Genomic DNA, 57,671 nt, shown 5'->3' with positions numbered 1-57,671 from the left:
ATTTCCGCATACATTTGGTCTATGATGAAAGTGTAAACCATTCGAGTAAGCGAGGGGTCCACAATGACAACAACCTTTACACAGTGGCTGTGGGGCATGGTTGCCGACGAAGAGACGGCACCGTTCGAGCGGAAGCAATATGTAAAGAACGAGATGGAGCAATTCGTGCCTGCTCATCACGAGGAGCTGCTTCCTTATCCGCAGCTGTAATACCCAACCAAGACGGAAGCGGCATCGGGGTGTTCAACACTCACCTTGATGAAAGGGAGTTTCTGCTTGTATTACCGATGCATATCTTTTTACCAATGCGTTGAATATAGCCATAGCCGCGCTGCCTTCCGGGCAGCTTTTTCTTTGCTCTTCCCGAAAGTGAACTAGCAGTACCCCCGCCTTTAGGTAATAGCAGGTATCACGTATAATGGAGGAGCAACCTGTCACCGCGATTACGCAAATCGTATCAAAGGAGTGGCACACATGCTTCCCTTTACGGAGAAATGGCTCCCCACCTATATCCGGCGGGATTTGACCGTCCTTTTTTGCGGAATCAATCCTGGCAGAGTCTCTGCTACGGCCGGCTTTCATTATGCCAACCCCGCCAACCTGTTTTGGCGCGGACTTTACGAGGGAGGATTGACTCCCCGGCAGTTGAAGCCGGAGGAAACCGCGTGCCTGCTTGATTTCGGCTATGGCATCACCGATCTCGTTTCCCGGCCCACCCGCTCCTCCAGCGATCTAACGGACGCGGATTTCAACACCGGGGCGGAGCAATTCGTCCACATGGTTGGCGTTTATCGTCCCCGGGTGGTCTGTTTCAACGGAATTACGGCCTTTCGGCACGCCACCGGCAAAAAGAAGGAGCCTGTTCCCCTGGGACTTCAACCTGACCGTTATTTTGGCACAGAGGACTGGCCCGGAAGCTGGGTGTTCGTCATTCCCTCTACCAGTGGCGCCAACGCATCATTTAGCCGCGAAGAACGACTGGCCATGTTTTCCGAACTGAGCCTCTTTTTGCAGGAAAAAGGCTGGCATCCGTTCCGATAAACCGGAATGCAGCAAAGCGCCCGGAGCGTCAGGCGCTTTTCGTGCGTTTGAAAAAAACGCCCGCTTCTGAACGTTGCCCCAATGGTTTGGATCAGACCAACAATGGGAATGCGGTTCAGAGAAGCGGGCGTTTTTTTACCAAAATTTGTTATCGTTTTTTCCTTCCGTATCCGGCACAGTCAACCTCTTGGGCAGATTTATTTATTGGATGGCAATTGTTTATACCACGCAATAAAGTTGTCGACAACTTGATCCAGAAAGGCGATGGTCGGCTCGTGGTTCAAATGACCGGCTTCATCAAATTTTTCATGGACAGCGCCGATGTAGACTTCATTCCCAGGCATGATCGGAGATGAGACGCCTGGAGAGAACAAAATATCGCGCAAATGCTGCTGGGCGCGGACTGAGCCAAGCATGCCCATCGATGAGCCTGCGACCATGGAAGGTTTCCCGATCATGACCTTATCCACGCGCGACAGCCAGTCAATGGCATTCTTAAGTACACCCGGGATGGAGTAATTGTATTCCGGCGTTACCCATAGTACCGCATCGGCAGCGGCAACCTTGCTTTTGAATTCCTTTACGGCTTCCGGCGGATCATTCTCGATATCCTGGTCGTAATGCGGGAGATCCCGGATCGGCAAAATTTCGATCTCCAGACGGCCGTGGTAGCGTTTTTGCATAAATTTGGCGAGCTTCAGGTTGAAGGATTCCTTGCGAATGCTTCCTACGAGAGCAACTACTTTCATGTGCGATACCTCCAAGCGGTTTTCTTCGATTTAGTTGACTTTGGTTTCGCGGCTGCGAATCACTCTGATTCGGACGAAACCGTAAAACGCTCGTTTCGATGCTGCGGATTCTCGATTTCATCCAGTACTGCAATCGCAAAGTCCGCATAGCTTACATAGCTTTGCCCTTTCGCATTCACCAAAAGATGATCTTTTCCTTTTTGGTAAGCTCCGGTTCTCTTCCCTTGCGGATCAAAAAAGGCGGATGGACTGATAAACGTCCATTGGATGCCCGTAGATTGCTGCAAGTCCTCCAGGTTCTTTCCTTGGTTTTGCGCGGTCGCCAGATACTCCTTCGGAAAGTCCGGCGTTTCCATGACACGTGTTGTCTTTGCCTCGTCGACGAACAGGCTTCCTGCTCCGCCGACAACGATCAGTCTTGTAGATGGGGCAGCTTTCAACGCTTCGATCAATACTCTGCCTGCTTCAACATGGAGATGCTCACTGCCCGGCGCTGCACCGAATGCATTTACCACCACATCAAAAGCTTTCAGGTCCTCTGCAGTCAATTGAAAAACATCTTTCTCCAAGACGGCCGTCTTTGGCGCTGTCAGCTTGGATGCATTTCTCACGATTGCCGTAACCTCATGGCCTCTTTCAATCGCTTCTTTCGCAATGAGGCTCCCCGCTTTCCCTGTGGCACCGATTACTCCGATTTTCATTATGATTTCCTCCTACCATTTTTTATTAGCGTAACCATAAAAAAATGATTGTTGCGGATGAGGATTTGCCATCAGCAATACCATCCGGTCGAAACGAAAGGAAGGATGGATGCATCGTTGTAACGTTGTAAACCACAACATTACAACCAGTCTAAAAAAAAAATCATTTAGCACCGCTCTTTATCTTTTGCGTGAGCTGATTCACTACCTCGTCCACCGTTATATCTGCCAGGAACTGCTCCATTACATTTTGGGCGCGGGTAAATATGAGCTGCAGGACGGCTTGTATGTTCGCTCCGACCGGACAATCCGGGTTTGGCTGCTCATGCAGGTGAAAGAGCTGGTCTTCCTCAACTACGTCAACCGCTCGAAAGACATCCAGCAAACTGATTTCATCCAGACCTTTCAACAAGTAAGCTCCGCCAGTTCCGGCGCGGACATTGACCAATCCCGCTTTTTTTAGCTGTCCCAATATCCTGCGAATCGTTACAGGGTTTGTATTTACACTCCCTGCAATCCATTCTGAAGTTCCATGTGCATCCTTGGCGATTGCCAGCAAAGACAGGATGTGGACAGCAATGCTGAATCGACTGCTAATTTTCATTTTGTTTCATCCTTCCGTTGTAATCATTATAGCTACAACGAATTCCAAATGTCAACACTGTCTTTGCGTCTCCACAGCCTGGTGACCTCTTTCAGCTCTGATCCATCAAAGGACAGCTTGTATATATCCGGCATATCGAGCTGTTTCCAAAAATCAAAACCGTAGCGGCTGTCAAAACCATTCATAATCAACACCATGAGATTGCCATGGGTGCCGATTACGATATTTTTCCCTTTTAGTCTGCGTAAAACTCATTTAATGGCCTTTACTCCGCGATCCTGCGCCGCTTTATTGGACTCCCCTCCATCCCAGGAAAACCCCTCGTCTTCCCAAACTCGCGTGATCGCAGCATGAAAATCCTCCACGGGTTTCTCGCTCAACACTCTCTCCTTGAAGTCTTCCTCGATCACGATTTCCTTCTCAAGGCTTACGGCAATCCCTTCAACTGTTTGAATGGCTCGCCGGTATGGACTTGAAAGCACGTGGTGAATATTCTCTTTTTTTAACAGCTCACTCACTGCTTGGGCATCGCGCAAGCCTTTTTCCGACAACGGTCTTGTCCGCTCCTCCGGCGTATAATCGGAATGGGCATGTCTTACGAAAAAGATATTGGTTCGCATCGTCTCTCACCTGCATGATCATCAGTAATTACTGTTTTGTGCCGAAGTATTTCTCCATCTCGCTGTTATCCTTCAGAACGACCAATTTTTCGCTGTATCGACCCAACATTTTTTCAATTTCCGGCTTGCTCTCGTTCTCAAAATGGGCATTCCAGACAAACATGTTGCGAAAAATCCGGAAAGTAGGCTTGTAGTTTGCCCGCTCCAGCCCAAGCTTTTGCCGGACAAACCTTTTGATGATCCGAAAAGTCCTTGTGCGATAGCTTGTATCTAAAAAGATAATCAAATCGGCCCGCTCAAAGCTTGGGTGTACCCATTTATGGTGTACGCCTTCGACAATCCAAACGTCCGCGCTTGTGATCTCGCCCAGAAGCTCGTCTCTTTCCTCGTCCGTTCTTCTTACATCTCCCGTTTTAAACCGCTTCCAGACAACGTTGTCCAATTCGTAAAACGGAACATCCAGTTTGGCTGAAAGCAATCGTGCCAAAGTTGTTTTTCCGCTTCCGACAGAGCCGATAATATGGATTTTGGTTGGACCTTTTTTAGCCATGAGACCACCGTTTTTGCCATTATTTTTTAACCTATCTTCTCCGCAAGCGTCGCTTTTTCCTTTACCTTTTACGCCCGTCCTGTTACCGGCAGCACGCGATTCCAAGAAACCTGCCTCGATAAACCGTCTGTGTTCTTTTTTCCCCTCTGACAAAAGCAGAACCCTTGCTCTCGAATGCCGAAATGATCGGTCCGCCAAACAAGGGCTCCTTATTACATTGCATGCTGCCTGTCAGGCCTGGGCAGAAGCTTGCAGCAGGCTGCTCTTTTGCCGTACGTACTGGATCAGCTCTACACTCATTGCGTAATAGTTGAACGGCGTAATCAGATAGATGCCATTGAAGATCGGGATTGCTGCGTCGAGCAATTCTTTTGCCATCTTGATCCCCTCTTGTCTGGCCTCCTCGCCTTGCACCTTGCGCATGCGCGCCAGCGCTTCGTCCGAGAGCTTGATCCCCGGCACTTCATTGTGCAGGAACTCGGCATTCCGCTGGCTGGTCAGCGGCATGATGCCGATGAAGACCGGGATGTTGATGTGCTTCGTCGATTCGTAGACAAGCCGGATCGCTTCCGCATCGTAGACAGGCTGCGTCATGATAAAATCGGCACCGGCCTCCACTTTTTTCTCCAACCGTTTGATCGCCGCGTCGATCTGGCGAACATTCGGGTTGAAGGCTGCGCCCACGATAAACTGCGCCTTCTGTTTCAGCGGACGTCCCGAGAAGGATATGCCTTCATTCAGCTGCTTCACCATGCGGATCAGATCAAATGACGTGACATCGAACACCGAGCTGGCCCCTGGCAAATCCCCGAACCGGGACGGGTCCCCGGTCACGACAAGAACCTGGTCAATGCCGAGAGCGTGCAAGCCCATCAGATGCGATTGCTGCCCGATCAGGTTGCGGTCGCGACAGGCGATGTGAATCAGCGGATCCATCCCGTACTGGCTTTTCATGATCGCGCCGAGCGCCATATTGCTCATCCGCACATTGGCCAGCGAGTTGTCGGCCAGCGTTATCGAATCGGCCCCGGCCTTGTGCAATTCACAGCACCCTTGCAGGAAGCCCTCGGTATCGAGGTCCTTCGGCGGGTCGAACTCGACGATAATCGTCGTACCTGTTTTCACTCGCTCGACGATGCTGGGCTTTTGTCTGTCCCTGACATTGTAAGACGACAGGGAGGGCCGTTCATTTTCCGTCTCCGAAGGATTCACCCTCACCTGCGGTGCGAGTCCATGCAGCGCGTCGGCCATCGCCTTGACGTGCTCCGGCGTCGTACCGCAGCAGCCCCCCAAGAGACGGACGCCTTGTTCTCTGAGCCGCTTTGCGCTTTCCGCAAAATACTCCGGCGAAGACTTATACGCGTACTCTCCATCGGTCAAGCCGAGCCGTCCCGCATTGGGAAACGCGGAAAGAAGCGCCCCCTCCGGCACCTGGACCCGCTCGTATGAACGCAGGATTTCGGCCGGACCCAAGCGACAGTTCAAACCGACGATGTCAGCTCCAGCCTTTTGAAGCAGCGAGAACGCCTCTGTCAGGGTGTAGCCATCGCGTGTACGGCCCACCTCCAGCGTTGCCAGTTGGCAGATCAGCGGCCGATCTGTCAGCGGACGGATGACGTCGATTGCCAGCAGCAGCTCCTCGACATCGAGGAACGTCTCCAGAATCAGACCGTCGACACCTGCATGGATCAGGGCAATTGCTTGCTCTTCGAACTGGTCGCGAAACTCATCCATCGCCTTCTGTCGGACCCGCCCCGCCAGAATCGAGCCAATGCTGCCGACCACAAAGGCATCTGCCTTCGCTGCTTCGCGGGCAATCGCCACAGCAGCCCGGTTGATCCGCGTCACTTTATGCTCCAGGCCATAACGGGACAACGCATCCCGATTGGCACCGAATGTGTTTGTTTCCAAAAGCCGCGCACCGGCGTCGTAATACGCCTTGTGCACATCATGCACGAGCTGGGGGTTGGAGAGGCACAGCTCTTCGAAGCTGACGCCGACCGGCACACCTGTCCGGTACAGCTGCGTCGCCATCGCCCCATCCCCGATCAGCAGATTGTCTTGCAAATATACGCGCAAATCTTTTTTATTCGCTGACAAAATCCATCCCTTCTCTCCATAACATCTCGACCTTACAATTCAAAAACGGATGGGCCCGCATTGAAATACCGCGCCTCCGGATGAGAAAACACCATCGCTGTTACAGAGGCCTCTGGTTCCATCATGAAGCCTTCCGTCAACTGAATGCCGATGTCCTCCGGCCGCAGCAGGCGGAATAACTGGGCCTGATCTTCGAGGTTGGGGCATGCCGGGTATCCGAAAGAAACGCGGATGCCCTGATAACGCGCGCCGAATCTCTCCAGCATCGTCATTTCCGCAGGGTCCGGGAAGCCCCAGCTATCCCGCATCACGTGATGAACCCGCTCGGCAAATGCCTCGGCCAGCTCCAGCGCCAGCGCCTGCAAGACGTGGGATCGGAGATAGTCGCCCTTTTGTTTCAAACGTTCCGATTGTTCTCGAATGCCGCTGCCCGCCGTGACCGCCAGGAATCCGACATAGTCCATTTCGCCGCTTTCCACGGGCCGCAGGAAGTCCGACAGACAAAGGTACGGCTCCTCTGGCTGGCGCGGGAACCGGAAGCGTTCCAAGACCCGCGAATGATCCTTGGCGTCGTAGATCAAGATCTCGTCTCCATTCGCCTGTGCGGGGAAGAACTGATAGATCCCGTTTGCTGTTATCGAGCCTGCCTGTACTGCTTCCGCAAGCAGCTCCTGCACCAGATCGTGAAGCTCCGTCACCTTCTCGTCTCCGCTCTCCAGCAATTTGTCTACATTTCCGCGAACGCCGAGATGCTTTCCGAGCAGCATCCGCAAATTGAGATACGGCCGGAGATGGCTCAGCGGATAGTTGCGGAGCACGTGCCGTTCACAATCGGGCGGGAGGTAGATCGGCTGTGTGCGGCTGACGGCGGAACGCTTCGGTTTGGACGGTTTTTCAACTTCGGGCGGGGCCTGGGCAGAAGCCGCAGCCTCGATTGCCTCCTGCTGCTCGGCCCGGAGCTTTTCTCTTGCTTCCGGGTCCTGCAGTCGATTAAACAGCTCCAGCCCGTCCATTGCATCCTTGGCGTACAGAACGATTCCTTTGTATTCGGGTGCAATCCGGTTGGACGTAAATTTACGTGTCAGTGCCGCTCCGCCTACCATCAGCGGCACGTCGATGCCAGCCTCGCGCAAATCCTGCGCGGTAATGACCATTTGCTGGGCCGATTTGACCAACAGACCGGACAGACCGATCGCATCCGGCTTCTCTTCGCGGCAAGCGGCGATCAGCTGCTCCGGCGGAACCTTGATCCCCAGATTGACGACTTCATAGCCGTTGTTGGAAAGGATGATCTCTACCAGGTTTTTTCCGATATCGTGGACGTCGCCTTTTACGGTGGCCAGCAAAATCTTCCCTTTTGCCGCCGACTCCGTTTTTTCCATAAACGGCTCCAGGAATGAAACGGATGCTTTCATTACTTCGGCGCTCTGTAGTACTTCGGCCACGATCAGTTGATTGCTGTTGAACAGGCGGCCCACTTCTTCCATCCCGGTCATCAGCGGCCCGTTGATAATTTCCAGCGGCACGTATTTTTCCAAAGCAAGCTTCAAATCTTCTACCAGTCCGTCTTTGGAGCCTTCGACGACATACCGCGCGAGTCTCTCTTCCAGTGGAAGCGAGGACACCTCGACTTTGGCTTCCTTTTTCTTTTGCCGGTAAAAATCGGTAAAGGAGGCAAGCGTTTCGTCCTTTGTCTCGAACAAAAGAGCTTCAGCCAGCTTTCTCTCTTCTTCAGGGATGGAAGCATAGCGCTCCAGCTTCTCCGTATTGACGATGGCATAATCGAGACCAGCGACTGTCGTATGGTAGAGGAAAACGGCATTCAGCACTTCCCGACCTGCGGCCGGAAGACCAAACGACACGTTGCTGACGCCGAGAATGGTCTTGCACTCGGGCATCGCTTCTTTGATCAGGCGAATGCCTTCTACTGTCGCCTTGGCAGAGCCGATGTACTGTTCGTCTCCTGTACCGACAGGAAACACGAGCGGGTCGAAGATGATGTCCCGCGGATTGACGCCAAACCGGTTTACCAAAAGGTCATAGGAGCGTTTTGCCACTTCCAGCTTTCGCTCGGCGGTGACAGCCATGCCGGTCTCGTCGATAGTTCCGACGACAACTGCGGCCCCGTATCTGTGGATCAAGGGCACGACTTGCTCGAACCGTTCGAGCCCGTCTTCGAGGTTGATCGAGTTGAGAATCGCTTTCCCTTGGGAATATTTCAACCCCAGCTCCATGACGCGCGCATCCGTGGAATCGATCATGAGAGGCGCCTTTACTTTTTTCACAATATATTGAAGGAATTTTTCCATATCGCCGTACTCGTCGCGGTCCGGGTCGGCCAGACAAATATCGATGACATGAGCCCCCCGCTTCACCTGTGCCCTTGCGATATCGGAAGCCTCCTCGTATTGTCCGGCTGCGATCAGATCGCGAAATTTCTTGGACCCGATGACGTTCGTGCGCTCCCCGACCAGCAGCGGGCGGTTGTCCTGTTCCACGTAGACGACATCGATCCCGGACACGGCGCTGACTGCATGCTCTTGCCGGGCACGCGGCTTGCAGTCTTTCAAGGCTTCGGCCATCGCCCGGATGTGGTCGGGCGTGGTTCCGCAGCATCCGCCCGCCACATTGAGCCATCCTTGCTCGGCAAATGCCTTGACTTTTGCCGCCAGCCCTTGCGGAGTTTCGTGATAGTGGCCGTTCTCGTCCGGGAGACCGGCATTGGGATAACAGCTCACGGCACAGTCTGCAAGACCGGATAGCGTGCGGATATGGTCGCGCATGAACTCGGGACCGGTCGCACAGTTCAGCCCGATGCTGACAGGCTTGAGGTGCTCAAGCGAGACGTAGAACGCTTCGATGTTTTGTCCCGCCAGCGTCGTGCCCATCGGCTCAATCGTCCCCGAAAGCATGACCGGCACTTCCGTCCCCAGCTCATCAAAAGCCTTGCGTATGCCGATGCCGCCCGCTTTTACGTTCAGCGTATCCTGCGAGGTTTCCAGAAGCAGCACATCCGCTCCCCCGATCAAAAGCCCTTTTGCCTGGCGGTAATACGACTCGACCAGCTCGTCAAAGGTGACCCCGCCCGTCAAAGAAAGCGTCTTGGTCGTCGGGCCCATCGCCCCTGCCACAAAGCGAGGCCACTCAGGCGTGGAATAGGCATCTGCGGCCTCGCGAGCGATTTTGGCAGCGGCGATGTTGATCTCCAGGTCCTTTTCCGCCACGTCATACTCGGCCAGGACGATGGACGTAGCGCCAAATGTATTCGTCTCGATAATATCGGCACCCGCCTCCAGGTACTTTTCATGGATCGAGCGGATGACGTCCGGCCGGGTCAGGTTCAACAGCTCGTTACAGCCGTCGTATTCCTCTCCGCCGAAGTCCTCGGCAGTCAGGTTGGCTTGCTGCAGCATTGTTCCCATCGCGCCGTCCAGTATCAGAATTTTTCGGTAAAGCTGTTCGCGAAAATTCGGTTTCATGGCAGACTCCTTTTCTCAAAGCAGATCATCTCAGATAAACAAAAAACCTCTTCTGTGTGCAGAAGAGGATTTGTCCGCGAATACGATACGCCTGACGCATCCTCTCATCTTTCAAAGCACACGGCTTTGCTGGAATTGGCACCTGAAAATTCCGGTTGCCGAGGCTTCATCGGGCCAGTCCCTCTGCCTCTCTGGATAAGAGATGTCGCTTTTTTATTCGATTCGTTCCAGTAATTGCAAGGTTTGAAAGTATCTTAACACCCCCCCTCCCCCGCGTCAATGAAGAAATTGTCCGTATCCACGCAAGTCCGGCGCCCATATTTGCCCCATATAGTCAATCGCCCACACTCTTCATGACTCCCGTGTATAGACTAAAGCATATCGGAAAGGAGGAAAACGACATGAGTACATCCTACTGCGGAAACAATATCTTCGGTGACAGCTTCGCCCTAGTGCTCGTTCTGTTTATCCTGCTGGTCATCGTAGGGTGCAATAACGACTGCTAAGCAGCTGCTTGAAAAAGGGGCCTGGAATCCAGGCTTCTTTTTTCTTGTCCAACAGGTGCACTTTGAAGAAATCAAGCAATCACTTGCCAAATCGGCACAGATTATCAAAAAACATCGTCTTCCCGGCTGTACAATAGGAGTAGCACATCTGGGAAATGGAGGCAGGTATGGATCACTACGAGCGGATTCAATGCGCAATCGAATTTATCGAAAAGCATCTTCAAGAGGAGGTGAATATCGCGGATATTGCCGCGGAAGCCTGTTTTTCCGCCTTTCATTTTCAACGGCTGTTTCAAGCGATCTCCGGTTTTTCGGTTCACGAGTACATACGAAAAAGAAGGCTGAGCGAGGCCGCCGTTTTGTTGAAACAGACGCAAACAAGCATCCTTGATCTGGCTATCGCCTGCCAGTACGGCTCCCAGGAGGCGTTTACCCGTGCTTTTGAAGCTACTTTCGGCATCACCCCGGCCAAGTTCCGAAAGGCGAACATACCTATTTTCCTGCAAAAGAAGCTGGATTTTTTGGATGATCAAAAACGAGCAAAGGGAGAAATAAGCATGAACAAACCAAACATTGTGCAATTAAACAGCATTGCCATCGTCGGGTACGCCTACAAGACAAATCTGAACAACAAACGCTACTTTGAGGACATTCCCCGCTTCTATGCCGATTTCGGAAGGAATGGACACTATATGCGGATTCCCAACAAAGCCGCCCCTGACATGGCATACGGCATTTCGTGCGATTTCCAGGATAACGGCGACTTTACGTTCATCGTCGGCGAAGAGGTAAAAAACTTGGATGGCGAGCTGGAGGATGGCTTTGTCCACTGTCTGCTTCCGGCAGGGAAATACGCCGAATTCAGGGTGATCGGCTCTGTCCAAAATACAAGAACCTATATTTACGGCACCTGGCTTCCGAATTCCAACTACGAGCGAAGAGAAGGACCTGATTTTGAAATAACCGATGTCCGCCAGTCCGTGTACCCGGATCAAATGAAAATAAAAATTTACATACCGATCGACTAGTGTTCCAGCTCCAGTCCGCCCGCTGTCCCCGCTCATTGTCAATCCATGCCCCTTTTGCTATGATGAGGTCGAAGCCAAGCAAAGGAGCGAAACGCTTTGGATCCACTACACCCTTGTGACAAGCACGAATTCCTATCGCGTATCGAAACGGTAAAAGAACTGGAACAAACCGACTTCGAGACATATTCTGTCGTGAAAGACAGCGAAAATGGCCAACACTATCTCCGGTATTCCTTTACACATATCAATCTGTCCGAAGGGGGCAGGCGCGACGAATTCGACCACTTCCTGCCGCTTGAATCGGACGATGTTCTCGCGATTCTGTTCGGAGAGCAGGCTTATCAGTTTCCGGACAACTGGAAAACCGCCTATCTTCGCAGCGGCACGGATGAGCGGCTGATGCCATTCGACCCGAGTGAAAATCACGATCTGGAAAAGGACGCCGAGGCGGAGTTGGCTTTGCTCGAGAAGCTGCAGCAGTTCAAGCAGCAATGGAATGCTGCCGAAGACAAAGAATCGCTGACCCGCGACCTGTTTCGCGATCTCGATGCGATCATAAAAAAAGCGGATGATTGAGTTGCGAAAGCCGCATCCTTTTCGCTATAATGGATGAATCATAAAGGATCGATGATGAGGAAAGTACTCCGTCAAAATGCCCAAGCGAGCCGGGGATGGTGTAAGCCCGGTGCAGGATGGCGGCAGGAATCGCACCTCGGAGATGCTGTCTGATTGCCCGGTTTATCTCTGGAGCAAGTAAGGCAGCCGGGTCTGCCCGTTATCGCAGAACAAAGCGGCTGTGCTGCCCGAAATGTAAAGGCTGCATGGCAAAAAGAGTGGCACCGCGGGAGAATACCTCTCGTCTCTTGATCAATCAGAGACGCAGAGGTTTTTTTATTTTTCATGATGAAGGGAGTTTGCATCACTATGAGTTACAAGCATCAAGTGGCTGAGATGATTTCTGCAGCCCTTTCCAAGCAAGGCGTAGATACGCTGGGGGCCGAGCAAGTGCGCAACATGCTGGAGACACCTCCGAATCCGGCCATGGGCGATATCGCCTTCCCTTGCTTTCAACTGGCAAAGGCACTTCGCAAAGCGCCTCCTGTGATTGCAGCCGAGCTTGCCCCGCTTATCTCGGGTACGCCGGTTCGCGAAGTCCAGGCAGCTGGCCCGTACGTCAATATTTTTCTCGATCAGCAAAGTGTCGCAGCAGAGGTAGTAGGCACCATCCTCTCCGCAGGAGCCGCTTACGGCAGCCGCGACATCGGCAAAGGGCGGAAGGTTCCGATCGATCTTTCTTCTCCCAACATCGCCAAGCCGTTTTCCATGGGGCATCTTCGCTCTACCGTGATCGGAAACGCGATTGCCAACATCATGGAAAAACACGGTTACCAGCCGGTCCGCATCAACCATCTGGGCGACTGGGGCACGCAGTTCGGCAAGCTGATCGTGGCGTATCGCCTGTGGGGCGACGAAGCAAAAGTAAAAGCGGAGCCGATCAAAGAACTGCTCAGCCTCTATGTGCGCTTCCACGAAGAAGCGGAGAACGATCCGTCTTTGGAGGATCAAGGGCGCGAGTGGTTTAAAAAGCTGGAGGACGGAGACGCAGAAGCGCTCCACCTGTGGCAGTGGTTCCGCGATGAATCTCTGAAGGAGTTCATGAAGATTTACGATCTGATGAACGTTTCCTTTGACTCGACACACGGCGAAGCATTTTACAACGACAAGATGGATCGCGTCGTCGCCATGCTGGAGGAAAAAGGCCTGCTGACGGAATCGGACGGCGCCATGGTCGTGACGCTGGATGAATACGACATGCCGCCAAGCCTGATCAAAAAATCGGACGGCGCCACGCTGTACGCGACGCGTGACCTTGCTGCTGCCCTCTACCGCCATGAAACCTACGACTTCGCCAAAGCGCTCTATGTCGTCGGAAACGAGCAACGCCTTCACTTCCAACAGCTCTACAAGGTACTGGAGAAAATGGGCTTTGAGTGGGCAAAGGAAATGCATCACATTCCGTTTGGCATGATGCTGAAGGACGGCAAGAAAATGTCCACGCGCAAGGGCAAGGTCGTCCTGCTGGAAGAAGTGCTGTCCCAGGCGATCGAAGACGTCAAGAAAGTGATCGAGGAAAAGAATCCTGGTCTCGCCAACAAGGAAGAAGTCGCCCGCCAGGTTGGCGTCGGGGCCGTCATCTTCCACGACTTGAAAAACTATCGTCTCAATGACATCAATTTCTCCTGGGAAGAGATGCTCACCTTTGAAGGCGAAACCGGTCCTTACGTCCAATACACGCACGCACGTGCTTGCTCCCTGCTGAGAAAAGGCGGCTATGTACCATCCGCAGCGGTAAGCTTGCCTCAGGATGCGCTGGACAGCAAGGAAGCCTGGGCAGTCGTTACGCTTCTGAATGCATTCCCGGAAGTGATAGACCGCGCTGCCAACGGCTTTGATCCTTCGCAAATCGGGAAGTACGTGATCGACCTCGCGCAGGCCTTCAACAAGTTCTACGCAAACGTCCGCATCCTGGCCGAGGAGGACGCTGTGAAAAATGCTCGTCTCCAGCTCGTAGCGGCTGTTGTTACGGTCTTGAAGGAAGGGCTCCGCATTCTCGGACTCGCAGCACCGGAAGAAATGTAAGAAAACAAGCAAAACCGCCGATGCATTATGGGATCAGTCCCATGCAATGCGTCGGCGGTTTTTTTTCGATTGCCGGCCTTCCATCCGGTGCTAGCCTTCCATCCGGCTTGTCAGGAGTCTTGTCGCGGGTCTGGTCCGGAACTTGTAAACGTACCCGCCCCTTTTAACAGTGCATGTCTTTGATCGGCCAGCGCTGCTTTTTTATTCTTCTTTCTTTGCATTTTTCCCAAACCAAGTCTTGCCCAGAAGCTCGACGACTTGTTTGGAGAGCGACACCGGCTGTTCCTTTTCATTTCCGGACGCATCCACGAGGCGGTACAGCATCGCCTTGTCATCGGCCGGGTCGGATTTGGTTTCCAGTGTGCAGTCTCCGATATTCCCTGCCTTGGTCCACTCTTCGATCATGATCTGATATTCGCCGGGGGCAAGCTCGATATAGTCATCCTCGGTTACATCAATGATGGCATAGCCATCGTGCTCAATTTCCGCATCGTATGTATGTCCGTTGGCTCCCTGGTAGAGGGCGAGCTCTTCGGGATTGTTCAGGTTTTCCTGCAGGGAAGAAAAATCTTCGATCGTTACTTTCACTCGTCTTTTCACGTATGTTCCTCCTTGGTTCGACACACAACTCTTCATTCCTCACTCTACCACACGGGTCGCTCCTTTTTCCACACCGAAGACTCCATCTCTCTGCTCTGCCAGCCGGCGAACCAGCGAAATTTCCTCCTGGTGACCTCCATCCGCCGGTGCCGGGGTTTCCAAAATGAACGGGATGTCCGCTAGCTCAGGAGTTTGCAGGAATGCTGCGAACGCCTCCAACCCGATCTCACCCTTGCCGATAGGAGCATGTCTGTCGCGGAAGGAGCCGCTCGGATAAACGGAATCGTTCAAATGAACAGCGACAAGTGATGAAAAATACCCCGCGTTTCGCATGTGAGCGCAAACCTCGTCCCAATCGTGTCCCCGCCAAAGCCCGCTGGCAAAAGCGTGACAGGTGTCCAGACAAAAACCCACCCGGTCAGGTGCCGCGAGCAAGGAACGCACCTGCACCAGCTCTTCGATGGTCGTCCCCATCCGGGTTCCCTGCCCTGCATTGTTTTCAAGCAGTATTTTCGCCTCTCCCCGCCAATCGCAGAGCAGTTCATCCAAAAGCCGGATCATCCGCTTGTATCCCTCGAGCGGGTCGCCACCCTTGCTGTGCCCGAAGTGAACGACTACACCGAGTGAACCGCATGCTTCCGCTATCTCCAGATCATTGCGGAGGTGTTCGACAGTCCGCTCGTATAGCTCCTCCTCTTCCACTGCAAGATTTGTCGGATACGACGTATGACCGATGGATAGCATGCCGTGTTCCTTTGCAAAGCGCCTGCACGAAGCTGCATCTTTGGCATCAAAGGTTTTTACGCCCATGCTCCTCGGATTCTTCGGGAAGTACTGAAAGCAGTTCGCTCCGATCGCCATTGCTGCCTTTGCCGCTCCTGCGTATCCGTTTCTGATACTGACGTGACAACCGACAAACATATTGCATCTCCTTCCCTCTGCTGATTAGTTGCAGTTTCCCCCACCTTTGTTTTTTTCAGTCTGCTGTCCTCTACGGGACCCGGTTTGTCATGCGCCTGCCTGTTGGATCATCTATCATTTTCGTTGCTTTTCCCCTGCAAGAAATGACTTGGGCTGAGGTCCTTATTTTGAGCAGTATTTGCAAGATTGACATTTCATTTTATTTCGATTAATATCCATCTTCAAATCCTATCAAAATGTTTCAGGAGGTACCCGATGCCGTCTCCATTTCCTGCTTCGAGCCAGCACCTGCTTTACTTTCCCGTAGAGGAGAGCGATTTCGATGAGCTGCTCTCCGTCTACAATTCCAACCCCGATTACATGGAGTATGCGTACGGCAAGCGGGAAGTCACTGTCCAAACAGTGGAATCGGACCACGCCGAGAATCTGGCGATGGAAGACTCCTACAGCATCTTGCTCCGTTCCCGCTCCACCCGCGATCTCGTCGGCATTGCCCAATTCATCCTGCGAAATCCTCGCGATGGCAATCCATGGCTCGGGCTCATCATGCTGCACAAGGACCACCAGGGAAAAGGATACGCTCAGCATTTTCTGGACACCTTGATTGCATGGTATAAAGAAAACGGCTACACGTCCCTTCATCTGGGCGTGTTGGATAAAAACCGAGGGGTAGTCCCGTTTTATGAAAAATGCGGATTCCGCGTCTATGAAGAACGGATGACCGAAAAGCTGGGACTGGTCATCTGCATGGCTTACGACATCAAATAGTGAGTGCAGCGGGAAATGTTGACTTTGACTTCGCATGGAAACGAAAAAGATGTATTTCCCTTGCCAAATCCGCGAAGTTGTTTTACCTTTAATCTATACCGAACGTTCAGTCTAGAAAAAGGAGTATCCGCCATGACACGCCGCCGTCTCGAAGGCGAAAAGACAAAGCAACATATCGCCGAAAAAGCAACAGAACTATTCGCCCAAAAGGGGTATGCCGCAACTTCCATCGAGGACATTTGCCTTGCAGCAGACGCAAGCAAAGGAAGTCTCTACTACCATTTCAAAAACAAGGAGCAATTGTTTCTCTATCTGCTGGAAAAGAATCAGCAGGAATGGGAAGAGAAATGGGCAAGGTACTCCGCTCCCTACCCCACAGCGACGGAGAAGCTGTATGCATTGGCTGACTTTTTCGTAGATGATTTTTTAAATCACCCGTTGAAAAAGGCTGCCGAGGAGTTCAGCGGCAGCAAGCTGGCTGAACCCGAAATTCTGGAGCAGGTCATCAATCTGACAAAAACAGCCCATCAAGTCTACATCCCCATTTTTGAAAAGGGCATTGAGGCAGGCGAGTTTGAAGCAGACGATCCGGCGGCCCTGGCCTATCTTCTGGACGGCTTTCTCAGCGGGGTATGCAGCGCAGCATACTACGACCACCCGGACCAGCTTCATACGTACATGCGAAAGTCTATTGATGTGTTCATAAAGGGGACGGGGAAAAAATAGCCCCTTTTTTTACGCTATCATTAGACCGACCGTTCGGTTTGCAAAAGTTAGGAGGAACCTGAATGAAGGAGCTTTGGCGCAATCGCGTCTTTCTCATCGTCTTTTCTACCGATTTGCTGGAAAACATCGGCGTCTGGATCCGAAACATGGCGCTGCTCTTCTTCGTCATGGAAATCAGCGGCAACAACCCGACCGCCGTCTCGCTGCTGACTGCTATCGAGTATGTTCCCATTTTGTTGTTCTCCGTGATCGGCGGGGCACTGGCAGACCGCTGGGACCCGAAGCGGACCATGATTTCCGCCAATCTCCTCAGCTCGCTCTCCGTCTGCGTGATTGCCGTACTGCTTTGGAAAGGCTATTGGTCCGCTGTTTTTTTCGCTACCTTTGTCTCCGCTGTCGTTTCCCAATTCTCACAGCCCGCTTCCGCCAAAGTCTTTAAGATACACGTTCCGGAAGAACAGGTAGGTTCCGCCATCTCTGTTTCCCAAAGCATGGGGTCGCTGTTTATCCTTTTTGGCCCGATCGTGGGGACGTTTGTCTATGAGGCTTCCGGCGTCTATGTCTCCTTGTTTGCGATGGCCCTCTTGTTTCTCTTGTCCGCGTTCATGCTCTTGGGTTTGCCCTCGTCAAAGCGCGCTTCTTCCGTTAGTGACTCTCATGAAAAAACCTCGCTTCTGGCTGAGATCAAGGACGGCATTCGCTACGTCAGGCACCACTCGCATCTTAGGGGGATTGTGTGGCTGTTTGCCATGCTTGGACTCGGCTCGGGTCTGATCAATCCGCTGGAGGTCTTTCTCGTGACAGACCGCCTGCAGCTTCCGAAAGAATCCATCCAGTGGTTTACGGCTCTGGAGGGTGTCGGCATGCTGCTCGGAGGCATCCTCGCCTCCGCCCTGCACAGGCAGTTAAACGGAAAGCTGGTCATTCACGGCGCCATTGTCTTTTTTGCCGTCTCGGTTGTCGTTGAGGCACTTTCCACCTCTGCTCCGCTGACTGGGACGATGCGCCTGCTTTCCGGAGTGCTGCTGGCATTTTTGCAAATTGTACTCAGCATGAAGATGATTCATTTGGTAGCGGAAGAGTACGTGGGGCGTGTGAATGGCACCATGACACCGCTCTTTGTGGCACTGGTAATGATCAGTTCGTTTGTGGCCGGCCCGCTCATGGAGTTGACCTCTCTGATCACGGTCTTCTGCCTGTCAGGCTTCTTCCTGCTGCTTGGCTCCCTCGGGGTCAACAAAATTATGGAGGCAGAACCGCCACAATCACAATCAAACCAAGAACAACAACATCCGCTCTCGAAACCGAAACACCAGCAGTCTCTTGAAACCGAGCAGTTGTAACGCCAACAATAAAAACAGACTGTCCGGGATATGAAATGCTCCCATCGAGCAAACAGGTTTCATTAGCCGCTGCTCGATGGGTAGTCTTCAATCCGTACAGCCTTCCCTTTGGTAGGATTACCCTGTATTTCCTTTATTTCACGACCAATAGAGGCGTTTTCGTCCGGTAAATCACCTTGAAGGTGACACTGCCCATCAGCGTTCCGGCAATGCCGCTCATGCCGTGGTGGCCGAGGACGATTACATCTGCTTCTGTCTCTTGGGCAACTTCCTTGATCAGGGTAGCCGGGTCTCCGATCAACACTTTGCTCTCGTAAGGGACCTGTGCTTGCTCAAACAGCTCCTCGTATGGACGGATCGTCTGTTTCCCCCACGATTCCAGTGTTGCTGTATCCTCCCAGCCAATCCCGTAAACGCCTGCGTAAGCGACCGGAGGAATCACCGCGGTCAGAAGAACAAACCGGGTGCCATCCTCTTTGCCCATCCGGATGGCTTGCTGCGCTGCCTTCATGGCGTGGTCGGAGCCGTCGACTGCGATCAGTACCGTTTTCCACTTGTCGTTGATCTTCGCCGCCTCGGGCACTAAAAATACGGGAATCTCCACATCGTGGATTGTTGGATAGCTGACGCTTTGCATCAAATAACCGGTCATCCGGCCATATCCGTGTGTCCCCATGACGACAGCCGTATGGCCTTCGCGAGCTGCTTCCACAATTGCCTCGTGCGGTTCTCCAAACTGAATATTCAGTTTGTACGGAACCTTTGCCTGCTCGACCAGCTCCACGATTTCTTTCAGGTCCTCTTTCGCTTCATCCAGCTGAAATTCTTGCACAGTCTTGTTTCCCAATTGATTGACAGCAAATCTGGATGAAAACGGTGGAATGACATGCAAGAGAGAGATTTCGTTATTTCCGTTCGTAAAAGCCAATGCAAACTTTACAGCTTGCAAAGACTGTGGAGTAGCATCTACCGGCACTAGAATCGACATTGTGCACCATCCTTTTCCTCGTCATCGGGCAATCGTGTCCGCCCTTTTCTGACTTCATTCTAGGAAAAACAAAGGATGGTGTATGTAGGGAAACTCCCCTATATCAGGCAAACTTTTCCCTGATTTCTGTCTGTTCGCCTTATTCCAATATGCCGGTAATAAATATCGTCGTCTCTTCGCTCAAGTCGACATCCCGAATCTCGTGGTCGTCCCCCACTCGCTCATTGACAACTCTGTCCTTGCGAATGATTCGAACCACTGGTCGCGAGGGCAATCCCCTGTTTTGATCAATCACGATCCCCACCTCTCCCGTGCTCAGCTTCAGGGATGTTCCTGTCGGATACATGGCAATTGTCCGCAAAAACTGAATGACCATCTGGTGGTCAAACCTTTTTTCTGCTAGTCCCATGATGCGCTCGCAAGCTTCATAAGGCGGGAGTGTCTCCTCTTCTTCAGAAAAGGGAGAGATAAAATTGTCGTATGCGTTGCAGATCGCGACGATTTTCCCGAACTCATGGATTTCGTGGCTCATCAGACCTCTGGGAACGCCGCTGCCATCTACCCACTCATGGTGCTGAAGGGCGATATGAGCAGAAACGATGCTCATCTCGTGCTTTTTGCGCAGCAGGTTAAATCCCGTCCACGTATGGTGATTCTCGATACTGTTTTGCTTGTAGGGCGAAGCGTCTCCCTCATCTTTGACGACTTTCCCGATGTCATGGAGCAAAGAGCCGATCGCCAGCTCCTTTAGTTGGTTGACGGAATATCCAAGTCCAACCCCCATGACGACAGCCATCATGCAAACATTCAGGGAGTGTATGTACAGGGCATTGTCATTCGTGCGAATTTCACCCAGGTTTAACAAAACTCGCCGGTTTCGCAAGGTCTCATCCACGATATTGTTGACGGATTTTTGGACTCCGCGCACATCGATTCCTTTTCCTGCCTGAATGCACTGGATCGCCGCGGACAAATTGCGGATGGCGTCTTTTCTCGTCGATTCGCTTAAAACTTCTTCTGTGTCCACGTCCTGCAGGTTTGGGTCCTTGAGACTTACCATCGTAACGCCAAAACGGCGCAATTTATTGATCATTCCAACGGTTAGCTGTACGTTGGCCTGCAACAAGGTCAGACCGTCGCTCGTATAAATGCTTCTGCCCAGGACATCGCCTGGCTCTACTTGATCGATGTTGACATATTTCATGGGGTCTTCCTCCTGCCTGCTCCCCTGCTGCTATTCCCACCTATCTTACCATGAAATAACCATCCGGTAGACTAGAAAACTTTCATGCAGCAAGCAAAAAAGACCCGCCAGACGGGTCTTTTAACTCTTTTCATGATCATCCATCTTCATAATACTGTAAGGGCCTCTGACCATCGTTACCTGGTCGCCCTGCTGGGTCATTTCCAGCTTGTGCAAAATATCTTCGAGAACAGCGGCACAGGTGAGAGTCAATTCACCAGTATGTACGGGCGTCTTGTAATACTGGCCGATCATCTCATAGCCTTTTCGCTTGTATGCCTCCGCATCGGTCTCATCCAGCGCCTCGCACAGCTCCTGGATCAATCCTACCAAGGAAATCCGGGCCTGCTCGTAGACATCCACCTCGGCAGATGTCCGAGTCTCTTTGTCCGTACTCATATCGCTTCCCCCCTGACCTATAGGGTGGGCCGGATTGCAGCAGATTATTCGCTTTTCGCTGCCACGCTGTGACGCAGTCCCTGCCGCGTGCCGGTGTGTGCCTGAAACAATACCGCATCGTAGTGATCGGACGCGCCGGGAGCCGGTCTGCTTGCAAGCGAACCGACGATGGCTCCGAAAAATCCGAGAGGGATCGAAACCACGCCGGGATTGGCGAGAGGAAACAGCGGTTCGGCGAGAATCATGCCGCTTTCGGGGTCCATGACCGACGGCCCGAGACAAACGAGGATGAGGGCGGACAGTGCCCCTGTGACAATCCCGGTCAACGCTCCCTGTAGGGTGAAACGGCGCCAGTAGATGGTAAAGAAGATCAGGGGAAAGTTGGCCGATGCCGCCACAGCAAAAGTCAGCGCCACGAGAATCGCAACATTCATTTTTTGCGCGCCAATCGCAAGCCAGATGGAAATCACTCCTACTCCCACCGAGGATAATTTGGCGACCCATACCTGTTCCCGTTCCGAAGCCATCCCATTGCGAATGATATGGCTGTACAAATCGTGGGCAAACGCCGATGAGGCCGACAGCACAAGACCTGTGACCACCGCGAGAATCGTCGCAAAAGCCACGGCCGAGATGTAAGCCATCAAAAATTCTCCGCCAAGCGCTTCCGCAAGCATCGTCACCGTCAGATTTCCTCCGAATCCGGCGTCCTGGATATATTCCCATCCGATAAAAGCAGATGCCCCGAAACCGAGCAAAATCGTCATCAGGTAAAACGCACCCATCACCCATGTCGCCGTAATGATGGATTGTCTGGTCGTGGGGGCATCTTTTACGGTAAACAGCCTGACGATGATATGCGGCAGTCCGGCTGTCCCCAATATGAGAGCCAGATTGAGCGAAAGGATGTCCAGCGGCTGGTTGAATTTGTTTCCCGGGTGCAAAAAGCGCTCTTTCATCGGTGTCGCTTCGCCGACATATACAAACAGCTCCGCCAGACTCCAGTGAAAGCGCGACAGGACGATCAGGCAGATGATCAGCGTCCCCGTCAACAGCAGAATCGCTTTGATGATTTGCACCCACGAGGTAGCCTCCATCCCGCCAAATACGACGTAGATGGTCATCAGTGTTCCCACGACCATCACCGCAGCAGCGTAATCAATGCCGAGCAGGTAGTGGATCAGCGCCCCCGCACCTACCAGTTGCGCAATCATGTAAAAGACTGTGATCAAAAGCGTGACGGCGGCAATCGCACCCCTCAGCCATTTGCTCTCAAACCGGACGGAAATCGCATCCGCCAGCGTATATTTGCCCAGATTGTGCAGCGGTTCCGCGATCAAAAACAGCATGACCAAATACGACACAAAGAAGCCGATCGCATAAAGAAAGCCGTCAAAACCGTACATTGCTATCGTCCCGGCGATTCCTAAAAACGAAGCGGCACTCATGTAATCTCCGGCGATGGCCACCCCGTTCTGAAGCCCGGTCATCCGGTTTCCCGCAGCGTAGAACTCTCTCGTATTGAATGTTCGGCTCGCCGCTGAATACGTGATGAACAGCGTGCCGATAATGACGCTGCAAAAAAAGATGACCGATGACATATCGCCGCTCCCCCGTTTCATAGGAAAGATGCCGGAGCCTCCCCCGACACCTTTCCGTTGCTTTTACAATTGTACAGAGACTACGCGGATTCCTTCATCCCGGTATTCGCTTTGACAACAATTTCATCGTATTTCGCATCGTCTTTGGTCTTCGAGAAGTAGGTACCCAGCCAGGCTGCAAGGAAACCGAGCGGAATCGAGACGATCCCCGGATTCGAGAGAGGAAACAGAGCTTCTCCGACCAGAATGGCCTTGCCCGCCTCCGGATTCCAGATGTTCGGGCTGAGGAAAACGAGGATCAGCGAGCTGAACAAGCCTACCAGCATACCGACAACAGCCCCGGTCGTATTGAATCGACGCCAGAAGATCGTGTAGATAATAACCGGCAAATTTGCGCTGGCGGCTACCGCAAAGGCAAGAGCAACGAGGAAAGCGACATTCAGCTTCTGCGCGAACAGGGCAAGCAGGATCGAGATGACCGAAACGCCGACAGAGGCCCATTTGGCCATGACCATCTGCTCTCTTTCCGTAGCCTTCCCCTGGCGAATGACATGGCCGTAAAAATCATGGGCAAACGCTGATGCAGCCGTGAGTACGAGACCAGCCACTACCGCCAGAATGGTAGCGAAGGCGACGGCAGACACAAACGCAAAGAGGAAATTGCCCCCTAGGAATTGGGCCAGCAACGGCGCTCCCATGTTTCCGGCAGGGTCCATCTTGTCCGCCCCGACAAATGCGGCTGCGCCGAATCCGAGGAAAATCGTCATGACGTAGAACAAGCCGATAATCCAGGTGGCGTACACAACAGATTTCCGCGCCGTCGGGGCGTCCTTTACCGTAAAGAACCTCATCAAAATGTGCGGCAGTCCGGCAGTACCGAGAACGAGCGCCAGATTGAGCGAAATCGTATCGAGGCCGTCCTTGAACTTGTTCCCCGGATTCAGGAACTTTTCGCCCAGCGGCGTTGCCGTTTTCATTTGCTCGAACATCTGCGTCACGCTGAAGTCAAACTTGGCAAACACCATTACGGAAATAATGAAGGTACCGGCCATCAGCAGAACCGCCTTGACGATCTGCACCCAGGAGGTTGCCGTCATGCCGCCAAACACGACGTAAACCGTCATCAGAACGCCTACGATCAGAACAGAGGTCGTGTAGTCGAGACCGAGCAGCAATTTGATCAGGGCGCCGGCCCCTACCAACTGGGCGATCATGTAAAAAATGGAGATCGCGATGGAGTTCAGAGCCGCTACTCCGCGGACCTGCTTGTTTTCAAACCGGGCCGCAATCATGTCCGCCATCGTGTACTTTCCGAGATTGCGCAGCGGCTCGGCTACGATGTACAGCACGACGAGATAAGCGACGAGAAAGCCGATACTGTAAAAGAAGCCGTCAAAGCCGGAGAGAGCAATCATTCCGGCGATCCCGAGGAAAGAGGCCGCGGACATGTAATCGCCGGCGATGGCAAGGCCGTTCTGCCAACCGGTCAGTCCTCCTCCCGCCGTGTAAAACTCGCTAGTGCTATTGGTCCGTTTGGAGGCGTAATACGTAATAACAAGCGTTAACACAACAATTGCCAAAAAGAGTAAAAATGCCATTACATTCATGCGCTTTTGCCTCCCGTCTCTTGCTTGATCTTCTCTACCAGCTCATCAAACTGCCGCGATTTCCTGGAATAGATGATGCACAGTCCCCAGGTCATGATAAATTGGCAGAAGGCAAATACCCAGGCCCAGGTAATCGCCCCGAAGGCGGGTTTGTTCAACACTTGAAAGTAGGAGGTCATGATGGGAAGAGTAAAGTAGAACAAGAAAAAGAAAATGGAGTAGGGTACGATGAATGCTTTTTTTCGTCTAAGCAGCTCCTGAAACGTCGCCGACCGGATGATAGACGTGTACTGGACAGACGTCTGCTTCTCAGACATGGCCTTCGCTGTCGAGCTTGTATTTCCCATTGTGGAATCTCCCCTTGTCAAGAATGTGTAACCGCGCCATTGAAAGCGCTTCCTTATTTTACAAAAAAATTCCCAATATTGTTTACATTTGCGCGCGACATGCAAAAAGTAGCGCGTCAAAAGCAAAAAATACGGGATCAAAGTCAAGCTCTACCCTTCCAGGCGTTTCAGCAGATCTTTTGCTGCGGTCCGGGAGACGGGAAGCCGAACCGGATTGGGCCCTTTCAGGATCAGATTGTACGCGCCGTTGAACCACGGCTGAAGCTCGCTTACATACTGCAGGTTTACCAGGTAGCTTTTATGCGTCCGAAAGAACGGGTAAGCCTGGAGCTTTTCCTCCAACTGCTGCAATGTCATGCGCGTCGTATACACTTCCGACTCCGTCCAGATTTGAACGACTCGCTCATCCCGGACAGCGTACATCACGGTGCTGGGATCGATCACCACCAAACGGTTGTTGTCCTCGATGATCATCTTCGCTACCTTCGAGGGATTCGGCAAAGCAGATGGCGGAGCCGTTTCCGAAAGCCGTTTCCTCAACCGTTGCAGTGTTTCTTTCAGCCGCTGCGGTTCTGTCGGCTTTAACAGGTAATCGACCGCATTCAGCTTGAACGCTTCGACAGCGTAGTCTTCATGTGCAGTGGAAAATACGAGCAGAGGCCGTTTCTTGCGGGCGGCCAACATGCGCGCGGCCTGGTCCCCCTCCAGCTCCGGCATTTTGATGTCGAGAAACACCACGTCCGGTTCGTATTCCTCTACCAACTGCAGAAGCTCGCGGCCATTTGTCGCACAGGGCAGTACCTCCACATCGGCCTCCTGCTCCAGCAAATAGACCAGCTCCTCCCTCGCCAGCCTTTCATCCTCTGCGATCATGATTCGGATCTGCATCAGGCATCTTCTCCTCGTCTATGTGGAATTGCAAACTGGATGCGGCAGCCTCCTTCCGGCAGGTTGGAAAAATGGAGCTTCGATTCCGGACCGAGAAGGCTGATTAAACGCTGGTTGACATTGTATACGCCGATGCCGTTGCCGTCTTTGCTCTCAAGCGGCGTATTGCCCAGCTTGTCCAGAAGCGGCTCCGGAACGCCTGCACCATTGTCCTCGACCACGACGGAGATGCAGTCACTCTCCTCTCTGACCGCAATGGCGATACGTCCGCCGCTCGGCTTTCCGCTAAGGCCGTGCTGGATGCTGTTCTCCACCAACGGCTGCAAGGTGCCGAACGGAATCAACGCCTGCTCCACACCCGGCTCTACCTCGCGCGAAACCGTAAATTGCTCTGCAAAGCGTATGCTGATAATTTCCAGATACGCATTCAGGTGCTGCAGCTCCTGCCCGACGGATACGAGCGGCGTCGAGGTCATTTTCAGGTTGAGCCGCATGAAAACCCCCAGCTGAATCGTCATGTGGCGGGCGAGATCGGGGTTGATCCGAATCAGCGTAACGATCGAGTTTAATGTATTAAACAGGAAATGGGGATGAATTTGAGCCTGAAGCATTCGCAGCTCTGCGTCCTTCATTAACCCCTTCATCTTCTCTGCGAGGGTCAGCGTCAATTGGTTGGACAACAGGTTTCCCAGACCTTTAGCCAGCGCCCCCTGAATTTTGCCGATCTGCTGCGGCCGCTTGAAATACAGCTTGATCAGCCCGACGACGCTCTCTCCTTCTCGGATCGGGACGACAATGGCTGCCTGCAGCGGACAATTGTTTCGCTCGCACGGAAGATGCTCGCGGGAAAGACTCGTCTGTATCCCTCCGGTGTAGATGACGCGGCGGGCCAGCTCACTGCGTATCGGCTCCCCGGCTACATGGTGGTCCGAACCGGCGCCTACGTGGGCTAGCAGCTGCTCTCTGTCTGTCACGGCGACTGCGCTGGCCTTCGCCTCTCTGAGCAGGATATAGGCTACGGATTGGGCCGTCTGGGGAGTCAAGCCCATCTTCAGATGGGGCAGGATGCGCTCGGCAATCGTGAATGCCCTCTCCGCCTCCATCGCGGCAGAGCGTTCTTCTTCGCGGAGAGCGACGCGGATCATCGTCGTGAAAATGGCGATGGAAATGCTATTGGTAAGCACCATGGGGATGCCGATAATATTCACAACCGTGCGGACTAGCTCGGGAGGCTGAGCCAATATGAGCAAAAGCGACATCTGTATGATCGGGGCAAACATTCCGATGAACAGCGCTTTGGACGGAGAAATTACGCGCTCTTGCGAGAAAAAGCGGGCAACATATCCGGCCAGAAGGCCCGTAATCGGGCTGGACAAGCCAAACGCCCAGGCGCCAAGGCCACCCAAGCTGAACAAATGGCAGCCCGCGATCAGTCCGGCCCCCAGTCCCACGAACGGCCCTCCGAGAAGGCCGCCAATCACGACACCGACAAGCGTTGAGTTTGCGATCACTTCACTTGACTGAAGCGGAAAGATCCAGAAAGCCGGGTTGTACGTCTCCTCGTGGACGACCACTCCCGCATACGTGCCTGCAATGCCAAACAGCCCGAATAACAAAGAGTACGCCACCGACGTCCACAATTGCAGCTCGCGGTCGAGTAATTGGCGAAACAGCGGAATTCTCGTCAGGATAAAGGCGATGGTAAGCAGGATGCCCATCCTCTCGATCAACAGCAGCGTCAAATGCTCCAAGGCCCCTACCTCCGAAAAAAGTCATAAATAGGCATATTCTAACAATTCCGCTTTTTCCTCTGCTTTCCCTTCTGGGACAGACAAACGAAACAGGTGATTTGCATATGATAGCTTTTGCCTAAATTTTCTACAGCAGGAAGGGTGAAGACGAATGTGCGGAATTACCGGCTGGATCGATTGGGAGAAGGATCTTACCCAAGAACACGCTGTTTTGCAAGCAATGACGCGGACTTTAACGGATCGGGGACCGGATGAAGAAGGATATTGGTGGGCAGACTCCAAGCATGCGGCCTTCGGTCATCGCCGTCTGGTCGTCGTCGACCCTGCCGGTGGGCGTCAGCCTATGTCACGACAGCAAAATGGGCGGGCGTATACGCTCGTTTACAATGGGGAGCTGTACAACACGGAAGATATTCGACGGGAGCTGATTGCCCGCGGCCATTCGTTTCGCTCCCACTCGGATACAGAGGTTCTGCTCGCCGCTTATATCGAATGGGAAGAAGACTGCGTGCACAAGCTCAATGGCATATTCGCCTTCGCTGTTTGGGATGAGCAGAGGCAACAGATGTTTTTGGCGCGTGACCGTCTAGGGGTAAAACCGCTCTTTTACGCGAAAAGGGGAACCGCTTTTTTATTCGCATCGGAGTTGAAAGCTTTATTGGCTAATCCTTTGGTAAAACCCGTCTTGTCGCGGGAAGGGCTGGCAGAAATTTTTGTGCTCGGACCCTCGCGCACCCCTGGGCATGGCGTCTTTCATGACGTCCATGAGCTGCGGCCTGGCTGCCATTTGACCATTTCTCGCGAAGGCGTTTCGATCAGGCGCTACTGGAGCCTGGAGAGCCAGCCTCACGAGGATGATGTCGAACAGACGGCTGCTACCGTGCGCCAGCTTTTGGCCGACTCGATCAAACGGCAGCTTGTCTCGGATGTCCCGATCGCCACACTGCTGTCCGGCGGTCTTGATTCCAGCGCAATCACGGCGGTCGCTGCAGCTGTGTTTCAGGAGGAAGGCCGAGGCGCTCTCCATACCTACTCCATCGATTATGTGAACAACGCTTCTCATTTCCAGCAAAGCGACTTCCAGCCGACCGATGACGCTCCTTTCGTCCGCTTGATCTCCGAACGGTTCGGCACCGTTCACCACACCCTCGAATTCGATACCCCTGAATTGGTCAGCGCCCTGCATACCGCACTTTTCGCCCGTGATCTTCCGGGGATGGCCGATGTCGACTCCTCTCTCTATCTGTTCTGCCGGGAAATCAAGAAAGAGACAACTGTCGTCTTGTCGGGAGAATGCGCCGACGAAATGTTCGGGGGCTATCCGTGGTTCCATCGGGAAGAGCTGCTTGGCGCGAATACCTTTCCCTGGGCGCAAGCTACCCGGGAGCGTGCCGGCTGGCTTTCCGCCGAGATGAGAGACTGGATCAGGCCCGAGGAATATGTAGCCCAACGCTACGAGGAGACGCTCGACGAGGTGCCCCGCTTGCCTGGCGAAAACCCGCTTGCGGCTAGAAGACGGGAGCTGTTTTATCTGAATCTCACCTGGTTTATGAATACCCTGCTGGATCGGAAAGACCGAATGAGCATGAAGGCAAGCCTGGAGGCGAGGGTTCCGTTTTGCGACCATCGACTGATGCAATACGTCTGGAATATTCCTTGGGAGCTAAAAAACTGGGGTAATCGCGAAAAAGGGATTCTCAGAAAGGCACTGGAAGGAATCGTTCCGGAAGAAGTGCTGTACCGCAAAAAAAGTCCATACCCGAAAACACATAACCCGGCCTATACGAAAGCAACGCGCTCCTGGCTCTTGAACGTGCTGGAGGACAGCTCTTCGCCATTGCATCAAGTCATTGACCAAACCCGGGTCAAAGCCTTCGCGATGTCAGAAGCTCAGGCCTCGGGAAAACCCTATTTCGGCCAACTGATGGGCAGCCCGCAGATGTTTGCCTACCTGGCATCGATTGACCTGTGGATGAGAGAGTACAACATCACCATTTCTTCGTAAATTAGCGCAAATGCCAAAAAAACCGTCTGAATGAACTCAGACGGTCAGGCTGTCGAGAAACCCCACAATATGTTGGAGTTTCTTCTTTCATAACAATAAAATTGAGCACGAAGTGCTGGAAGTCTTAGATAGCACCACACCTAACATGCCTTTGCAAGGTGGAGTGCTATCTTTTTTATATTTTGAACGGTTGCTGTCAGCAACGCTTGCTCTTGGACATTTTCACGTCCGCGCAACCTACAATAGCGAAGTCCATGCAGTTCTTTGGCATCTGCAAAACTTCGCTCTATCGTTTGGTATCTCAACCTGTATAGGTATTTTCCTGACTTACTTAAGCGGTTCTGTCGAACCCATTCTTTACTCTCTTCCCATACATGCCTGGTTATCACCTTTTGGTGATTTTTTGACCGTGTACACATAGTGAGCATCGGACATGCCTTACATATTTCTTTATTTGACTTATACATTCTGTATCCGTTACGGTCAGTTGTCGAATAAGCAAGCTCATGTTTTTGGGGGCAAATATAGACATTCTTTTCGGGATCATATTTAAACCGCCATTTGGCGATAAGGCCTTTAACAGGTGAAAAAGCTCGATGGCCAATGACGGCAAAGATATTTAGATCGTGCAGAGCCTTGCAGATTGGAGTAGTTAAATAGCCAGCATCCAATGCAACGGCTTCAATGGTATCTGTAAACCCAAACTTCTCAATTTGGTGTTGTAGCCGATCTACATAAGGAACAGAATCATGAACGTTACCCGCAGTCACGTGTACATCAGTTATGATATTGTACTTATGATCGACTGTCCGATGATCGAGATAGAAAAAGCCTTCAGGCTTTCCGTCACGAACCATGTAACCACTGTCCGGATCAGTAGTACTCACCTTGATTTCCTTTTCTTCCTTCACATCCTCTCTAGGCTTCAATCCTTTTTTCCGTGTGCTTCACGGTCTTCATTAATGGCTGCTTCTAAATCACTAAGGTAGGCTCGACTAGATTTTTCAATAACATGCTTCTTAAATTTACGTTTGTTCGCATTTGCTTTCAGATGAGTGGAATCACTTATCAAAACACGTCCGCCAACCATGCGATGTTGGATAGCAAGGCGAACGATTTCATCAAAAATCTCTTGGAAAACATTTGTGTTTTTAAAACGAGTTCGACGATTCCAACTGATGGTAGTGTGGTCTGGAACTCGATCTGTTAGTGAAAGGCCAAGAAACCAGCGGTAAGCGATATTCGTCTGAATTTCCTTTTCGAGTTGTCTTTCTGACCGGATACCGTAAAGGTATCCAATGAAAATCATTTTAAATAAAACCACCGGATCAATGGCTGGTCTACCGTTATCTTCACAATAGTATTGGCGTACTTTTTCTCGGATGAAAGAGAAGTCTACATGCTTTTGAATAACTCGTAGCAAATGGTCCTCCGGGACCAACTCATCAAGGCATACAAATTCATATTGCATTTGTTGCTTTTTTTCATTAGAGGAAAGCACAATAATCACCCGCCAGTAAATGTAATTACAAGAATATTATAACACATTAACGCGGTGTCGTCATAAAATACAGGGGAATAAAAATGGCTGTCGACTTTCTCGACAGCCTGACCGTCTGAATGAACTCAGACGGTTTTCGTTGTTTCGTGATAAGCAAGGAATGCTGTAAGCCAGGTTCTGTCTCTCCCGTGCTGCAAACGGATCTGCTCCTCGCACCAAGAGCGGTAGTCATCTATCTATGGCATCCGAGATGCCATCCGTCCCTCCGTTCAGTTCCTTCGGGACGGTTCCCCTACCAAATTTGGGTTTCTCGCTCGCAGGGTTTACCGCGTTCCATCTCCCCTGTCGCCAGGGAAGCTACGTTTCTGTGGCACTTTCAGCGTACTCGGGTCTCTGGAAGAGAACCCTTTCCACGCCGTCAGCGAAGCAAATGCCTCGCTGCCCTGGTTTGCACCAGGTACGAACACTCCAGACATCTCAGTCTGGGCGAGCCTGGACTTTCCTCTACCGCCGACCATAAAGGCCGCGGCAGCGACTACCCGCATTCCTTGCCCACTCGTATGAATCAGCAATAAATAATGTACCATATCTGTGTTTCCCGGTCAACCGAAAGCCGCTGGAAGCACTGGAAATTGTTAATGCAGCAGCGTTGTAGTACAATATGGGATGTCATTTGCAAGCCATACCCCAAGACAGGAGAGATTTCGATGCTGCTGTTACCTTTTGAGAATCACGTCCCCCGCATTCATGAGTCTGTCTTTCTTGCAAAAGGCGTCGTCATCTCCGGCGATGTTACGATTGGAGAGGATACGTCGATCTGGTACAATACCGTCATCCGCGGAGATATTGCTCCCACCGTCATCGGGCGCAGGGTAAGCGTGCAGGACAACAGCACGCTGCATCAAAGTCCGGGAAACCCGTTGATCGTGGAAGACGAAGTGACGATCGGACACAATGTCGTTCTGCACAGTTGCGTGATTCGCCGCGGCGCCTTGATCGGCATGGGCTCTATCGTGATGGATGGAGCGGAGATCGGCGAGGAAGCAATGGTTGGAGCGGGAGCGCTCGTCCCACCGGGTATGAAGGTCCCTCCTCGCACTCTCGTCATCGGCTCGCCCGCCAAAATCAAGCGCGAGCTCACGGAAGACGACTTCAAGGAGCTTCGGCGCATCCGCCAGTCTTACGTGGACAAGGGCAAGATTTACCGCAAATTGGAAGAACAACCGCTCTCCAGATGATGATGGAGAGCGGTTTTTTCTTATGCTGCCTCGGTTGCTTGCAATTCCTTGCTGCGAATGTACTCAAATTGGCGATAGGAGCGGATGGCTGTCTCCAGATGGAGGCGGTTTGGTTCTTTGGTGGTCAAGTACCGCTGGAAGAAAGCCGAAATGCGGTACAGGAAGCCGCAATATTTTCGCAGCAGCTTATCCCCTACCATCCCGATAAAAATTCCCGCACATCCGGCAGCTACGCCAAAAGCGAGCGGAACGAACGGAATGGCCAGAAGAAATCCGGCAAAAAAACAGACGACGAGGTTCGTTGAGCACCCGGCGTTCACGATGTCCGCCCGGGCGATTTCCTCCCACGACTCCAGCCGCTTCTCTCCTCTGTAGCTGAAGACTTTATGCTCGGCACCGTGAAATTTTTTCAATTCACGTGGAAACACGAAGTGAAAACCGGCCACATAAATGGCTGCCCACCACGGATCGACTACAGCTGCTTCCGGGTAGACCAGCGCCGCGAGCACATACAAGACAAGACCCAGATGCAACAGTTGGTAGTACCAAGGGAAAGAGAAAAAGATCCGCACCCACAGCTTGCCGATCGTACGCAGGCTGATTTTCTCGGCCCATACTTCAATCACACCGTTTTTGACTTCCGCACAAGCCAGGACGTTCCGATCATGAAACAGGACACCGCGAGCAAAAGAAATCCCCATAATCATGGTTTATCTATTCTCCTTCCGTTCCATCATCAGTATAATTAGAGGAATGTACGCAGAATGAAGGAGGGGTCAATCCATGATCCGTATGGTACCAACTACACCGCTTACACCTCAGCACGACCCGTGGGAGCCGCTTTTTCATGCGACGCCGCCTGCCTACAAGCTGACAAGTGTCGAGTTTACGGTTACCAACCTGTGCAACCTCCGCTGCGAGCATTGTGCAGTTGGTGACACCCTTCGTTTCAAAGACGATCCTGCCCTGCCGATCCAGACCATCCTGAATCGTCTGGATGAAGCGCAGGACCTCGCTACTATCAGTATAACAGGCGGAGAACCAATGTACAGCGAGCGCACCGTCAAGGAAATCATTCTCCCGCTGCTTCGCTACGCGACGGACAGAGGCCTTCGCACCCAGATCAACTCCAATCTGTCGATGCCATTTTCCAGGTATGAAATGATATTGCCTTACATAGATGTGATGCACATGTCCTGGAACTGGGCGACGTCCGAAGAGTTCCGTACCATTGTTTACGCAAAAAGCAGGCAGATGGTTTCTTCCAAACAGGCTGAACAGCAGTTTGCCACGATGTGGTCCAATGCGCAGAAGCTTGCCGACGCCGGCGTTTTTGTCTCTGCCGAAACAATGCTAAACCCCCGAACATACCAGAAATTGGATATCCTTCACAAGCAGATTCAGGAAATGGGCTGCCTCCGTCACGAAGTGCATCCCATGTACGCCAGCGATTTCGCACGTGAACTGGATGTTTTGACTTTGGATGAGCTTCGTCAAGCTGTTGCACACATGCTGGAAATCCGCAATGAGAATTTGTGGATGCTCTTTGGCACCTTGCCGTTCTTTGCCTGCAGTCCATTGGAGGCGGACAGAGAACTGATCCTGAAGCTGCGGGAGGCCAAAAACGTAACGGTACGCAACGATCCGGACGGCCGAAACAGACTAAACGTAAACGTCTTTACCGGAGACGTCATCGTCACTGATTTCGGAGATGTCGCTCCTTTGGGCAACATCCAGACCGACCGTTTGGATACCATGTTCAGCCGCTGGCAGGAGCACCCGCTGAACCAAAACATCAACTGCTACTGTCCGGCTGCCTCTTGTGCCGGCCCCAACCTGCTGGTTGCCAACACCTACTATGCAAATGAAAACTTTAAAGAGAGAAAAGCGCTGATTTAATGGGCAAACTACCTGTGAGGTGATTTGCATGAGCAGGCGTAGAAGACGTCCTCTCGTACCGCAAGCACAGGCAGGACTGGACCAGTTGAAGGCCAGGGTGGCCGGTGTCAATCAACCCGAGCAGGCGAAATTTGAGGTTGCCCAGGAGCTGAATGTCCCTTTGCAAAACGGATACAACGGCCAGTTGTCCGCTCATGATGCAGGGCGTATCGGCGGTCAGTTGGGCGGGGGCATGGTAAAGGAATTGGTTCGAATGGCGATGGAGCAGCTTCCCCGCAAATAACCTGACCAAAAAGAAAGAACCGCATCGTATGCAGATGCGGTTCTGCTGTTTTTCATCATCTGGTTATTCGTTTCAGCGAAGCCGATCTAACTGCTTGACGCTTGATTTTCTCGGCCCAAGCATGGAGCGGCTGATGTTGTTTACTTTGTGAAACGAATCAAACATTTGGTCCAGGACCTCGATCAGCTCCCGTACCTGCACCACTTTTCCGTATACACCGTCAAAATGGTGACGAACGTTTTTTCCATTCAGCCGAAACATGACCGCACCTCCTCTGTTCCTCTCCTACCACCGTATGCGATACGGGCGTCAACGGAGAGAGGGAAACGCCGGTCCATCCGCCCATTTTTTGAGAAATTCTAGAGGCGATACAGGTCCGGACGGCGATCAGCAATTACAGGAATTCGGCTTCTCACTTCATCTACGAGGGAGAGGTCAATCTCCGCCCTGATGATCTCTTCCTGCTGCATGCCTTCGGCGATAATTTCCCCCCAGGGGTTAATCACCATGGAATGCCCGCAAAATGTATTTCCGTTGCCCTCCCCGACGCGGTTGCAGGCGATGACGTACATCTGATTCTCAATCGCGCGTGAAATCAAAAGCTGGCGCCAGTGATGAAGCCGGGGATGGGGCCATTGGGCACAAACAAACAGAGCCCGTGCTCCTTGCAAAGCATGCACCCGCACCCACTCCGGAAAGCGAATGTCATAGCAAATGACGGAACTGACTGGCTGACCATCCAATATGTAAACGCCTGGGCGATCTCCGGCGGCAAGAAACTTTTCCTCTTCCATCAGTCGAAACAAATGCGCCTTTGAATAGCTGCCTGCAAGTTTCCCGCTGCGATCAAACACAAACGTTGTATTGTACATCCGACCACCCCTGTTTTCCGCGACGGAACCGCCGATTACATGGGCCTGCAGCTTTTCTGCCGCATCGCTCAGCAATTGCTTGGCTCGCTCGCCGTTTTTATCAGCGATTTCATCCAGCCGCTTCAAATCATAGCCTGTATCCCACAACTCCGGCAAGAGGACCACATCCGGTCTTTCGTCTGACGATTGGAGTTGATTGACAAAATTCCGAATCGCCTCTACATTTTTTTCCGGCTGTCCAAAAGCAATATCCATCTGCAGCAAGGCAACATTCCACTTCATCTGTTTCCCCCCTGACTTTATTCTCTTAATCGTAGCCTTCACTCCACAGGAGTTCAAGCATAATTGTCGATTTTGCCAGGGGTGCCATCGGGCAACCGGAAAGAAAAGAGAGGGCCCGAGGCTAACCCCGGGCGGGCTTGAAAAAGATTACGTGCGTGGACGCGGCCGTGCCTCCAGACGAGTTACCCGTGTTTCGAGACGATCGACGCGCCGATCCAGTTCACGAATATTGCGCTCGGCACGGTCCATGCGCTCATTGAGACGGCGGATACGGCGATCTACATCGTCGCGCGGCGGTTGAGGCGGACCTGGCTGTCGAACGGGCACCCAGATCGTTTGACCGATATAGATGTAGTACGGGGCGGGGATGTTGTTCACTCGAATCAGTTCCTGTACGGGAACCCCGAAGCGGGCGGCAATCGCATTTAATGTATCCCCGGGTTGGACTACGTAGTTCACGTAAACCACTCCTTTTTGTATTTGATTCGTTATTAACCTATGCCCGCCCGCCTGCCTGTGAAATAAGCGATCACCCATTTTCCCAAGATTGGTCAAACACCTACGCCATTCGCCGTGACAGGCTCTTACGCATAAAAAACATTCAGAGAGCCACAGGGTTACAGCAAACCAGGTTTGTTCTGCTTGATTTGATCGAGAATATCCAGCATGATCAAATCTATGCATTTTTGACGATATTGCAATAATCTTCGCAGAAATTCCTTTTTTCGTTTCGTCAACGCGAGCTGTTTGGGAACAGTGTCGATGGCACGAGTAATCTCCGATTCAGGCAGCCCTTGAATTCTATTTACCATTTCGTCTACAGCCGACCTGTTGCTTAAAACAACCTTCTTCATGCCAGTGGGAATTCTCATGCTTTTTTTTAACTGAGGGTGCTTGAATCCCTTCACACGAGCAAATGGAGAATTGGTAGGCGAGCCAAGCAGTGCGCTCCCATGGTCGATTAAATACCAGTTGTACTTTTCCTTCGTACTGTCCCGATAGAGTACGAGATTGACACTCGTGCGGTCCTTGTTCAATATCCATGCGTCAAACACGATCACTTGAGCCAAACGCTTGATATCGTTCACAAACCACTCCGGACAGTATTTCACCTCTTTTTTTGCCCGCTCCCACGTGATGACTTCTTTTGCGTTCACACGCCTTGAAATATAGCCCCTCACCTTCCTTCTGTCGGGGCCTGACACCATGGCCGGTTTAAAGTTTGCTACCGGAAATCCCAGGCTTTTTGCAAGGGAAATCGCAAGGTATTCGTTCACGATCATTTGGCGATACTTCCTGCTTTTTTTAGTCCTTTTGTATGGATACTTAAAAAAACCGATGTTTCCTCGTTTATCGCGAACTTTCCAGACTTTTTTTCTCGTTTCTCTCTTCATGCGCCCTGCATATTTCCACCTCATTCGGTAAATGTTCCTTTCTGCTGATCATAGGTACTGATACAGAATATGGAATTTACACAGATTTGAACCGGGCATACATTTCAAAAAGCACCAGTTCCGTCTGTGTACGCTGTCACTTCCTTTCTACACGGTTCCTAATCCAGCAAAAAAGTCACCGGCAGCGTTTCCACTGCTGGTGACTTTTTGTCCCATACTCGTATTCTTTTTATTTAAAAACAGGCTCCGCGAACTGTGCCAGTTTTTCCATCGAGCTCTTTTCTACATCTGCATGCAGGCTGTTTCCATGGGAGTCCATCGTAACGATGGCAGCAAAGCCTTTCACGCGAAGGTGCCACATCGCTTCTGGAATACCGAATTCCATAAAGTCGACACCTTCAACCTTTTCAATACAGTCTGCATAATACTGAGCTGCTCCCCCGATCGCGTTGAGGTATACAGCACCGTGCTCTCCCAGCGCCTTCAGCGTTTTTGCGCCCATGCCGCCTTTTCCGATGACAGCCCGAATGCCAAATTTCTTGAGGATATCGCCCTGGTAAGGCTCCTCGCGGATAGATGTTGTCGGTCCGGCTGCTTTTACGTGCCACTCGCCCTGCTCGTCTTTCAGCATAACAGGACCGCAGTGGTAAATGACGCCGCCATTCAGGTCAACCGGGCAATCGTGATCCATCAGGTATTTGTGCAGGGCATCGCGTCCGGTATGCATGATACCGTTGATGATGACGACATCCCCTACCTTCAGGCTGCGAATTTGCTCCTCGGTGATTGGTGCCTGAAGCACAACCTCACGACGCTCTGCCTTTGGCTGGTCGGTTTCCGCATCGAGGTTCATGGCAACCGGCTCATCCTTGTACAGGTAACGAATGATTTCGCCCGTTTCTGCATTGAGGCGGACACCTTGACGGCGGAACGCCCAGCAGTTGTAGGCTACAGATACGAAAAAGCTGGCTGGCAATCTGTTCTCAACGCCGATTTTGCAGCCGAGCAGCGTGGAAACGCCTCCGAAGCCCATCGTACCGATACCGAGCTCGTTGGCTTTTTCCATGATGTATTTCTCCAGCTCGGCCAGCTCGGGAATTTCGTTCACATCGTCGACGCGACGGAACAGCTGGTGCTTGGCCAGCGCATAGCCGGACGTCCGGTCGCCACCGATGCCCACTCCGATGAAGCCGGCACTGCAGCCTTGTCCTTGCGCCTGGTAAACCGAGTGCAGGATGCACTTGCGAATGCCGTCAAGATCGCGGCCTGCTTTTCCGAGGCCTTCGAGCTCACAGGGGAGGGAGTACTGGATATTCTTGTTTTCACACCCGCCGCCCTTGAGGATCAGCTTGATTTCGATTTCGTCTTCTTCCCACTGTTCAAAGTGAATGACGGGCGTTCCCGGTCCCAGGTTGTCCCCGCTGTTCGCACCAGTGAGCGAATCTACGGAATTGGGGCGCAGTTTTCCGGTTTTCGTCGCTTCCACGACGGCTTCATAAATCGCTTTTTTGATAACGAGCTGATTTACGCCGACCGGGGTCTTGATTTCAAAGGTCGGCATTCCAGTATCCTGGCAAATGGGGGAAACGTTGTCTTCCGCCATCTTGATATTTTTTGCAATGGTTGACAATGACAGAGCAGCGCGTGTGCCCATGTCTTCTTTTGCTTTCGCGTCGTTGATGGCGCGGCGCACGTCCGGAGGCAGGTTCGTCGAGGTTTCGGTAATCAGCTCCAGGATGCTTTGCTTCAATGTATCCATCTTTGTCGCTCCTTTTTAACCATCTGTAGTATCGATATCCTAAACCGCCTCTCATTATATCACACTGCTTCGCTTTCGTCCGTAGAATGTGCTTCCCGGGGTGTGAAACATTTCCCCCCACCTTCCGTCTAAAGGATAGAAAAAACTGGTTCTGCCGGTTTGCCGGAACGAATGATAAGGGGCGTATTCAAATGAAAAAATGGATGAGTGGAATGTTGGCAGGCGTAATCGCCATAGCTGCTGTACCTGTTTGGATGAGTTTCGAGAGCCTGGGGGAAAAGGAAGCGGCGGCTTCAGCGAAAGTGGCTGTCGCTTCTGCAAAAGAATCCACACCTACCGATCAATCAGCACTGCCAAAGGGGGCCGACCAGCCTCTTCCGGTCGTCGGTTCCTACGAGAAGCTAAAGAAGCTGTTGAAAGACTATGAAAAAGGCCATGGCATCCAGTATGGGGTAACTGAGACAGAAGCGATGGAAGCCGTACCGGCGATGGAGGGAGCACCGGTGCTCAAGGCAAAAACGGCAGCGGCTCCAACCCCGGATTCCTCTTCCTACTCCTCTACCAACGTTCAGGTACAGGGAGTCGACGAAGCGGATATTGTCAAAACGGACGGGACGTATTTGTATCAGGCGACCCCCGAAGAAGTGCGGATCAATCGGGCAAAACCCGCAACAAGCATGGAGCTCGTCAGCAGATTGAGCTTTTCCGGCGATGAATTCTCCCCGCAGGACATGTACATCGATGAAAAGCGGCTGATTGTGATCGGACAATCGCGTCCGAAAGCCGTGCGCGACCATATCATAACCAATGAAAAACGGTTCATGCCCGGCCACTCGAATACAATGGTGCAGGCGCTCATCTACGACATCTCGGATAAGCACTCTCCCCGTTTGACCAGAGCACTGGAAGCAGACGGCTACTACGTGTCCTCCCGGAAGATCGGCTCCAGCTTCTATCTGGTGACCAACAAGGGGATTGATTGGTATGCGCTCTCCAGCCAGTCTCAGGAAGTGCCCGGACCGCGTTACCGGGATACAGCACAAGGGGATGATTACAAGACGATCGGCTACTCGGCGATTCGCTACTTTCCTGAAGCGATTCAGCCTGGCTACCTGATCGTCGCGGGAGCCAATCTCGATAACCCCAAGCAAGCCGCTTCCATCCATACGTATCTGGGCTCAGGCGAAAATGTCTACGCTTCACCGAATAACCTGTACGTGGCAGTCACTCAGCAAGAGGTGGAGTCAGCGGGCAAAGCAAAGAAATCGCTGATCGCCGGCGGCCCCGTTCCAATCATGAAGAGCGAAACGTCTCTCTACCGCTTTTCCATGAAAAACGGAAATCTTGCCTATACGGGAAAAGGGACTGTTCCGGGCCGCATGCTGAATCAGTTTTCCCTAGATGAGCACAACGGCTATCTGCGTATCGCGACAACCACGGGAGACATGTGGCGAACAGACGAGAATACCTCCAAAAACAACCTGTATGTGCTCGACTCACAATTGCAAGCAATAGGAAAGCTGGAAGGAATCGCCCCTGGCGAAAGAATCTATTCTGTGCGGTTTATGGGGGACAGAGCCTATATGGTTACCTTTAAACAAGTGGACCCGCTGTTTGTAATCGATGTCAAACAGCCGGATTCACCCAAAATTTTGGGCGCTCTGAAAATTCCCGGCTACAGCGACTACCTGCACCCGTATGATGAAAACCATATCATCGGATTTGGCAAAGACGCCGTGGCCGACAAAGAGACCGCTTTTTACCAAGGAATGAAGCTGGCTTTATTCGATGTCACGGATGTGAGCAAGCCGGTGGAGAAATTCCAGACAGTCATCGGGGATCGCGGAACGGATTCCGAGCTGCTGTATGATCACAAAGCGCTGCTGTTCTCCAAGGAGAAACAGCTTTTGGCCTTCCCTGTGTCGGTTCACGAGCTGACAGCGGAGCAAAAGGCGGAAAAAGATATTCGCGCTTACGGAAGCTTCTCTTTTCAAGGAGCCTATGTTTACAGGCTGAATGAGCAGGATGGATTTGTCTTGCGCGGGACCATTACCCATCTGAATTCCGACGATATGAAAAAAGCCGGCCAGGATTGGTACGACAGCGCAAAAAACGTAGAGCGGATCGTCTACATCGGCGATACGCTGTACACGATCTCACGAGATCAGGTGAAGGCAAACAGCCTGCAAACCCTGACCGAAACGAACACACTGATGTTGTCCAAATAGAAGCAACCATCTGTCAAGGCTGTCCATTCTGTGCTAAGATAAAAAAGAGACACAGCAGAGAGAGGGTGTCACCCGCTTGGAATATTTGGACCTAAATCTGACATCGACGCTTTCAGGCGTGGCCGTCGTGCTGGTAGTAGCCTTTTTGCGACTGCACTGGCCGTTTCGCTACCAATACATCGGACATTTTTTCAGGCAAAATCCGGAAAGACGCAAGCGCTGGCTAGACGCTTCCTATCGGCGCAATCGCACGCGGACGGTCGCCATGCTGGATAAGTCAACATTGGAAATCCTGTCGGGAAACTATGAATTGGCAGAGAAATATATTGTACAGGGCCTGAATGTATGCAAGGAACGCCCGTCCCTGTTTAATCAGGCAATGGTGCATTACCTCTTTTACAACCTTGCCTTTGTCTACTTTACGAGCGGCAAGTACTCGGAAGCGCTGGAAATCGCTTTTCGCGTCTATCAGCGGGATCAAGGCATGACCGACTCGCTTGGATTGATTGCCTGCTCACACGCCCGGCTGGGTGAGATCGAGAGCGCGATCGAAGCCTACAGCCTGATACCAGGAAAGCGTTCAACCCGAGAATGGAAGCTCCTCTGCCTGGCCGAAATCGAAGCAGCCAAAGGCAACTACGAGAGAGCAATTACTCATTTGCATCAGCTCATGACAAAATCCGGCCTTTCACTTTGCCTGAATCGCGCAGAACTGGAGAAGCGTCTGGAAGAATGGACGAAAGCTTCCACCCAAGCTGGATAACTAGTGATAGGCGTCATCGAAAAAGAAGAACCGTACCAACGTTTGCCGTTGCGCGGTTCTTCTTTATTTCCATGCCATTTTGTTATCCCCGAACAATCCCGATCAATTCCTGAAAAAAAGGGGCAATGTCGCCGCGCAGGATCGGGCCATGCCCTGTAGCCAAATACTCAATCGGCCAGTCCAGCAGAATTTCCAATCCTTCCGCAAAGCCTGCGGCCTTTTCCGGTTCCTCGTCCTTGCATCGCTGGATGAATTGCCTGCAAGCGTCACGCTGCAGCGTGCCGTAGTCGACAAGTTGTTCCCATGGCGTACTGCCGAAGTGGATGTGATCCCCGATAAAGCAAATTTTCGTATCCGGATCAAAGAAGGCGACAGATCCCTCCGTATGGAAGGGAAGCTGCCGAAATCGAAGACACGGCAGGTCTCCTCCAGTCCCCGTGAACGTATGACCGAAAAAAGTCTGGGAAAAATCGTCTAGCTCATAGTAGTCTTCGAGATGAATCCAATTATGCCGTGAGGGGAAAAGATCGGCGTTTCCGATATGGTCAGCATGACGATGCGTGAAGTATACATAGGCAATCTGCTCCGGTTTGACTCCGATCTCCACAAGTGCCTGCTGGAAGTAGGGGCGGTGCTTGCGAAGATGGGAGTCCACCAGCACAAACGCATCGTCTTTCGCAATCACATAGCTGTTGATATAGCTTTTCCACGCTTCTTCATAGGTCAGGATCGCCCACGTGGACTCGGCGATTTGTTCCGTTACGTTCGTCAAGCTACCATCTCTCCTCTCCTTCCAAGAGTATATTCCTAATCTTATTATACACGAATGCCCGAGGGTGTGGCTGAAAAGTCGCGCTTACCTGGCAGGCGAAGCTTCACCCAGACTCACCCACACCCGTCCGCTAACCTCGCGAAGCTCCAAAGGAACGCCAAAGAAACCGCTCAGTACTTCTTTTGTCAATACATCCAATGATTGTCCAGCTCGCACGACCTGCCCTGCCTTTAACAGCAGGGTATGAGTAAAGCATGGCAGAATTTCCTCGATATGGTGGGTCACATACAGTAAAGTGGGACCGTCCGGCTGCTCGGCGACCCGTGCGATCATGGACAAAAGCTGTTCCCGTGCCAGCAGATCCAGGCCTGTACAAGGCTCGTCCAGAATCAGCAGTCGCGGAGAAGCCATCAAAGCACGGGCAATCAGGACTTTTTGCCGCTCCCCTTGGGATAGTGTCCGAAATGGCGAATGACGCAAATGCCCGCAGCCAAACTCCTTCAGCAAGGCATCGGCCCGGTCAATATCCTCTGCCGACGGTTTTGTGTACAGCCCGATCGTAGCCTCGCGTCCGCTCAACACCACCCTCTCGGCAGTCTCATTCTCATGCAGCTGAGACATCAGCGAGGAACTGACCCAGCCGATTGATTTGCGCATGTCGCGCAGGTCCACTTCGCCGTATCGGTGACCCAATACAGACACTTGCCCCTTTGTCGGCCAAGTATAGCCGCAAATAAGATTGAGCAGGCTCGTTTTACCTGAACCATTTTGGCCGACCAGACACCAGTGCTCCCCTTTTTTTACCTGCCAATGAATATGGCGCAAAATATGTTTCTCTTCTCTCTGCCAGGAAACATCGCTGATATCAATGACAAATTGATCTAGCATGCCCCCTCACTCCTCCCTATACTCCAATTGAAACGATTACTACGAGTATACATGGAGTTCAGAAAAATGGCACGAGTTCAATTGTTCACGACAGTCTGCTTCTTCAAAAGTTCCTCCGCCTGCTTGGCCGGCACCGGCTTGCTGAACAGATATCCCTGCATTTCGTCACACCCTCGCTCTGCAAGGAACTGCCGCTGTTCCTCCGTTTCCACCCCTTCTCCCAGCACCTGCAGCCCCAGGCTGTGCGCCATCACGATAATCGAGGAAGCGATCGCCGCATCATCTGCTCGGCTCGGGATTCCCCGGATAAACGACTGGTCGATCTTCAAACGCTTGATCGGGAAATGTTTGAGGTAACTGAGCGATGAATAGCCTGTTCCAAAATCATCCATGGATACTTGAATGCCTACCTTATGCAACTCCCGGAAGGTCTCAATGACGCGGTCGACGCTGTGCATTGCAATGCTCTCCGTAATTTCCAGCTCAAGGCATTCCGCAGCAAGGCCGCTCGTTTCCAAAACGCTCTTTACCTTGTCTACGATCTCTTCCTGATAAAACTGTGCCGCCGATAGATTGACAGCCACGCGGACCTTGGGCGCCCCCGCTTCCTGCCAGCTTTTATTTTGCCGGCAAGCCGTCTCCAGAACCCACTCCCCAATCGGAATAATCAATCCCGTTTCCTCGGCCAGCGGGATAAACACTCCCGGAGAAATCACTCCCTGCTCCGGATGATTCCAGCGGATCAACGCCTCCATCCCTACAATCCTGCCCGTTTTTGTCTCAATCTGCGGCTGGTAGTAGAGCTCGAGCTCGTTGCGTTCCAATGCATGGTGAAGGGCATTTTCCAAGGCGAGGCGCTCCGGGGTAAGGGTATTCATCTCTTCTTTGTACAATTGGTAGTGATTGCCGCCAAGACGCTTTGCTTTGTACATCGCAACATCGGCAAGCTTGATCAGCGTTTGGGGATCTGTCCCGTCCTTTGGAAAAAGACTAACCCCGATGCTGACCGTCGTAAACAGTTCATGCCCATTGATGAAAAAAGGCTGGGACATCTCTGCGATAAGCGATGAGGATATGCGCATGACTGTATTGACATGGTCTATTTCTGAAAGCATGATGACAAATTCATCTCCGCCAAAACGGGCAACGCTATACTTTCCTTCTATGCACTTCTGAATCCGCTCGGCAGCGCTTTTCAGCAGCTCATCTCCGATCCCGTGACCCAAGGAATCGTTAATTGTTTTAAACCGGTCAAGATCCACAAACAAAACCGCGCCCAGCATTTTTTTCTCCCGAGCCTCTCTAATCGCTTCAGCCAACTGCTTCTCCAGCAAAAAACGGTTTGGCAGGTCGGTAATGTTGTCGAAGAAAGCGAGCTTCTCAATGGTCTCCTCCGCTTTTTTGCTGTCCGTGATGTCCCGAAAGGCCGTTACAGCTCCGATCACCTGATTGTCCTCGATAATGGGAGAGGTGATATAGGCCACAGGAAAGGAAGAGCGGTCTTTTCGGAAAAACATCGCGTCTTCTACACGCCGTTTCTTTCCGTTTGCGAGTACCTGCAAAATGGGACTTGTCTCGTATGCAACCGCTCCGTCGCAGGGTGGCTTGTACTGGGCAATCCAGCGGATATCCCGGCCGAGCAACTCTTCCTTCATCCAGGACAGCAAGCGTTCCGCCTCCGGATTGACAAATGTGATGCTGCCCGCGCGGTCGACGACGATGACTCCTTCTCCAAGCGTGTTCGTGATCGTTTTCAACTGCTTTTCACTTTTGCTCAATGCGAGCTCTGCCTCGCGACGGCGGCGAAAGGGCTCTTCGATCGTGGAGACATAGATCGCCTTCATAATGGTGTAGTACCCGCAAAATTTGAATACATGCCCCATGATGGTATACCAGTCATCTCCAGTCTGATTCTGGGTGAAGACGAGACCGCCGAGCATGAGATAAACAGAGGCAGTGGCAAATCTCAGCATAGTCGGGTTTTTGTCTCGGCGATAAAGCAGCGCAAAAAGAACGGCCCCGGCGAGGTTGAAGAACGAAGCTGCATATTCCATTCCTGCCTTCAGCAAAGTCACTTCCTGCTGCTCTGTGATAAGAAGCGGCAGGCGCTCCGATTGCGTGCCGAGCCATGTAAAAATGAGAATGAGAAGCAGAATCACGAAGCTGAATACGGGCTTTCTTTGATATACGCTGATCTCCTTGTCCTTGGTCGATAAAATGACGAGGATAAAGATTGAACAAATGAAACGGGACAAAACCCAACACCACGTCGCTTTCTGAACGGAGCTTTCGCCTCCAAAAAAAGACAGCCCTTGGTAATTGATCGTGTGCTGCAAATCCAACACGCCGACAACCAGGAACAGGGCGCCGATCAAAAGGCGATGACGGGACATCGTCACTGGAAACAGCATCCATCCCTGAAACGCAATCGAAATGGCCACCATAATGCTGAAAAACTCGAGCATGCGGTACAACGATTGAACTTCTTCAGACGTCATCGTCATAGAAAAAGGTATCTCCACCAGGGAAACCAGTATAAACAAGGCGATAGCCAGAACGGCATACACCATCGTCTTCCTCTCAATATCAACTGGCCATACATCGGCCGATTTCTTTACCTGTTGTTGCATACCTTCACCCCAATACCAAACCTGCGCTATACTTGCGATTCCTGTTCACGTTTCACATCCGTGAAAAAAGACTACTTTCTTTTCCCCTTTTCCTGATACATCGAAAAGTCTGCCCGTTTAAGCAGTGCTTTCAGGTCACCCCCGTCATCCGGGTATATACTGATTCCGGTACTGCCCGAAACCGCAATCTCGGTCTGATCAATGATAAAGGGCGACTCGAGTAAGCGAATGAGATCATCTGCCACTTTTTCTGCTTCCCGCTTTGAAGAAAGGTTCGGAAGCAAAATGTTAAACTCATCCCCTGCCATCCGGGAGACCGTTACTCCCTCCTGAAAATGACCCTGAAGACGTTTGGCGACTGCTTGGATTAATTGGTCCCCTACATCATGCCCGAATGTGTCGTTAACGTGTTTAAAGCCGTTTAAATCGAGAAAGAGCAGCGCGAAAAAAGTATGCTCCTTCTGAGCCACTCTGATCTGTTCCTCTACTTTCTGCTGAAACAGCAATCGATTCGGCAGTCCGGTCAGGTAGTCATGATACGCATAGTACTTGATTTTTTCCTGGTGCTTCTTCTGTTCCGTAATATCACTGAAAGCCGCCGTATAGTACTGAATGTCGCCATTCTCCCCACGAACGGCACGTATGCTGATGTATTCAAGAAACAGCTCGCCAGTCTTGCGCCGATTCCAGATCTCGCCTTGAAATTCTCCTTCTTTGGTCAATTTGTCCCACATTCTTTGATAAAAATGCGGATGATGACGCCCGGAGCTTAAAAGACGCGGATTTTTTCCTACGATCTCTTCTTTGGAGAAGCCTGTCACCTCACAAAAAGCTTGATTGACGAGCAAGACCGTTCCATTCGCATTGGTTAAAAGAAGTGGATTTGGCGCTGTTTCAAAAGCAATCGCTACGAGATATAATAGCTCCTCATCCTGCCGGATCGTGCTGATCGATTTCCGGCCCGTCTCGAACCCACCCGGCCATTTCTGGTCACCTTTCATGCTCCCCCTCCTTTCTCTCTCGAACATAATCTGTGTATATGGTCTCGATCATCAGATGGGCCGACAGCTTGACTGTTTCTTTTTTCCTATTCCCTCTTTCCTCCCGAACATAACCTATCTTCACAAAAATACCAAATTTCGACAATAACCTACACGATATTGTCAAATTCTCAGAAAAGCGAACTGGCATAAAAATAGCCTGGCATCTAGCTGATACCAGGCTTCGAGAACTTTTCTTTCAAATAGCTTTCCATATCTTCCTTTGTCAGCGGATGGCTGAAGAAAAATCCTTGTACCTCCTCACACATCTGCTCCTGCAAAAAATCGAGCTCGTCTGAAGTCTCTACCCCTTCAGCGATTACGTGCAAATCCAGATTTTTGGCCATCGAGATGATCGTCGCGACGATTGCTCTATTGCCTGGACTTTTTTTCAGGTCACGAATAAAGGAGCGATCGATTTTCAGCCTGTCCAACGGAAAATCTTTCAGGTAGGAGAGAGAGCTGTAGCCTGTCCCGAAATCATCGATTGCAATGTGCACTCCCAGTTTTTTCAAATCATAGAGGGTTTGCGTCGCCCGCTGCACGTCGATCATCGTACTTTCTGTTACTTCCAGCTCTAAATATTCGGGTTGCATGCCGGTCTCCCGCAAAATTCCCTCAACTGTCTGAACAAAATCCTTTTTTAAAAATTGACGGGCGGACAAATTGACGGCAACGCGAACCGGCGCATACCCCATTTCCTGCCATTCTCTGTTTTGTTTGCACGCTGTCCGCAGGACCCATTCCCCTATTGGAACAATCAGCCCCGTTTCTTCTGCAATCGTAATAAACTGATCCGGAGGAATAACGCCACGCTTCGGATGATTCCATCTGACGAGCGCCTCCATACCTGACAATTTCTTGTTTGTGACATTGACTTGCGGCTGGTAATAGACCAGCAATTCGTTGCGAACCAAAGCGCGATTCAGTTCGTTTTGCAGGTACATCCTCTCCGATGCCGCCTTCTGCATATGGGCCGAGTATTTGTGACAGGCGTTTTTGCCTCGTTCCTTGGCCGAGTACATGGCAGTATCTGCCGTCTTCATCAATGTCTGATAGTCATTCCCGTCCTCTGGAAAACGCGAGATTCCGATACTGGTCGTAATATACAGCTCATGCCCCTCGATCAAAAAGGGCTGCTCGATGATCCGGATCAATTGATCCGCCATCTGTATCAGCTCGCTCTCTGGCACCTCCGGCATCAAGACAATAAATTCATCGCCGCCGAGTCGCCCTACGATACCCGATTCTCCGACGCAGTTGACGATCCGATGCGTCGCTTCTCGCAAAAGCAGATCGCCAAAGTCATGTCCCAAAGAGTCATTGATCAGCTTAAAGCGGTCCAAGTCGAGAAACATCACAGTGACAGTCTGTTCACGATTCTTTGCATTCCGGATCGCTTTTTCAAGCTGTTCTTCGATAAATCGCCGGTTGGGCAAACCCGTCAATGCATCGTGGTAAGCCAGGTAATTGATTTTGGATTCAGCCTGCCTTTGCTCGGTTACATCGCGGGCAATAAAAAACACGCCTGCCGCCTCTCCGTCTATGATAATGGGAACATTGGTCATATGCAGGATGACTTGCTTTTCCGGCTCGGGATACAGCTTTACCTCGTATGTATTGGCTCCTCCGAGAACGGCCTGCAAAAAATGTTTCCGAATCATCTCCGTATCCGCTTGGTCACACATGTCCACGAAGTCTGAAAGCGAAAGCAACTCCCTGCCCGTCAGCTCCTTGGCAGCAGGATTCATGCCAATCAATTGGCCGTTCACACCATACGATATGACACCATCCCGGTTGTACTCGAACAACGATTTGTACCGCTGGTCGCTCTCCATCATCCGCAATGTCTTGGTCATCAAGAGCTTTTCTACATATACCGATAACAGCGTAATCCCGAGTATGATCAGAGTTGCTATCCCGATCGCATAAGCCAGCCAGATCGTGCTGACAGCCGAGGATGGCGACGGATGATGATTGCCATGCGTTACAAACGAGGTGGCTAGCATACCTGTGTAGTGCATTCCAGCAACTGCCGCCCCCATCACCATGCCAGCCAGTATTTTCAGTCCTATTCCGCGGACGTCTCCTGCTTTTCGCAAACGATACGTAATCATCAGCGCAACAGCAGATACGAGGACAGCAACGAGGATGGAGATCGCGAACAAAACCGGATCGTAAACGATTTGCGCATCCAACCTCATCGCGCTCATCCCGACGTAGTGCATCAAGGCTATCCCTGTTCCCATGAACAGCGAGCCGATTGCCAGCCGTTTTTTGGACATGTGTTTGCTGCTGACCACATACAAGGCGATACCTGATGCGCACATCGCAAATAGGATGGAAATCAAAACGATCCAGAAATCGTAATCAACATGAATCGACAGATGCAGAGCAAGCATTGCGATAAAATGCATTGCCCAGATTCCCAATCCCATCGCGCCTGCTCCGGCCATTAGCCAAATTCTCTGAATGTTTCCCCGAGAATGACTGACGCGTCCACCGAGATCCAATGCCGTGTAGGAAGCCAAAACAGCGATAAAATAGGACAGGATGACTAAACCAATGCTGTACGATTGTGATAACGTATTCATAAATACCCCTCGAGCACGGATGAAATGACTTCCTCATCTTATAGCTTTTTCCTCCCTATCGCAATATAAGAAAAAGCAGCCCTTCCCCAAATACCAGGAAGGGCTGCAAAGGGATGTTTACTGAATCCCCTGATTCTTTTCCTCCATTACTTCCTGGATCAAAATGACACCGTGAGAGAGTGTCGTTCCTCCGCCAAACGCCCCTGCAACTGCGACCGTTTCCGCGATTTCCTGCTTGGATACGCCTTCTTCCAACAACGCTTCCAGGTGAAACACGATGCAGTGTTCATTTCCGGCGTACAAGGCAATCGCCAAGGCTGCCAGGTGTTTCTGCTTGGAAGACAGCGTACCGGAAGAAAAACACTTGCTGGTGAAATCGTTATACGCCTGCAGTGCGTCCGGCATCATTTGGCCAAATGCCTGCAGACCTTCTCGATACTGTTCCGCTAAATAATGCTCCATGGTCGTCTCCTCCTGATGGAATATCGCTGTTAGCTTCCCACCAAAAGGAAACGCTCATGCACGCCCGCAAGCTCGTTTCGGGGAAATACTAGGAGTAAGCCTAAACCGAAATGGAGGGTTCCGGATGATACGACTTGGGTATGCATGCATCCGTCTGGACAGCCCGAACAATCCCAATAAGAAAACGACGGTAGCTCAGGTTCAAAAGCTCTCGCCGGATGCGAGACTAAAAAAGCTGAGGCAAGTTTTGCAAACCAACTTTTTTAACCTGATGGACCTGCTTGCTTACAATGTAGAGAATCGTATTTTTCTCTACCGGCTCCCTTCCGAGTTCGTGCCGCTGGCCACCCACAAGGTTACGGAGGATTGGGATTGGGCCAAGGAGTTTAGCTGGGATTTCGACAAGGCCGGTGCCTATATAAAAAAGCACGGCATCCGCATGACCTCGCATCCTGGCCACTACAGTATTTTGAATACAGACAATCCGAAAGTGCTGAAAGCAACGATTGCGGATTTCTCCTACCATGCCCGCGTTTTCGATCTGATGGGCCTCGACGACAACTCCGTCCTGGTTACCCATGTAGGCGGTGTCTACAACGACAAAGAAGCCTCGCTTCGACGCTTCGCCGATCAGTTCGAGCTGCTCCCAGAGAACGTAAAGCGCAGGCTGGTCGTAGAGAATGATGACACCTCCTTTTCCATGATCGACGTGCTGACACTCTGTGAGCGGATTGGCATCCCGATGGTACTGGATGTCCATCACCACGACTGTCTCAACAATGGCGAAGATCTGTTTGAATACATTCCCCGAATACTCAAAACGTGGGGCACGCGAACTCCGAAGATGCACTTTTCCTCTCCAAAATCGGAAAGCGATTTTCGTTCCCATGCAGATAAGATCGATCCGGTGAAGTTCATCGAATGGGTCACAAGGCTCAGCGACTACGACATCGATGTGATGCTCGAATGCAAAAATAAAGATGACGCTCTTCGCACATTGCGGCGGGACATGCAAAAGGCGGGCATTTCACCCGAAGGTCTGCCTGTTTGAGAAAGCAACAACCTCTGCCCGCAGGCTTATGCATAAAAAAATGACGCTGCTCACAGCAAGCAGCGTCATTGCGTATGCTGTTATTGACAACATGGTCCGCCACAATTGCATGCGGAGGAAGAGGAACCATGTCCTGACCTTCCATATCTGGAGGAACCGTATTTGGAGGAACTGTAGCCGGAGGATCCATAATCGGAGGAACCGCTGCCAGAACAACCGCAGCCGGAGGAACTGCTCCCTGAGTCATGCTGCGGATAGCAGCTGTCGTAGTAGTAGCGCATTCTCTTTTTATGATGATCGTAAAAGCGGTAGTACGTATTGTATTTTTTGCGGTGATGACGGTACTGTTCACATTTTTGCTTGTAGTGATGCATACGCTCCATATGCATTCTGTACTTGAACAGGAGCATTTCGAGGTCTGCATGAGCCCCGGACTTTGGTCTGCGTTCCCTTCTCCTCGGCGGAGCTGGCGGTCTGCGGTTTGACGGTCTTTTCGGGAAGGGTCTGTTTGGTGATGGCATATTCGGAGACGGCATGTTCGGCGATGGCATCATCCGATAAGGCCTGTTTGGTCTTGGCATGTTCGGTGACGGCATGTTTGGCGATGGCATCATCCGATAAGGCCTGTTTGGTCTTGGCACCGCCCGATACGGCATATTTGGCGATGGCATATTCGGCGATAGATTCGGTGATGGCACGTTTCGCGATGGCATATTTGGCGACGGCATGATCGGAGACAGGTTCGGTGATGGAATGTTTGGTGATACATTTGGCGACGGCAAATTCGGTGAAGGTTTGGGCATCTCTTTGGGCCTGCGTGAAGGCATCGGCAACGCTGGAGGCATAGGTGGCATATTTCGGCGTCTTTCCAAACTCACACGTCCTTTCTAGTGAAATAGCACAGTACATGGTATGACATTCACCCGTCTAGAGAAACCGCACTTGCCCATATTTCAAAAAAATAAGCGCCCTTTTTTGGTTTGGGCAGGAAAACGCATTCTGCCGGGTGAAAGAATATGATACGGATGATAACGTTTTCACTTGACAGCTCATAAACTAGTATTACAATAGGGAATAGAAAAAATCATCTGAATAATAAGCAGACGGAAGCGGGGAAAAAAATGCAGAACTTGGCGCTTACTCGTTTTGTTAATTTCATACCCGCATGGGAAGAGGGGCTAGGATAACAATCCTAGCCCCTCTTCCTTTTTGTCCTCTGCTATGCTAAAGGAGGAAAATACTCATGAATCAACGCACAATTTCTATCCGTCTGGACGGACAAAAGCTGACCATTGAACAAGTAGCTGCCATTGCCAGGAAATTCGAGCAGATCGAACTGACGCCGGAAGCCGTTGAAAAAATCCGCAAATCCCGCTCGATGGTTGAACAAATGGTTCAAAACCAACAGGTCGTTTATGGGATTACGACTGGTTTTGGCAAGTTCTCCGACGTAGTGATTCCTCAAGAAGACGTCAGCCAGTTGCAGGAAAATCTGATCATGAGCCATGCGTGTGGAATAGGCGATCCCTATCCGACCGAGGTGGTCCGTGCGATGATGGCCCTGCGGATCAATGCACTGGCCAAGGGATACTCCGGCATCCGGGAAGAGACGATCAACCTGCTGATCGAAATGTGCAACCGCGGCGTCCATCCGATCATCCCGCAGCAGGGCTCTCTGGGAGCAAGCGGCGATCTGGCTCCCCTCTCCCATATGGTGCTCGTCATGCTCGGGAAAGGAGAAGCGGAGGTAAACGGCACAAGAATGCCCGGCAAAGCCGCCTTGGAGAGCGCTGGCTTATCCCCTATTCGGCTGGAGGCAAAAGAAGGTCTGGCATTGATCAACGGTACGCAGGCGATGACCGCTCTCCTTTGCCTGGCTGTGGCTGATGCTCATGCGCTGATCGAAAATGCCGATGTCATCGCCGCCATGACCGTGGAAGCGTTGCACGGGATTCCAAAAGCGTTTGATCCACAGCTTCACCTCGTCCGCGCCCATCCCGGCCAACAGGAATCAGCTCGCAAGCTGCTTGCCCATCTCGCAGGAAGCGAACGGACGACAGCGCAAGGGGAGCTCCGCGTGCAAGATGCCTACAGCCTCCGATGCGTCCCGCAGGTGCATGGCGCTACACGCGATGCCTGGGAGTATGTACGTGCTGCTGTAACCAGAGAGTGCAACAGTGTAACCGACAATCCCATTCTCTTCGCCGAGACCGGCGATGTTATTTCCGGAGGGAATTTCCACGGTCAGCCGATGGCATTGGCAGCCGACTTTTTGGCCATAGCAATAGCTGAGCTTGCCAATATTTCCGAGCGGCGGACCGAGCGTCTGGTCAACCCGCAATTAAGCGGACTCCCCGGTTTTTTAACGGAAAAAGGCGGCCTGCATTCCGGATTTATGATCACGCAATATGCCGCTGCTTCTATCGTTTCGGAGAACAAGGTGCTGTGCCATCCGGCTTCCGTCGATTCTATCCCTTCCTCTGCCAATCAGGAGGATCACGTAAGCATGGGAACGACGGCGGCCCGCAAGCTGAGAACCGTCATCGCCAACTCCATGAAGGTACTCGCCATCGAATATTTGGCGGCTGCGCAAGCAATCGAATTTGGCAAAGGAAAATTGGGAATCGGCACGGAGAAAGCTTATGCCAAGCTTCGTGAGGTCATACCGCCACTCTCCGAAGACCGGGAAATGCATGTGGACATGGCAAAAGCGGCAGAGCTCTTGGCAAGCGGCTGTCTCGTCCCTGAAATTTGATTGCTTCAACGTTTTCCTCCCTTGACCCGGCGGACCTTCCTGGTATGATGGAGGTAACATTGCCAGATTTCATGCTCAACAGGAGGCGTCCGCCATGTCTACTGCTTCCCATCCAGACACAATCCTGTTATTCGACGGCGTCTGCAATTTCTGCAACGGCGCTGTCCGCTTTATCATCCCGCGTGATCCGGCGGGGCGGATTCACTTCGCCTCACTGCAGTCAGAGACAGGCCAAAGCTTGCTGGAGCAGTATGGACTGGCGACTCACGACCTGTCATCTGTCGTACTGATCGACCAGGGAACCGTGTACGTCTATTCTGATGCAATCCTGCGCGTTGGCCGGCTTTTGCGCGGAGCCTGGCCGATTTTCTCAGCGATCGGCTTTTTCTTCCCAAGGCTTGTCAGGGATAGACTGTATCGGTTCATCGCTCGCAACCGCTATCGCTGGTTCGGCCGGTCGACCGTATGTCTGCTCCCCACAGCCGAAATACGAGCACGCTTTTTGGACTGAAAAAGAGGCATGCCTTATGGCATCGCCTCTTCTTGTTTTAACCTTATATATTCTTTGTAATATTTAATTGGCTGACAAATGCTTCCGTGCTCCGTTTCCGCTCTTTGCGCATGTTTTTGCGCTCCTCTGCCGTTTCAAACAGATAGCGTTCCTCGTCGGTTTCCGGGATGATGGGCGGTACTGGAGTCGGCTTGCCGTCTTCACCGAGCGCTACGAACGTGAGAAAAGAGGTAGCGGTCAAGGTTCGCTCCCCTGTTCGCAAATTTTCCGAGATGATTTTAACAAATACCTCCATCGATGTTTTTCCCGTGGAGGAGATGATCGCTTCCAGACAGATGGAATGGCCCATTTTTACGGGAGTAAGAAAATCGATCGAATCAATCGACGCCGTGACAACGGGACGGCGGGAATGCCTCATCGCCGCAATGGCAGCCACTTCGTCAATATAGGCCATCATTTTCCCTCCAAACATCGTGCCGTGAAAGTTGGTGTCTGAAGGTTGTACGAGGGAAGCCTGAATCGTACGGGATTCTTTTGTCGTCTTCGCGTTCATCACTGTTGCTCCTTTGCCAATCTACTTATCTGACCTAGCCATCATACCACATCGTTACTAGAGGATGTTCAAAAACTCTCGGAAACATACGCGGGGAATTGCTCTTGCCCCTATGTGACGAGATTTTCCTGCTCGCTGATGTATCCCAAGAGCTCCAGCGACTGGGCTGTATCCGGGCCCAGCAGCGCATGCAGCAACGGCAGATTCCATAAATAGGCCGGCTTATAGCCCGTTAGCGAAAACAGATTCTCATCCAAATGTACTGCTGCTTTCCGCCGTTCTATGCTTGCACAGTAGAAATGCTCCAAATAATCGGTGCCCCATCTGGAGAAAGAAGCCGTTTCCTCGGTCAAAGCGGTCAGAAGTATTATTTCGCCCGTATCAATGACCTCTAATGGGTAAAGCTGGCAGCTAAACGGCTTGAGTGAAACAACATCCACTCCCGACTTCTCGGCGTATGCGTGAATGGAGCACCCGTACCTTCCGTTCATCTCTTTATAGAACAGGCAGTTCCCGTGGTCCATCCGGATCGTGCCCAGACCATAGTGTTTGTCCCAGATCCCTTCGGCAGCCCATCCTCGCTGCTCCCGCTCGCTCCAGAATTGGCTTGCGATCGCATCCGATTCCCGCTCCAGCAGATCGGCCTGCTGGTTTTCTACGGCATAGGGTTGTCCGCCTTCACAGCAAGTCTCCCGGTGAACGAGACGGCAATTTTCGCAATCCAAGTGAAATGGCGTCAAGAGCGCCGGCAGATCGAGCAGAACCTTTCCCATTTGTTTCATCGCAGCGCGATGCTTCCTGATGTACTTTTTGCAGGCGTACACCTCTCGTTCATTCATCTTTTCCGGTGTACCCAGGTAGCGATAGAGACCTCTGCCATTCATTTGGACAAGATGAGCTCCGCTTCCGTTCCGAAGATAGAGAGACGCCCCTCGGCAAATACCGCCAGATTGTCTTCATCCGCAGGGATCTCCATCAAAATTTCTACGGTTCCTTCTGTATCGGACTCCAGGACGATCAGCAAATCCTTCTCTCCAAATTCGTTGTCCGTCAGCTTCCACGAGGCAAGTGTGCCTTGCAGCTGAGTCACCTCTTCATCTTCGCTGTCCGAGTCCCACTGTGTAAATTGCGCCTGAATCTGTCCTTTGGCATAATGCTCTTCGATCAAGCCGAGAAGTTGATCGTGTTTATGGATGTCCATGGAAAAATCCCTCCACTTTGTTCTTTTTCCTCTATGATAACAGACAGATGCGCTTGCACAAAAAAAGCCGCCTCGTCCGAACAAGGCGGGAATCCCCTCTTCAGCTTACCTTGCTGATCGTCTGTGCCAGGGCAAAGTCTTTCCCGGTCAAACCGTGCGCTTCTCTCGTCGTCACCGTAAAGGTCACTGTCGATTGACGAATCAGGATTTCGACATGGTGACTATCCTGGTCAAGCAATTCCGCTACACGATTGACAAAGCTGACGGCAGTGGAGAAATCGCGGCACTGATACGTACGGGACAGCGCCATCCGATCCTCCATCAGTCTCCAGCCGGGCACTTTGTTCAAATACAACTTCACTTGTTCAAGCGAAAGCTTGCTCACTCAGCGCACCCCCATCATCGATGAATGACATCGTTTTCACCATCATATTCACCTTGATAGCGGGTTAGTCACGCTTATCCGCGACGTCCTATTTTTTGACTGCGAAAAAGATCATCCGAGGCGAGTCAGCCGCTTGATACGGTTCAAACTGGTAATTGCCAAACGTCTGAATGTTGACAAAGCCAGCTTTCTGCAGCATTGCGGTCATCTCCTCAACCGTAAAGAGGCGGACCTGCTCCTGGTAGACTCTCGTTTCCGCTGCGCCTTTATCCTTAACGACGATCCGCTTCTTCACAAATCCTGCTTCCAGCCACCGCTCCTCCTCGATCAGCAGTCCGCCGACTTCCTTTTCGGAGTGCGGTACGAGATTGGCCTCTACAAACGCGGGATTCAAGTAGTCGATGACCACCTCTCCCCCCGATTTCAGGGCAAGGGCCATGTTTTGAACGACCTGCGCATTTTCCTCGTCCGAAGAGAAATACCCGAAGCTGGTAAACAGATTGACCACGATATCGAACTCTTCCCGAAACGGTATATGTCGCATGTCATATTGGTAAAAATGCAGATTAGGGAGAATCTTTTGCTCATTGGCGAGCTGAAGCAGGACGTTTGATAAATCTACCCCGACAACTTCATACCCGCGTCGGGCCAGTGCACGCGAATGACGTCCGCTCCCGCAACAAAGATCAAGAACTCTTCCGGATCGCTTGATGGGCAAACGCTCCAGGAGGTTGGCTATCTCTTTATCAGCTGACGCGTCATCCCTGTGTTTGTACACCAACACGTAGTCCTCGCGAAAGCTTCGTTCAAACCATTCTTCTGCCATGTCTGTGCTCCTTTTTCCTTCCAAGATGCACCTATTATACCACAGCCTATTTTGATCAGAAGCCGTTTTCCGCGACAGAAATGTGCAGGAAGGGCAGCCGTCTTCACCGCTGTCGCGAATACACAGCATTGCCCTCTGCCGCGGACAATCGGATGTCACCCTCGGCCAAATCGAGCGGTTCCCAACGCTTCCTTCGATCATCCCAGATTTGATACCGCAAACCGTCATTCGTTACAAGATACGGTCCAAACGGCATCACTTCCGCACGGGTCACATGCAGCTCCCGCTGTCTCCCTCCGATTTGCCACCATGTATACGTCCCGGCTTCCTCGTCACTCTTTCGCTTTAAGACAGCCTGGCTGTGGTCATTGGCCCAGACAACCTCGCCTTCGGCCGTCCAGGATTTGCCCTTGCGCGATACAAAGACGGTTTTGTTTTCCGTAGGACCCGGTATTGTGTAATAAATGCCGTCTTTTCGTACCCTGATCGGAAAGGCTGGCAGCTTCTCCCGAGGGTGAAGCAATGCCTCTCCCAACGACTCCGTTTTCTCCAGTACGAGATCATGGAGGCGATACGTTC

The 57,671-nt window shown here is 51.8% G+C and carries 54 protein-coding genes, 1 other RNA gene, 1 pseudogene, 1 riboswitch and 1 other annotated feature (1 of these 58 running past the window's edge); of the genes and pseudogenes, 18 read left to right on the top strand and 38 right to left on the bottom strand.

The genetic code is table 11. The features are described 5' to 3' along the window. Nucleotides 1–63: 63 nt before the first annotated feature. Both NST37_RS10215 and NST37_RS10210 read left to right on the top strand, forming a co-directional pair. The gene (locus NST37_RS10215) at nt 64–210 is read left to right on the top strand and encodes a hypothetical protein (protein WP_171506590.1); all 147 of its coding nucleotides are present in this window, start codon (nt 64–66) and stop codon (nt 208–210) included. Between the two features lie 264 nt (nt 211–474). Beyond that, nucleotides 475–1,041 carry a mismatch-specific DNA-glycosylase gene (locus NST37_RS10210; RefSeq protein WP_031931771.1) on the top strand — a complete coding sequence of 189 codons (567 nt, stop codon included), beginning with the start codon at nt 475–477 and terminating at the stop codon, nt 1,039–1,041. A gap of 197 nt (nt 1,042–1,238) precedes the next feature. On the opposite strand, the gene NST37_RS10205 is transcribed toward NST37_RS10210, so the two are convergent. From NST37_RS10205 to metH, 7 genes and pseudogenes are all read right to left on the bottom strand, one after another. After that, nucleotides 1,239–1,790: an NADPH-dependent FMN reductase gene (locus NST37_RS10205; protein WP_003387382.1), complete on the bottom strand. Its 552-nt coding sequence runs from the start codon at nt 1,788–1,790 to the stop codon at nt 1,239–1,241. A 59-nt stretch (nt 1,791–1,849) separates the two neighbouring features. Next, a complete protein-coding gene (locus tag NST37_RS10200; protein WP_024985168.1) occupies nt 1,850–2,491 on the bottom strand; it encodes an NAD(P)-dependent oxidoreductase in 642 nt (213 codons plus the stop codon). Between the two features lie 163 nt (nt 2,492–2,654). Then, complete coding sequence (locus tag NST37_RS10195) at nt 2,655–3,095, bottom strand: Rrf2 family transcriptional regulator (RefSeq protein WP_003387384.1); 441 nt, start codon at nt 3,093–3,095, stop codon at nt 2,655–2,657. Nucleotides 3,096–3,127: 32 nt separating this feature from the next. Continuing rightward, nucleotides 3,128–3,715 (bottom strand): annotated as a pseudogene (locus tag NST37_RS10190) (histidine phosphatase family protein). A 28-nt stretch (nt 3,716–3,743) separates the two neighbouring features. Beyond that, nucleotides 3,744–4,265, bottom strand: a complete 522-nt coding sequence (locus NST37_RS10185) for an AAA family ATPase (protein ID WP_024985159.1) — start codon at nt 4,263–4,265, stop codon at nt 3,744–3,746. A gap of 231 nt (nt 4,266–4,496) precedes the next feature. Further along, nucleotides 4,497–6,365 (bottom strand): bifunctional homocysteine S-methyltransferase/methylenetetrahydrofolate reductase, encoded by a 1,869-nt coding sequence (locus NST37_RS10180; protein WP_339186630.1) that lies wholly within the window; start codon nt 6,363–6,365, stop codon nt 4,497–4,499. Between the two features lie 32 nt (nt 6,366–6,397). Continuing rightward, the gene (gene metH / locus NST37_RS10175; RefSeq protein ID WP_339186629.1) at nt 6,398–9,844 is read right to left on the bottom strand and encodes a methionine synthase; all 3,447 of its coding nucleotides are present in this window, start codon (nt 9,842–9,844) and stop codon (nt 6,398–6,400) included. 101 nt (nt 9,845–9,945) lie between these two features. Further along, nucleotides 9,946–10,046, bottom strand: a riboswitch (SAM riboswitch). 199 nt (nt 10,047–10,245) lie between these two features. Here metH and NST37_RS10170 point away from each other — a divergent pair. The 4 genes from NST37_RS10170 (at nt 10,246) to argS (ending at nt 14,018) form a co-directional block, all read left to right on the top strand. Next, on the top strand, nt 10,246–10,350 hold the full coding sequence (locus tag NST37_RS10170; RefSeq protein ID WP_003387390.1) for a YjcZ family sporulation protein: 105 nt from the start codon (nt 10,246–10,248) through the stop codon (nt 10,348–10,350). A 167-nt stretch (nt 10,351–10,517) separates the two neighbouring features. Continuing rightward, complete coding sequence (locus NST37_RS10165; RefSeq protein WP_122957735.1) at nt 10,518–11,378, top strand: AraC family transcriptional regulator; 861 nt, start codon at nt 10,518–10,520, stop codon at nt 11,376–11,378. A gap of 96 nt (nt 11,379–11,474) precedes the next feature. Next, nucleotides 11,475–11,954: a hypothetical protein gene (locus NST37_RS10160; RefSeq protein ID WP_031931765.1), complete on the top strand. Its 480-nt coding sequence runs from the start codon at nt 11,475–11,477 to the stop codon at nt 11,952–11,954. A gap of 42 nt (nt 11,955–11,996) precedes the next feature. Next, nucleotides 11,997–12,245 (top strand) — a binding site (T-box leader). 57 nt (nt 12,246–12,302) lie between these two features. After that, nucleotides 12,303–14,018 carry an arginine--tRNA ligase gene (argS, locus tag NST37_RS10155; RefSeq protein WP_003387393.1) on the top strand — a complete coding sequence of 572 codons (1,716 nt, stop codon included), beginning with the start codon at nt 12,303–12,305 and terminating at the stop codon, nt 14,016–14,018. A gap of 201 nt (nt 14,019–14,219) precedes the next feature. Here argS and NST37_RS10150 read toward each other — a convergent pair whose 3' ends face one another. Together NST37_RS10150 and NST37_RS10145 are read right to left on the bottom strand one after the other, a co-directional pair. Next, nucleotides 14,220–14,618 (bottom strand): hypothetical protein, encoded by a 399-nt coding sequence (locus NST37_RS10150; protein ID WP_003387394.1) that lies wholly within the window; start codon nt 14,616–14,618, stop codon nt 14,220–14,222. Nucleotides 14,619–14,657: 39 nt separating this feature from the next. Beyond that, nucleotides 14,658–15,539, bottom strand: a complete 882-nt coding sequence (locus tag NST37_RS10145; protein ID WP_003387395.1) for a deoxyribonuclease IV — start codon at nt 15,537–15,539, stop codon at nt 14,658–14,660. A gap of 255 nt (nt 15,540–15,794) precedes the next feature. On the opposite strand from NST37_RS10145, the gene NST37_RS10140 reads away from it, so the two are divergent. The 3 genes from NST37_RS10140 (at nt 15,795) to NST37_RS10130 (ending at nt 18,376) form a co-directional block, all read left to right on the top strand. Next, a complete protein-coding gene (locus NST37_RS10140; protein ID WP_003387396.1) occupies nt 15,795–16,307 on the top strand; it encodes a GNAT family N-acetyltransferase in 513 nt (170 codons plus the stop codon). A gap of 132 nt (nt 16,308–16,439) precedes the next feature. Then, the gene (locus NST37_RS10135) at nt 16,440–17,033 is read left to right on the top strand and encodes a TetR/AcrR family transcriptional regulator (protein WP_024985154.1); all 594 of its coding nucleotides are present in this window, start codon (nt 16,440–16,442) and stop codon (nt 17,031–17,033) included. Nucleotides 17,034–17,095: 62 nt separating this feature from the next. Further along, complete coding sequence (locus NST37_RS10130; RefSeq protein ID WP_003387400.1) at nt 17,096–18,376, top strand: MFS transporter; 1,281 nt, start codon at nt 17,096–17,098, stop codon at nt 18,374–18,376. 133 nt (nt 18,377–18,509) lie between these two features. Here NST37_RS10130 and NST37_RS10125 read toward each other — a convergent pair whose 3' ends face one another. The 8 genes from NST37_RS10125 to NST37_RS10090 all read right to left on the bottom strand — a co-directional run bounded on the left by NST37_RS10125 (nt 18,510) and on the right by NST37_RS10090 (nt 27,200). Continuing rightward, nucleotides 18,510–19,364, bottom strand: coding sequence for a universal stress protein (locus NST37_RS10125; protein ID WP_327955980.1), 855 nt, complete (start codon nt 19,362–19,364; stop codon nt 18,510–18,512). Between the two features lie 139 nt (nt 19,365–19,503). After that, nucleotides 19,504–20,568, bottom strand: coding sequence for an HD domain-containing phosphohydrolase (locus NST37_RS10120; protein ID WP_327955979.1), 1,065 nt, complete (start codon nt 20,566–20,568; stop codon nt 19,504–19,506). A gap of 120 nt (nt 20,569–20,688) precedes the next feature. Further along, nucleotides 20,689–21,006 carry a hypothetical protein gene (locus NST37_RS10115; RefSeq protein WP_003387403.1) on the bottom strand — a complete coding sequence of 106 codons (318 nt, stop codon included), beginning with the start codon at nt 21,004–21,006 and terminating at the stop codon, nt 20,689–20,691. Between the two features lie 44 nt (nt 21,007–21,050). Continuing rightward, complete coding sequence (locus NST37_RS10110; RefSeq protein WP_031931757.1) at nt 21,051–22,607, bottom strand: cation acetate symporter; 1,557 nt, start codon at nt 22,605–22,607, stop codon at nt 21,051–21,053. Nucleotides 22,608–22,687: 80 nt separating this feature from the next. Beyond that, a complete protein-coding gene (locus tag NST37_RS10105) occupies nt 22,688–24,214 on the bottom strand; it encodes a cation acetate symporter (RefSeq protein ID WP_024985150.1) in 1,527 nt (508 codons plus the stop codon). After that, nucleotides 24,211–24,561 carry a DUF485 domain-containing protein gene (locus NST37_RS10100; protein WP_003387406.1) on the bottom strand — a complete coding sequence of 117 codons (351 nt, stop codon included), beginning with the start codon at nt 24,559–24,561 and terminating at the stop codon, nt 24,211–24,213. Before NST37_RS10100 ends, NST37_RS10105 begins: the two co-directional genes overlap by 4 nt. Before the next feature lie 150 nt (nt 24,562–24,711). Then, nucleotides 24,712–25,449: a LytTR family DNA-binding domain-containing protein gene (locus NST37_RS10095; protein WP_003387408.1), complete on the bottom strand. Its 738-nt coding sequence runs from the start codon at nt 25,447–25,449 to the stop codon at nt 24,712–24,714. After that, a complete protein-coding gene (locus NST37_RS10090) occupies nt 25,449–27,200 on the bottom strand; it encodes a LytS/YhcK type 5TM receptor domain-containing protein (RefSeq protein ID WP_003387409.1) in 1,752 nt (583 codons plus the stop codon). Before NST37_RS10090 ends, NST37_RS10095 begins: the two co-directional genes overlap by 1 nt. A gap of 151 nt (nt 27,201–27,351) precedes the next feature. Here NST37_RS10090 and asnB point away from each other — a divergent pair, with 151 nt between their 5' ends. Beyond that, the gene (gene asnB / locus NST37_RS10085; protein ID WP_031931755.1) at nt 27,352–29,205 is read left to right on the top strand and encodes an asparagine synthase (glutamine-hydrolyzing); all 1,854 of its coding nucleotides are present in this window, start codon (nt 27,352–27,354) and stop codon (nt 29,203–29,205) included. A 140-nt stretch (nt 29,206–29,345) separates the two neighbouring features. On the opposite strand, the gene NST37_RS10080 is transcribed toward asnB, so the two are convergent. Further along, a protein-coding gene (locus NST37_RS10080; protein ID WP_122958896.1) for an IS1182 family transposase occupies nt 29,346–30,676 on the bottom strand; the annotation gives its coding sequence in 2 pieces (ribosomal slippage) (nt 29,346–30,136 and nt 30,136–30,676; 1,332 coding nt in all). A gap of 191 nt (nt 30,677–30,867) precedes the next feature. Beyond that, nucleotides 30,868–31,253, bottom strand: an RNA gene (gene rnpB, locus NST37_RS10075) — RNase P RNA component class B. A gap of 160 nt (nt 31,254–31,413) precedes the next feature. Between rnpB and NST37_RS10070 the strand changes: the two genes are divergently transcribed. Next, a complete protein-coding gene (locus tag NST37_RS10070) occupies nt 31,414–31,944 on the top strand; it encodes a gamma carbonic anhydrase family protein (protein WP_003387412.1) in 531 nt (176 codons plus the stop codon). 20 nt (nt 31,945–31,964) lie between these two features. Here the strand turns inward: NST37_RS10070 and NST37_RS10065 are convergent, their stop codons facing one another. Further along, nucleotides 31,965–32,651 (bottom strand): DUF1385 domain-containing protein, encoded by a 687-nt coding sequence (locus tag NST37_RS10065; RefSeq protein WP_003387413.1) that lies wholly within the window; start codon nt 32,649–32,651, stop codon nt 31,965–31,967. Nucleotides 32,652–32,727: 76 nt separating this feature from the next. Between NST37_RS10065 and yfkAB the strand changes: the two genes are divergently transcribed. Together yfkAB and NST37_RS10055 are read left to right on the top strand one after the other, a co-directional pair. Then, nucleotides 32,728–33,843 carry a radical SAM/CxCxxxxC motif protein YfkAB gene (gene yfkAB / locus NST37_RS10060; protein ID WP_339186627.1) on the top strand — a complete coding sequence of 372 codons (1,116 nt, stop codon included), beginning with the start codon at nt 32,728–32,730 and terminating at the stop codon, nt 33,841–33,843. Nucleotides 33,844–33,871: 28 nt separating this feature from the next. Further along, on the top strand, nt 33,872–34,126 hold the full coding sequence (locus NST37_RS10055) for an alpha/beta-type small acid-soluble spore protein (protein ID WP_003387415.1): 255 nt from the start codon (nt 33,872–33,874) through the stop codon (nt 34,124–34,126). A gap of 72 nt (nt 34,127–34,198) precedes the next feature. On the opposite strand, the gene NST37_RS10050 is transcribed toward NST37_RS10055, so the two are convergent. From NST37_RS10050 to NST37_RS10030, 5 genes are all read right to left on the bottom strand, one after another. Next, nucleotides 34,199–34,387, bottom strand: coding sequence for a hypothetical protein (locus NST37_RS10050; protein ID WP_003387416.1), 189 nt, complete (start codon nt 34,385–34,387; stop codon nt 34,199–34,201). 98 nt (nt 34,388–34,485) lie between these two features. Further along, nucleotides 34,486–35,280, bottom strand: coding sequence for a carbon-nitrogen family hydrolase (locus tag NST37_RS10045; protein WP_122957741.1), 795 nt, complete (start codon nt 35,278–35,280; stop codon nt 34,486–34,488). Nucleotides 35,281–35,427: 147 nt separating this feature from the next. Continuing rightward, nucleotides 35,428–35,739 (bottom strand): LysM domain-containing protein, encoded by a 312-nt coding sequence (locus NST37_RS10040; protein ID WP_003387418.1) that lies wholly within the window; start codon nt 35,737–35,739, stop codon nt 35,428–35,430. 158 nt (nt 35,740–35,897) lie between these two features. Further along, on the bottom strand, nt 35,898–36,674 hold the full coding sequence (locus tag NST37_RS10035; protein ID WP_339186776.1) for a HipA family kinase: 777 nt from the start codon (nt 36,672–36,674) through the stop codon (nt 35,898–35,900). A 229-nt stretch (nt 36,675–36,903) separates the two neighbouring features. After that, complete coding sequence (locus NST37_RS10030) at nt 36,904–38,433, bottom strand: fumarate hydratase (RefSeq protein ID WP_003387420.1); 1,530 nt, start codon at nt 38,431–38,433, stop codon at nt 36,904–36,906. Between the two features lie 191 nt (nt 38,434–38,624). Between NST37_RS10030 and NST37_RS10025 the strand changes: the two genes are divergently transcribed. After that, entirely contained in the window at nt 38,625–40,661 is a 2,037-nt protein-coding gene (locus NST37_RS10025) for a beta-propeller domain-containing protein (RefSeq protein WP_339186626.1), read from the top strand. A 76-nt stretch (nt 40,662–40,737) separates the two neighbouring features. Beyond that, nucleotides 40,738–41,424, top strand: a complete 687-nt coding sequence (locus tag NST37_RS10020; RefSeq protein WP_003387422.1) for a hypothetical protein — start codon at nt 40,738–40,740, stop codon at nt 41,422–41,424. An 82-nt stretch (nt 41,425–41,506) separates the two neighbouring features. Here NST37_RS10020 and NST37_RS10015 read toward each other — a convergent pair whose 3' ends face one another. The 6 genes from NST37_RS10015 to NST37_RS09990 form a co-directional block, all read right to left on the bottom strand. After that, the gene (locus NST37_RS10015) at nt 41,507–42,196 is read right to left on the bottom strand and encodes an MBL fold metallo-hydrolase (RefSeq protein ID WP_003387423.1); all 690 of its coding nucleotides are present in this window, start codon (nt 42,194–42,196) and stop codon (nt 41,507–41,509) included. 84 nt (nt 42,197–42,280) lie between these two features. After that, entirely contained in the window at nt 42,281–43,084 is an 804-nt protein-coding gene (locus NST37_RS10010) for an ABC transporter ATP-binding protein (RefSeq protein WP_031931750.1), read from the bottom strand. 77 nt (nt 43,085–43,161) lie between these two features. Further along, nucleotides 43,162–45,714 (bottom strand): EAL domain-containing protein, encoded by a 2,553-nt coding sequence (locus tag NST37_RS10005; protein ID WP_081607726.1) that lies wholly within the window; start codon nt 45,712–45,714, stop codon nt 43,162–43,164. A gap of 71 nt (nt 45,715–45,785) precedes the next feature. Beyond that, a complete protein-coding gene (locus NST37_RS10000) occupies nt 45,786–46,715 on the bottom strand; it encodes a GGDEF domain-containing protein (protein ID WP_003387427.1) in 930 nt (309 codons plus the stop codon). A 206-nt stretch (nt 46,716–46,921) separates the two neighbouring features. Further along, nucleotides 46,922–49,348 (bottom strand): EAL domain-containing protein, encoded by a 2,427-nt coding sequence (locus tag NST37_RS09995; protein ID WP_339186625.1) that lies wholly within the window; start codon nt 49,346–49,348, stop codon nt 46,922–46,924. Nucleotides 49,349–49,465: 117 nt separating this feature from the next. Continuing rightward, the gene (locus tag NST37_RS09990) at nt 49,466–49,810 is read right to left on the bottom strand and encodes a carboxymuconolactone decarboxylase family protein (protein ID WP_003387429.1); all 345 of its coding nucleotides are present in this window, start codon (nt 49,808–49,810) and stop codon (nt 49,466–49,468) included. A 124-nt stretch (nt 49,811–49,934) separates the two neighbouring features. On the opposite strand from NST37_RS09990, the gene uvsE reads away from it, so the two are divergent. Next, the gene (gene uvsE, locus NST37_RS09985) at nt 49,935–50,861 is read left to right on the top strand and encodes a UV DNA damage repair endonuclease UvsE (RefSeq protein WP_171506775.1); all 927 of its coding nucleotides are present in this window, start codon (nt 49,935–49,937) and stop codon (nt 50,859–50,861) included. Between the two features lie 348 nt (nt 50,862–51,209). Here the strand turns inward: uvsE and NST37_RS09980 are convergent, their stop codons facing one another. After that, nucleotides 51,210–51,770, bottom strand: coding sequence for a hypothetical protein (locus NST37_RS09980; RefSeq protein ID WP_339186623.1), 561 nt, complete (start codon nt 51,768–51,770; stop codon nt 51,210–51,212). A 334-nt stretch (nt 51,771–52,104) separates the two neighbouring features. Between NST37_RS09980 and hutH the strand changes: the two genes are divergently transcribed. After that, the gene (gene hutH / locus NST37_RS09975; RefSeq protein ID WP_339186622.1) at nt 52,105–53,616 is read left to right on the top strand and encodes a histidine ammonia-lyase; all 1,512 of its coding nucleotides are present in this window, start codon (nt 52,105–52,107) and stop codon (nt 53,614–53,616) included. A gap of 94 nt (nt 53,617–53,710) precedes the next feature. Beyond that, nucleotides 53,711–54,127: a thiol-disulfide oxidoreductase DCC family protein gene (locus NST37_RS09970; protein ID WP_003387433.1), complete on the top strand. Its 417-nt coding sequence runs from the start codon at nt 53,711–53,713 to the stop codon at nt 54,125–54,127. A 43-nt stretch (nt 54,128–54,170) separates the two neighbouring features. On the opposite strand, the gene NST37_RS09965 is transcribed toward NST37_RS09970, so the two are convergent. From NST37_RS09965 to NST37_RS09940, 6 genes are all read right to left on the bottom strand, one after another. After that, entirely contained in the window at nt 54,171–54,680 is a 510-nt protein-coding gene (locus NST37_RS09965) for an acyl-CoA thioesterase (RefSeq protein ID WP_003387434.1), read from the bottom strand. Nucleotides 54,681–54,790: 110 nt separating this feature from the next. Then, nucleotides 54,791–55,564 (bottom strand): DUF3109 family protein, encoded by a 774-nt coding sequence (locus NST37_RS09960; protein WP_251237701.1) that lies wholly within the window; start codon nt 55,562–55,564, stop codon nt 54,791–54,793. After that, nucleotides 55,561–55,881, bottom strand: coding sequence for a hypothetical protein (locus NST37_RS09955; RefSeq protein ID WP_003387437.1), 321 nt, complete (start codon nt 55,879–55,881; stop codon nt 55,561–55,563). Before NST37_RS09955 ends, NST37_RS09960 begins: the two co-directional genes overlap by 4 nt. 100 nt (nt 55,882–55,981) lie before the next feature. Further along, nucleotides 55,982–56,266: a 4a-hydroxytetrahydrobiopterin dehydratase gene (locus NST37_RS09950; RefSeq protein ID WP_003387438.1), complete on the bottom strand. Its 285-nt coding sequence runs from the start codon at nt 56,264–56,266 to the stop codon at nt 55,982–55,984. 88 nt (nt 56,267–56,354) lie between these two features. Then, the gene (locus tag NST37_RS09945) at nt 56,355–57,092 is read right to left on the bottom strand and encodes a class I SAM-dependent methyltransferase (RefSeq protein ID WP_024985137.1); all 738 of its coding nucleotides are present in this window, start codon (nt 57,090–57,092) and stop codon (nt 56,355–56,357) included. A gap of 103 nt (nt 57,093–57,195) precedes the next feature. Further along, nucleotides 57,196–57,671 carry the end of a hypothetical protein gene (locus NST37_RS09940; protein WP_003387440.1) on the bottom strand. 1,237 nt of this gene lie beyond the right edge of the window, so the window shows 476 of its 1,713 coding nt (coding positions 1,238–1,713); its start codon lies off the right edge, out of view; the stop codon is at nt 57,196–57,198.

It is taken from the genome of Brevibacillus sp. FSL K6-6036 (assembly GCF_037964015.1).
In the GTDB taxonomy this organism is placed as follows: Bacteria; Bacillota; Bacilli; order Brevibacillales; family Brevibacillaceae; genus Brevibacillus; species Brevibacillus borstelensis.
This window is presented reverse-complemented; position numbering and strand designations above follow the sequence as displayed.

What these genes read in the sequence shown, in the direction of transcription:
- NST37_RS10215 (WP_171506590.1), top strand. Translation starts at nt 64, where the DNA reads ATGACAACAACCTTTACACAGTGGCTGTGGGGCATGGTTGCCGACGAA.
- NST37_RS10210 (WP_031931771.1), top strand. Translation starts at nt 475, where the DNA reads ATGCTTCCCTTTACGGAGAAATGGCTCCCCACCTATATCCGGCGGGAT.
- NST37_RS10205 (WP_003387382.1), bottom strand. Translation starts at nt 1,790, where the DNA reads ATGAAAGTAGTTGCTCTCGTAGGAAGCATTCGCAAGGAATCCTTCAAC.
- NST37_RS10200 (WP_024985168.1), bottom strand. Translation starts at nt 2,491, where the DNA reads ATGAAAATCGGAGTAATCGGTGCCACAGGGAAAGCGGGGAGCCTCATT.
- NST37_RS10195 (WP_003387384.1), bottom strand. Translation starts at nt 3,095, where the DNA reads ATGAAAATTAGCAGTCGATTCAGCATTGCTGTCCACATCCTGTCTTTG.
- NST37_RS10185 (WP_024985159.1), bottom strand. Translation starts at nt 4,265, where the DNA reads ATGGCTAAAAAAGGTCCAACCAAAATCCATATTATCGGCTCTGTCGGA.
- metH (WP_339186629.1), bottom strand. Translation starts at nt 9,844, where the DNA reads ATGAAACCGAATTTTCGCGAACAGCTTTACCGAAAAATTCTGATACTG.
- NST37_RS10170 (WP_003387390.1), top strand. Translation starts at nt 10,246, where the DNA reads ATGAGTACATCCTACTGCGGAAACAATATCTTCGGTGACAGCTTCGCC.
- NST37_RS10165 (WP_122957735.1), top strand. Translation starts at nt 10,518, where the DNA reads ATGGATCACTACGAGCGGATTCAATGCGCAATCGAATTTATCGAAAAG.
- argS (WP_003387393.1), top strand. Translation starts at nt 12,303, where the DNA reads ATGAGTTACAAGCATCAAGTGGCTGAGATGATTTCTGCAGCCCTTTCC.
- NST37_RS10145 (WP_003387395.1), bottom strand. Translation starts at nt 15,539, where the DNA reads ATGTTTGTCGGTTGTCACGTCAGTATCAGAAACGGATACGCAGGAGCG.
- NST37_RS10140 (WP_003387396.1), top strand. Translation starts at nt 15,795, where the DNA reads ATGCCGTCTCCATTTCCTGCTTCGAGCCAGCACCTGCTTTACTTTCCC.
- NST37_RS10135 (WP_024985154.1), top strand. Translation starts at nt 16,440, where the DNA reads ATGACACGCCGCCGTCTCGAAGGCGAAAAGACAAAGCAACATATCGCC.
- NST37_RS10130 (WP_003387400.1), top strand. Translation starts at nt 17,096, where the DNA reads ATGAAGGAGCTTTGGCGCAATCGCGTCTTTCTCATCGTCTTTTCTACC.
- NST37_RS10125 (WP_327955980.1), bottom strand. Translation starts at nt 19,364, where the DNA reads ATGTCGATTCTAGTGCCGGTAGATGCTACTCCACAGTCTTTGCAAGCT.
- NST37_RS10120 (WP_327955979.1), bottom strand. Translation starts at nt 20,568, where the DNA reads ATGAAATATGTCAACATCGATCAAGTAGAGCCAGGCGATGTCCTGGGC.
- NST37_RS10115 (WP_003387403.1), bottom strand. Translation starts at nt 21,006, where the DNA reads ATGAGTACGGACAAAGAGACTCGGACATCTGCCGAGGTGGATGTCTAC.
- NST37_RS10110 (WP_031931757.1), bottom strand. Translation starts at nt 22,607, where the DNA reads ATGTCATCGGTCATCTTTTTTTGCAGCGTCATTATCGGCACGCTGTTC.
- NST37_RS10105 (WP_024985150.1), bottom strand. Translation starts at nt 24,214, where the DNA reads ATGAATGTAATGGCATTTTTACTCTTTTTGGCAATTGTTGTGTTAACG.
- NST37_RS10100 (WP_003387406.1), bottom strand. Translation starts at nt 24,561, where the DNA reads ATGGGAAATACAAGCTCGACAGCGAAGGCCATGTCTGAGAAGCAGACG.
- NST37_RS10095 (WP_003387408.1), bottom strand. Translation starts at nt 25,449, where the DNA reads ATGCAGATCCGAATCATGATCGCAGAGGATGAAAGGCTGGCGAGGGAG.
- asnB (WP_031931755.1), top strand. Translation starts at nt 27,352, where the DNA reads ATGTGCGGAATTACCGGCTGGATCGATTGGGAGAAGGATCTTACCCAA.
- NST37_RS10070 (WP_003387412.1), top strand. Translation starts at nt 31,414, where the DNA reads ATGCTGCTGTTACCTTTTGAGAATCACGTCCCCCGCATTCATGAGTCT.
- NST37_RS10065 (WP_003387413.1), bottom strand. Translation starts at nt 32,651, where the DNA reads ATGATTATGGGGATTTCTTTTGCTCGCGGTGTCCTGTTTCATGATCGG.
- yfkAB (WP_339186627.1), top strand. Translation starts at nt 32,728, where the DNA reads ATGATCCGTATGGTACCAACTACACCGCTTACACCTCAGCACGACCCG.
- NST37_RS10055 (WP_003387415.1), top strand. Translation starts at nt 33,872, where the DNA reads ATGAGCAGGCGTAGAAGACGTCCTCTCGTACCGCAAGCACAGGCAGGA.
- NST37_RS10050 (WP_003387416.1), bottom strand. Translation starts at nt 34,387, where the DNA reads ATGTTTCGGCTGAATGGAAAAAACGTTCGTCACCATTTTGACGGTGTA.
- NST37_RS10045 (WP_122957741.1), bottom strand. Translation starts at nt 35,280, where the DNA reads ATGAAGTGGAATGTTGCCTTGCTGCAGATGGATATTGCTTTTGGACAG.
- NST37_RS10035 (WP_339186776.1), bottom strand. Translation starts at nt 36,674, where the DNA reads ATGAAGAGAGAAACGAGAAAAAAAGTCTGGAAAGTTCGCGATAAACGA.
- NST37_RS10030 (WP_003387420.1), bottom strand. Translation starts at nt 38,433, where the DNA reads ATGGATACATTGAAGCAAAGCATCCTGGAGCTGATTACCGAAACCTCG.
- NST37_RS10025 (WP_339186626.1), top strand. Translation starts at nt 38,625, where the DNA reads ATGAAAAAATGGATGAGTGGAATGTTGGCAGGCGTAATCGCCATAGCT.
- NST37_RS10010 (WP_031931750.1), bottom strand. Translation starts at nt 43,084, where the DNA reads ATGCTAGATCAATTTGTCATTGATATCAGCGATGTTTCCTGGCAGAGA.
- NST37_RS10005 (WP_081607726.1), bottom strand. Translation starts at nt 45,714, where the DNA reads ATGCAACAACAGGTAAAGAAATCGGCCGATGTATGGCCAGTTGATATT.
- NST37_RS10000 (WP_003387427.1), bottom strand. Translation starts at nt 46,715, where the DNA reads ATGAAAGGTGACCAGAAATGGCCGGGTGGGTTCGAGACGGGCCGGAAA.
- NST37_RS09995 (WP_339186625.1), bottom strand. Translation starts at nt 49,348, where the DNA reads ATGAATACGTTATCACAATCGTACAGCATTGGTTTAGTCATCCTGTCC.
- NST37_RS09990 (WP_003387429.1), bottom strand. Translation starts at nt 49,810, where the DNA reads ATGGAGCATTATTTAGCGGAACAGTATCGAGAAGGTCTGCAGGCATTT.
- uvsE (WP_171506775.1), top strand. Translation starts at nt 49,935, where the DNA reads ATGATACGACTTGGGTATGCATGCATCCGTCTGGACAGCCCGAACAAT.
- NST37_RS09980 (WP_339186623.1), bottom strand. Translation starts at nt 51,770, where the DNA reads ATGTACTGTGCTATTTCACTAGAAAGGACGTGTGAGTTTGGAAAGACG.
- hutH (WP_339186622.1), top strand. Translation starts at nt 52,105, where the DNA reads ATGAATCAACGCACAATTTCTATCCGTCTGGACGGACAAAAGCTGACC.
- NST37_RS09970 (WP_003387433.1), top strand. Translation starts at nt 53,711, where the DNA reads ATGTCTACTGCTTCCCATCCAGACACAATCCTGTTATTCGACGGCGTC.
- NST37_RS09965 (WP_003387434.1), bottom strand. Translation starts at nt 54,680, where the DNA reads ATGAACGCGAAGACGACAAAAGAATCCCGTACGATTCAGGCTTCCCTC.
- NST37_RS09960 (WP_251237701.1), bottom strand. Translation starts at nt 55,564, where the DNA reads ATGAATGGCAGAGGTCTCTATCGCTACCTGGGTACACCGGAAAAGATG.
- NST37_RS09955 (WP_003387437.1), bottom strand. Translation starts at nt 55,881, where the DNA reads ATGGACATCCATAAACACGATCAACTTCTCGGCTTGATCGAAGAGCAT.
- NST37_RS09945 (WP_024985137.1), bottom strand. Translation starts at nt 57,092, where the DNA reads ATGGCAGAAGAATGGTTTGAACGAAGCTTTCGCGAGGACTACGTGTTG.